Below are 55,920 nucleotides of genomic sequence, written 5' to 3'. Positions count from 1 at the left end.
TTTTGGAAAAATGGAAGGTCCATCCTGCATTTGTCATCATTGGTGGTCTAGCTGCAGGGGCAATTTCTTTAGGTTAAAACAAAATTCTATTGGGAAGGCGCTCATGATCGCGTTTGCTCAAACTACAAAAGATAATGAAGTGAAACAATTTCTGGAAAGAGGAAAACAAATTGCCCAAAAGCATTTAGCTTTTTTTAGTGATTATCTTAAAATAGAAAACCTACCGGCTCCTAAACTAAATTAACTTGCCTAGCATACTTAATCAAAAATAAACCGAACGCATGTTATAGAGATGTCTTTAACATACGTTCTTTTCTTTGTTATCCAAGAATAAGAAGGGGATAGTTTATATAGTAATAACTACTTTTCCTTGGGTGTGCCCTTCTTCAAAATACCTGAAAGCCTCGGGCACTTCATTCAATGTATACGTTCGATCAATAACAGGCTTTACTTTTCCTGCTTCAATGAGTTCTTTCAACACAACCAAATCATTTTGGTTAGCCCTTTGTAAAAAGCTGCCGATTTTCTGCCCAGATGTTTTTGAAATCCAAAATCCCTGGGTCATAGCTTGGAACATTTGAGCTCCGGAACCTCCTACGTGAACAAAAATTCCATTGGGAGTTAATGATTGCCGATAAGTCGATAAGGGGTGACCACCGTTAACGCCAAGAATTATGTCATATCTTTGCTTGTTTTCAGTAAACTTCTCCTTTTTATAGTCAATGACATGATCTACACCAAGTGATTGTAAAATGTCTACATTTCTCGAACTACACACGCCTGTCACTTCAGCTCCCAATGATTTAGCAATCTGTACGGCAAACGTTCCAACGCCTCCAGAGGCACCATGAATCAAGACTTTCTGTCCTGACTGAATCTTGCCCTTATCGCGGAGAGATTGTAGGGCAGTAACTCCAGCCATAGGTACCGCGGCTGCTTCCCCAAAGGACAAATTGGCCGGTTTTAAAGCTAATGCTTTTTCCGGAACACAAGAATATTCGGCAAAACCACCCCAGCCAACACCAGATAGGTCTCCGAACACTTCATCTCCTGGTTGAAATTGTGTAACATCCTTACCTACAGCTTCAACCACCCCAGCAATGTCTCCTCCGGGAATGGAGAATTTAGGTTTAAAAAGACCAAAAGCAATACGGGCTAAGAATGGCTCGCCTCTCAGAAGAACCAGGTTTCCATAATTCACCGAAGAGGCATGAACTTTTACTAGAACTTGATTATCCATTGGTAAAGGTTTTTCAACCTCAGTTAATTCAAGAACATCAGGTGGACCATATTTGGTAGATACGATCGCCTTCATAAATAACCACCTCATTTCCAAAGATTTCATATAAATCTCCTAATTAACATAATACTCTGAAAAAGGAATTAATAATACTGATATCGACATACAAAACAAATTCTTATATACAGTAATGGTATCGAAAGGATTTTGCATAAGCCACAGTTGTAAGCGTTGCCCTAAAGGGATGAATAAAATTTTTTTTGCTGCCAAAATATTTTAAAATAAAAATGTCAAGAACCCTTGATAAATAAGGGTTTTTGATGAAAGAGAAGAATAGAAGGAATCCGTTTTCATAGCTATTTATGTGACGATTTTGTGGAAAAAAGTTGATTGACTTATTTTAAATAAATTTGTTATAGTTACAAACAGACCGGTTGGTATAGTGGAGGTGTACTACGGGAATGGACACAAAATCGCTGATAATCGAAATCGCGACAACACTTTTTCAAAAAAAAGGATATATCGGTGTTGGATTAAGTGAAATTTTAAAAGCATGTAACATATCAAAAGGTTCGCTTTATCACCACTTTCCAAATGGAAAAGAAGAATTACTAATCGCTTGCCTTCAAACTTTGGAGGAAACGATTACGAAGGATATCGACCAAATTTTTAAACGATATCAGACAACAAAAGAAGCAACAAAAGGAATGATTGAAAAATTAATCGTAAACTTTGAAACAGAAGGAACGATTACTGGATACACCTTTAGCAGTATCGTAAGCGAAATGGCTTCGTTAAGTAATCCAGTTAGAAATGCATGTGCTCATTTGTATCAAAAAATACAAGGGATTTATTTAAATAAATTACTAGCAGATGGATTTTCAAAAGAAACGGCATCTTCAATCGCAGTTATGATGACAGCTACGATTGAAGGTGGAATGATGCTTTGTTTAACGCAAAAAACAAGTGAACCACTAAAAATTATTTCAGAGAGATTACCAAATTTAATTAATTAAAAAGGGGATACGTATGAGTACACAAATTCAAGTAAAAAATCCTAAAATCATGGCAGGTATCTTAATGCTAGGTGCCTTTATTGGATTATTTGGAGAAACAGCATTAAATATGGCATTAACAAATGTCATGGAGCAATATTCAATTACTGCGCCGACTGCACAGTGGTTGACTACAGGGTATCTATTAACATTAGCTATTTTAGTACCAATTTCAGCACTTTTAATGAAATGGTTTAGTACTCGCCAACTAGTTATTGGGGGACTTGTCATATCGATGGCAGGAGCGGTTCTAGCAGCAGCTTCTCCAAATTTCGCAATCTTAGAACTTGGTCGTATTGTCCAAGCAATGGGAACAGGTATTATCATGCCGGTCATGGTTAGTGTTCTTTTAGTTATTTTCCCAATTCATAAACGTGGAGTTGTCATGGGGATTATGGGTCTTGTTATTACATTAGGACCAGCCTTAGGACCAACACTTTCTGGGGTCGTTATTAGTACGTTAGGATGGAATTATATTTTCTGGATCAGCGCAGCTTTTTATGTCATCTTGACTCTTGCTGCTGTAGCTAAAATTGTCAATGTTGGAGAAATTACAAAACCCAAAATTGATGTTTTATCGATTGTTTTATCAACAGTAGGTTTTGGTGGATTAATTTACGGATTGGCTTCTATGGCAGGAGCAGGCATTTCTTCACCTGTAGTATTGGGACCTTTACTAGTAGGTATTGTTGCTCTTGTTTTATTTGGAATTCGTCAAAATTCAATGGATAAGCCTATGGTTAATTTAAGTGTCTTCAAGTTTCCTATGTTCTCAATTGGAACAGCACTGATGTTCTTAAGTATTTTAGTTATTTTATCAACTGGAATTTTATTGCCCATGTATCTAAAAGGATCTTTATTATTTAGTGCTGCGGTAGCCGGTTTATTATTACTTCCAGGTAATGCCGTTAACGTAATCATGTCACCAATTGTCGGAGCACTATTTGATAAAATTGGACCAAAAAAATTAGCAGTTACTGGATCAATCATTGTATTGATTGGTAATATCATTTTTGCTGCAACTATTTCAGCAACAACTCCTGCTTGGCTTATCATCGTACCATTTATGATTTTATTCTTTGGGCTAACCATGGTAACCATCCCAGCACAAACAAATGGACTCAATGCATTGCCACGTGAGTTATATGGAGATGGATCAGCAGCTATGAATACATTGAACCAAGTAGCGGGTGCAGCAGGGACAGCAATCGCCATTACGTTGCTTACAGCTGGTCAAACTAGTTTCGCAGCAGGGACACCGGATGCCTCACAGGGTGAAGTATTGGCTGCTGGCGTTAAATATACCTTCTACTTTGTATCTGGAATTTCAGTAGTTGCATTAATCTGTTCTTTCTTTATGAAAAAACCAAGCGAAGCTAAGGCAAAATCTACTGCTGCTGCAACTACAGCACCTGTACGGGAATAGTAGAATATCCACTGAATCTATAATTATATATATCTTTTAGAAGGATAGAACAGCTTTTAAGCGTTCAGAAGGAGATCATTGCAAATGGCAAATCATTATAAAAGTATTCTTGTAGCAGTAGACGGCTCAAAAGAAGCCGAATATGCTTTTCGCAAATCAATCGATGTAGCAAAACGTAACGATGGTTCACTATTAAACATCGTAAACGTAATCGACACTCGTGCATTCGTAGCTTATGGTCGTTCATTTGTCGAGCGTGCACAGCAGTTATCTGAAGAGCTCGTAAATGACTACAAGGCGCAAGCTGAAGCTGAAGGCCTAACGAATGTTAATGTAGTGATCGAGTACGGTTCTGCCAAAACAATGATCACAAAAGAGATTGCTCATTCAGCACAAGCTGACTTAATTATCTGTGGTGGTACAGGCCTAAATGCGGTTGAGCGGTTTTTCATGACTGGTTCTGTTGCAGACGCAATCGTACGTTCAGCTAAATGTGATGTTCTAGTAATTCGTACAGCAGAGTGATTGGTTTAATATAATCTATTAATCTAATTTATTTGAAAAAACCTTTGTATAATTTTTACAAAGGTTTTTTCTATGATTTTTCTATGATGAAATAATTTTTTTCGATATATTATGGATAATGTCTCCCCGGCTAAGAACACCAACGACTCGGCCAGCTCCATTTACTACAGGGAGTTTTTTGTAGTGATGCCGTGATAATAAACGGATCGTATCTTCAAACTCTTCATCGGGTGATACGAAGAGGACGTTTCTTTTGGTCATAATTTCTTTAACAGGTGTATCTAATTTTTCTACTAATACATCCTCAAATTTCCCATCCTCTATTATATAAACAAGGCCGGCAACGCCCAATGGCTTAGGAGATAGGTAACGTAGTACATCTCCATCAGAGACAATTCCTACTAGATGATCTTTATCATCAACCACGGGTACGCCGCCAATTCGATTTGAATTGAGTATTTGTAACAATTCCTTAACAGTATTTAAAGGTTTTACAGTAAAAACTTTTGTAATCATGAAGTCTCTTACTTTCATTATTATCCCTCTCTTCATGTTGTAACCGCATTCATTTGTATGTACATATCTTATCACAAACTTTACTTGACCCGTAATTTAAAATTTGTCGTTTTTTCTACAAAAATGGGAGTGTTATATAAATGAAACCTGTTTTTAAAGGAAAGCAGGAATTATGATGAATATCTCGAATTAGTATATTCGTATCATAAACAAAGAGGAAGGTTTACAAATGACCAGGAAAATATCACTTATTCGATCTAAAAATTTAGCACTAGTTGATTATGCATATGCCAGCCATATACCTGCAGGAATGGATTTACTATTTTTAGCGGGAGCCTGCCCACTTACAAAAGAGGGGGATGTACCTGAGTCAAGTGATGTTGAGGTTCAGGCTAAGCTATGTTTAGAGAATTTGAAAGAGGCTTTGAAGGAATGTAGCGCTTCATTAGAAGATGTAGTCTATACAAGGGTTCTCGTTGCTACTCATAAACAGTCTGATTTGGTAACCGCGTGGGAGGCAATAAGAAAAGAGTTTGGTGATCATGATGTGCCAAGCACCTTGTCTGGTGTTACGGTATTAGGATATAGAAATCAATTGGTGGAAATCGAAGCAGTAGCTGCGATAGACTCTACAAAATAAAATGAAAGGGACTCGAATTCTGAGTTCCTTTTTTTAACAATAAAAACTATCTATTGTCTAACTTTTCACTATTATTTTGCTATTCCGCCTATTTTGTAAGCGCTTTTATGTGAAGGGGTTCACATGTATAATAACAGTATAAGGAATTCCAATAACCCTAACTGGAGGAATCAAGATGCTTACTGAACTTTTTCTTGAATTCAAAAACTGGTGGTTTGGCGAGTCAATGTATAATGAAGAAATGGAAGAATTTGAACGGATTGAATCTAAGCATACAAGAGTACATCATGATGAAGATATATATGAAATTATTCGAGTACATTAATTAATCATTTCCAAGGGGACTTCTTCTTTTAGAGGTCTTCTTTTTTTATTCATAGAGTAAGGATGGGTGGGGGAACAATCTTCCCGATAAATAATCTGTTCTTTTTTTGCCACATCTCTGTAAGTTTTTATATGCTATTCTTATATTACTAGATTTAGTAAATTGATAAATTCTTGGAGGTTTAAGAATGAGTTGTGGTTGTTCCGCACATATAAGAGATGGAAGAGACATCGTTGATCATGTTAAGAGTAAAGGGAAAGAAAACTTTGCCCCAGCAGTGGCACACGAGATTAACTGCGAATGTGGAGAAACCTTTATATTAGAAACCGTTATTATGAACTGCCCAAAATGTGAAATGACCTACGCAGTTACACCGTGCAGCTCTAGTGATATAAACAATATCAAGCTTGCCGGAATAAAATATGCTTAAAGGATTAGGTTGCTGAGGCAGCCTTTTTTTATTGATGGTGATTGCAATAAAGACATTAAAATCCTTTTCTTATTCATTACAAAAAGCTAACTTGAATATCGTTTATCAAATACAGCGGCAATCAATATCCCAGCCGTATATCGAATAAGATCCACTGTAAGGAATCCTTTTCCTAGAATCAATGCTCCAAGCAGTGTTTCGCGGATTTGATTCATCCAATCTGCCTGATAAAACTGACTAAATTCGATACCAAAACTAAACAAAAAACTGAGCAAAATGGCAAATAACAACCCCTTATGTACAAACAAGAAACGAAATCCGAAATATACCATCATAGCCCAAATGAAGTCTCCGGCATTATTCGCTATAAAGGGTATAAGCAGATGACTGAATTTTCTTGAGGCTAAACCTAATAAAATGGTGGTAAAAACAGCAATTATGTATACTCCACGCATTTTACGGCGAGTCAGGATGTTCCATTTAGAAATCATTAGAATCACTCTTCTTTAAAATAATTAATCTTCATTCCTTTCCATTATATGTGTATTTTTTGAGTATACAAGTATTAAATGATAGTATTTTACGGTAGAGAGATAAGTGGATTCGGCTTTACAGTTGAATAGTTCAACATTATAAGTTTTTTAATACTTTAAAAGAGAGCGAGATAAAAAAGAGTGAAAATAATTGGCATTGATTTATCTGGTCCGAGTAATCATAAGGATACTGTATTAGCCGTATTTGAAAAACAGGGTCATCAATTAGTCTTTGAAAAAATAATAAGTAATATTAGCGACATGGAAATATTAAAAGAAATTCAGGATCAAAGCCAAATTGATGAAGTCGTGGTCGGAATGGACGCACCTTTGTCATATGAGGATGGTGGTGGGGACAGGTTAGGCGATAAATTGTTGAGGCAGTTTATAATTTCATTAGGCATGAAATCTGGGTCCATCATGCCCCCAACCTTTAATCGTATGGTCTATTTAACTTTGAGAGGAATTAAACTTACAAGAGAAATAGAAAATCTTTCTAATCAAAATCCAATCTCCATTGTTGAAGTGCATCCAGGTGCTGTTATTGGCTCTAGACTTCCTCGAGAAGAAGTAGAGTATGTCTTGAACTACAAACAGGAACAGAATCAAGCTGTAAGAAGCTTTCTTAGAGATTGGATGATAGATCAAAACGTAACAGGACTTCCAATGTTTATAGATATAGAAAGCCATTTCATAGATGCCTGTGCAGCCGCATTAGGTGCATGGCATTGGAAGGATCCAGCGTTCCAACCCAGATGGCTGCTGCCTGCCAATCCACCGTTACATCCTTATGATTTTTGTTGTTAATTATAAAATAGTAGTTATTAGAATGTGATAATCCTTGTTTCCAATAGTATAGTAAAATTATTAAAATGGAATGTTGACAGAAAGGGGTCATTGATGGGTATTAATTTATTGTGATTGTTCCCTAGAGAGACGGATATAAAAAGTCTCAAGTGAATGCAAGCACTTGAGACTGTATTTATTAATTTATTCCCATTTGAGCCATGACAATCTTATATAACCATCACCAGTCATTCCCCAATCACTCGTAGATCCTCCTGGAAAGATAGCTATGTGCGCAGTATCAATCATACTATTATCAGATCTATAACGAATATCGTGTTTCTCCAATTTAAGTTGATCATCAAGATATATTTTTAATATCCCATCCTTATTGTTGCCCGTATTTAATTTTACCCAGTATTTGATTTTATAAGGTTTATCGTCTGTTACGTATCCAATCGTTGCTCCAAACGTATCGCCGTAATTATCAGGTTGATCTTTATGGTAGACATATGGAATCAATCTGCCATTTTCTCTCCACATAATCCGTACACTGAAACCATCCCCATCCCACGCAGGTGTTCCTCCTGTATAACCTACACCACCGCTAAGACCTGGTAATTTTCCTCCTTTGCTCCATGGAAAACCATTATCAAATCGAACCTCATATTCAAAGGTATATGTATCTTTTTTGGTAATATCGGCTTTGATAATTCCTCCTCCTTGAGAGCTGCCTACTGAATTTTTAGGGAGGTAGAACCTTAATCTTTCAACATCATCAATTTTTAACCGATCCCCACCCTGTAAAGTTCGATAGTTGCCAAAGTCAGATGTAACTTGTGAACTTCCATATACAGTCCAAGCTGGATGACCATCAAATTCTATTAGTCTACTTCCATAGACAGCTGCATTAACATTGATACCCAAAGATAGCATTAAAACAAAGATGATTGAGAATAAAAATAATGGTTTCTTAAACATTGTATCAGCTCCTTTTCGATTTTAGTTCAATGACATGTTAACGCTTTCATGCAGCTAGAAATTCATTGTAGCAAAAACCATTTTTCTTTTTCCCTCAGAATATGTAAAATGATATTGATTTTTATCTGACAATAAACGCAAATAAGCGCATTCAAAGTGAGGAGGATAGGTTTTGAAAACTTTTGCGCCTAATAAGGAATTCTGCTAGAGTAACGAAAGATACATGTAAAACCAGAGTGAAAGGATAATATTATGCAAACATTGCCACAAACACAGCCTGTAAAAAAATACATACCACTTTCGTTTTTTGTTATTTTTTTGGGTTATTTGGTTTTTGGATTTTCCGAGAATATAAAGGGACCTGCCATTCCAAAAATGCAGTTAGAGTATGGTATAGATGAGTTGCAGGTTGGCTTTCTCTTGGCTATTAATTCGATTGGGTTTTTACTAGCATGCAGCTTTACAGGGGCTTTTTCATCTAAATTCGGAATTAAGCTTACGAGTTTACTAGCCTTTGGTTCAATGGCGTTATCAGGTGTTTTTATTTATTTTTCTACTAATTTTGAACTTTTTTCAGTTTCCTATTTCATTATGTATTTAGGAAATGGAATGTTGGAAATTGTATTAGCCATTTTGGCAGCAAGAGTTTTCACAAAAAATACTGGATTTATGATGAATTTATCTCATTTCTTTTATGGACTTAGCTCGACCGCTGCTCCGCTAATGGCGGCTGGCTTAATGGGCATTTCTTTTTTCGGAAGTGGAGAGCTGGGTTGGAAGGGCATGTACTTACTTATGCTGTCTTTATGTATTGTCCCTATGATTCCAGCGTTTTTTACTCGTTTCCCTAAGGATACTTCGACCGTTGAAAATCGACTTCCAATTAAGATTTTTTTGAAGGATCGAGTAGCATGGTTCATTATCATTATTCTATCTTTTGGAGTTATAGCTGAGCTTTCGATTGCGGGCTGGCTCGTTAACTTTCTCGAAAGGTCCTATCATTGGAGTTCTGCCGCAGCCGCTTCAATGTTATCCATCTTCTTCCTTTGCTTTATGGTGGGAAGATTACTCCTAGGCTTTGTAACGGATAAGATTGGCTTTATGCTTTCGATTATTATTTTTTCTGCCCTATCAGGCGTTACTACGATTTTGGCTACTATATTCGGTCCATCTGGAGTTTGGCTTTATGCAGTTTCCGGCTTTGGGATTGCTCCCGTGTATCCAACTGTTATGGCCTTGCTTGCTAGAAGGTATCCAAATGGAATCGACGCTGCGATAACGGTTACCGTAACGGTAATGGGAATTGTAGTTGTTATTGCCAATTTATTCTTAGGTGCCCTTATTGAATTTTTTAAACAAATGTTCACCGGTATTCTTGGCGCTGAAATTGGGCTAATGAGAGGATTTCAAGCAGGGTTTATTTTCATAGGTGTATGTGCGTTGTTATGTTCTGTCTTTAGTATAGTTTTGTATCGTTATTTACAGAAACGTAATGAAATCATGTAAAAAAATATTATGAGGCGACCATGTTGGTTGTCTCATTTTGTTTTGTGCAGCGAAAAAGGGAAGGATTGTTCCCGAAATTTTGAAAGAGATGGGATTTGAGTTGATTCTTCTTTAAAAGCTCCAATTCTATTAATAGACGATTATTTTCCACTTTAAATCCCTCTAAATAGTTTTGTATAATTCAATTGTACATTATTTATAATGGTAAATTCATAGAGTGGTTCAATGGAGGATTATTGTGAAAATCAAAGTATCTGATTTAAAAAAACGTCTAAAGAATTATGAGCAAAAAGAATTAATTGGGTTAGTGGTAGAGATGTTTAAGACCAATAAAGAAGTTCAAAACCTTTTGTCTAGTAAATTTCTTGGAGACGAAGCGATTGAGGTTCTTTTTAATCAGGCTCGGAAAAAAATAGAGATTGAGTTTTTTCCGGATCGGGGACACGGGAAACTTCGATTAGCTGAAGCCAAAAAAGAGATTGCTGCTTTTAAGAAGATAACCAATGATCAAAAACGCACGGTGGATTTAATGCTTTTTTATGTAGAACAAGGTGTCGAATTTACAAGTGCATATGGTGAAATTTCAGAAGGTTTTTACTCCAGTATGGTGAAAATGTTTGATCAAGTAGCCATAGAATGTGACCGGGATGAAGACCTATACAAAATGTTTTCAAAAAGATTATATAATGTCGTTTCTAATGCACCAGAAGGCTGGGGATTCCAAGAAGCGTTATGGGATTCATACTACACGATTGAATGGGTTATTGATGAAGAAGACGAAGAAGAAGGAGAGTAGGAAAATAATTTTTCGAATAAAGTAAAATATAATTTTTTGTTTGAAGAGTGGGAGTAAGTATGGCAAAAAGTAAGAACAAATCGAATAGTTCACCAAGACGAAAACGGTATAATCGGAATGCTCGACTTCAGAATGCTAAAAAATGGGCCGAGCAGTATAATGGGAAGAATATCGCAAAAGGCTACAGTAATTGGTTTGGTGTAGATCTCCTATGTGCGGTTACCGAACTGGAAATATTAGGCTACAAATTTAAACAATCTTATAAAGAACATGTGAAACAGTCACTAGTTGCTATGCAAAAGCAGAAGGAAAGAAAAAGATACGAAAAAGAACAGGAACAAAATTATGAGGCTGAAAACTTTTATTTTATTGCTGGTTATACTTCTAATGGTGTTCCCTTTGGTATTACTACAGAGAAAATAGAAATAGAAAGTGTAGATATAGCAAGAAAATGGATAAACCATGATAAGAAGCCATTCTTTATGGATGATGAAGATTTACCGTTTTAATTTATATTCTAATTTTGAGACTTCATACCAGATAAAGCCTTTTCTAAACTTTGGACAAATGAGGTGACTATTAGGTTTAGCCTTATTTTATTTAATCCGATACATAAGATAATTGTCGGATATAAGTTAGATTCATGATGATTATGACCGAAATTCAGTGAAACCTGGACTTTGGGTAAGAATTAATTGAGGATTGTTACCGAAAACTGTAGAGAAGAGAATTAGGGTAAGAATAAGGTGATTATTGTGCCCGTAATTCAGAGATAAGAGAAATTTGGGTAAGAATGAAATTATGATTGTGCCCGAAACCAGTGGTGTTCGTGATTTTGGAGAGAATCAACAGGGAGAACAAATAAAGTGAATAATGGATGGAAAGAGGAAATCTGTTTCCTATTTACTTTCTCCTAGCCAAAAAACAGTAAAAAAGAGGCTGCTGTAAAACTATTTCGAAATGAGTATTGGCAGGTTAAGAGAGGAAGGGGTTTTTATGACAGGGAAAATTCTTTCTGAATTGCAAAAAACAAATGGTCGACTAGATAATATAGAAAATAGTCAAATGGAATTAACAAAAGGACAAAAAGAAATATCAAATCGAATTGAAAATGTGGAAAAGGGCCAAGAAAAATTAACAAAGCAGCAAAAAAAATTATCTAGCCCAATGGAAAACCTAGAAAAAAGGCAAACAGAATTAGTTTACCGTGTGGTAGATGGTCATAATGAAATATTAGAATTACTAACACACTTTAACACCTTAATGAATGAAAACTTCACAGCACTTAGGAATGATATAGGGAGTTATAGAAAGAAGCGTTAATACAGATATTGAACTTGTTGGAAAGCATTTTTCCGACCAGATGAGCTCCTAATCCGTCGATGGATTCAAGACGGATTTCAAAAAAACCTAATTCATTTGTTTTTGGCAATTTTGGCAAAGGTATTCCTCCCATCTGTTAAATGGATATTAATATAGAATATTATAAATATTCTATAAATTTCGACGCCTTATTGTAATAGTGTGTTAAAACAAATACAACAGGATATTTTATTATAAAAGAAGACACCTTCTTATTGCTGTAGTTATTGGGATTAAAGTATAAATCTAGTTCATTATTTCTGTGTTTTCTGATATATTACAGTTGTTATGTTGTTGTATAACAAAAGTTGTTAAGAAACAAATATATAGGTCACTCTAGCCCAGTTAGAACATAGAATAATAAAAGGTAATTTGTAAAAGTACTTACACAATGATCAATTCCGAACCTGTTGTAGCGTTCACGAAAGAAAAGGAAAAACAGGAGGCGATGTTTGTGAAATTTACGATACAATATATACCACTGAACAAAATTAAACCAGATGTATCCTTGAAAATTACGGAGCATGTTAAGAAACTTCAAAGATTGATGTGGGATTGTATGTTTGTTTTGGTTGTTAGAAAGAACCGGAAGGACAACAACTACACCATTATTAGCGGACAGGATCGTTATGAATCGCTGCGAAAACATACTAAAACTCTCTATGCCCCATGTATCGTCGATAAAAGCACTCCTACCGGAAAAATACCTTTATTCCATCGTCTTCGAAAAAAACAGCCCCTTGATGATTTTCCATTAATGCCGAAAAGCTGGTCTATCATGCGTTCCTTCTTGAAACAAGAGCCTCGATTTAAAAACTTAACCCGATTACAACAAATCAGAATCCTTCTTTTAGCAGCTCAGTATAAAAAAACAGTCATTTATACCATGAGAAAAACCGTGGATGATATAGTAAGAGTTCATGACTAATTCCACATAAAAAAAGTCCAAGAAATAGGATTTCTTGGACTATTCTTATGGATTAAATTGCCCAATCTCCATTACGGAAGATAGCTACAATCGAGCCATCTTGTTTAATTCCATCAATATTCATCTTGTCAGACCCAATCATGAAGTCGACATGAACAATCGAAGTATTCATACCATTTTTTAATAATTCCTCTTGACTCATTTTCGTACCACCTTGAATCGTTGTAGGGTAAGCTGCGCCGATTGCTAAGTGATTGGAAGCATTCTCGTCATAAAGAGTTGTAAAGAAGGTAATACCAGATTGAGAAATAGGGGATGGGTCTGGTACTAATGCGATTTCACCCAAACCAGTTCCTCCTTCGTTGTCAAAAACCAATTTCTTAATGGTTTCATCGCCTTTTTCAGCAGAAATATCAACAATTTTTCCATCCTTAAAGTGCACTTCAATGCCTTCAATTAGTGTACCAGCATAGCTTAGTGGTTTTGTGCTGCGTACCACACCGTCCATACGATGAGTATCGGGAGCAGTATAGACTTCTTCTGTAGGCATGTTGGCAATAAATTCTTCACCTTTTGGATTTGCACCTTCTGCACTACACCATAAATGGTTTTTCGGTAAGCCTAACGTTAAATCCGTACCGGGTGCTGTATAATGCAACGCATCAAATTGAATTTCATTTAAGAACGCTGCTTTTTCATTTAAGGTTTTTTTATGTTCATCCCATGCAGCAACCGGGTCATCAGAATACACACGACAAGTTTTGAAGATTTGATCCCATAGGGCATCAACTTGTTCTTCGGAAGTTTTCAATTCAGGGAAGACTTTTGCCGCCCAGCCAGCACCAGCTGCAGCAGCAACGGTCCATTTCAAATCGTTATTTTGGGTTGCAATCCGTTGGGCACTAAAAGCTTTTCCAGCTTTATTTTGGAAACCTGCAATTTTAGCAGGATCGACTTCATTTAGTAAGCCGGGATCGCTTGAAACGATAGAAAGACGGCTCACATGATGATTTAACACATGATCTTCAGATTCTTGAATTTCATATTCAGGAATGTCGGTCAATACTTCTAAAGGTTGATGTATGTAATTTAATTTCGTGATTTCGTCATCTGCCCATTTTACAATTACTTTTTCTGCACCTAATGCATATGCTTCTTTCGTAACTAAACGAGCTAGAGGAGCTTGATCAACGGTAATGGTCATCTTTACCCAATCACCAGGTTGGACATTAATTCCTTTCGCGACTAATAGTCGTGCATATTTTTGTAAATTCTCTTCAAAGTTTGGTAATACCATGATTTACCTCCAAAAAATTATTTGCAAAAATTATATTAACATAGTTAAAAGAAAATTTCCGCAATTAGGTACGGAATATCACACTGATTATTTCTATTATATATATAAACCGAATATTTTATGTAACTATGGAAAAAGATAGATTGATAGGAATGGGTATTCATGATAGATTGAAGGTAAATTTAGTAAAAGAGTATTGATATTGGAGGTTATTATATGGAAATTCTCGAACTACAAGGTCGGAATGACCTTTTTGAAAAAGCAGTTCAAGTTTTTTGGAAAGAATGGGGCAGCGCGACTAATTACAAGTTTTACGAAGATTGTATGTTACAGTCAACCACAACTTCTTCAGATCTTCCAAGATTCTATGTAGCAATAGAAGAGGGGAATATTATCGGTACATATGCTTTATTGAGAAATGATATTAATAGTCGTCAGGATCTATGCCCATGGCTTGCGTGCCTGTATGTGGAGGAAAAACACAGGAGGAAAGAAATAGGTTTTAGTCTCCTTCAACATGGTTTAACTGAGGCTGCGAGAAAAGGCTATAAAACACTTTATCTTACATCAGACCTTGAAGGCTATTATGAGAAATACGGCTGGAGAAATAACGGAGTAGCATATGGTGTAGGCGGAGGAGATATCAAAATATACGAAAAAAATACTAGTTTACTATAAACTTAATGGCCTGGATGAAAATCCAGTCTTTCGTTTTTTTCGGATACTTGTCTTGTTTAAAGGTAGTATCTTGTTTGTCTATAGCTGTCTTATTGTATGAAAAAAATTTTCCGCAATTAGGTGCTGCAATGGCATTTTCCAAATACATATTAATAAAAAATTTATTATTTATCTAAATAAAAAACTACCTAGGAAAGGTAGTTTAGTTATTTGTAAAAGAATTAGTTAAGCTGGGATATTATTGCATGTTATTTCCCTCTTGGATACAAATGGTGCCATTGCTGCCAAGTCCCGTGAGGATGTTGATGGTGCCATTGTGGCCAAGGTACAAAATGATGTTGTGGATAATAATGGTGCTGTGGTCCATGTGGATGGTGCTGCTGCCAAGGAGGATTAGGATATTGGTGATGCCACTGCTGCCAAGTACCGTGAGGATGCTGATGTTGCCATTGCTGCCAAGGTACATAGGAATGTGATTGTCCGAGGTGCATTAATTTCACCTTCTTTTGAAATTTAGTCTCTATAGCTTATTCACTTTCGTTATTCATGAGCTTGTCTCTACTAAATCTAGGCATTTAAAGGTATGTAAATCCAAAGAGGAGACCTCTAATTATGAAGGTCTCCTCTTTGTTTTTAATTAGTTTTTACAAAAAAAATAAAATTAAAAATGTAGGAGAATGCCAGCTTCTATCATATTGAACCAGTTAATGACATATTGATTATCCTTCGGTTGGATTACACCCATGGTAACGAAATTCCAGAATATTTCGGAATCATCAGTTTACGGACTATGTTAAAATAAATACAGAAGAAAAGCACAGTTGGAGAGAAGAGGTGCGCTAGCTGGTTTGGACACATGCTGGTTTTATCCTAGGATGAAACCGAATAATACAGAAATTGATCCAACCTACCAAATACAAAAACTAGATGAGCTAAAGAGAATAGTAAATGTAAAAGATAAAATGGGTGTTTTTTAATTGCGCAAAAAGGTGTGATACGTATGGAATTAAATTATCAAATCATTTCAGATGATGAGATTGAATTGTGTAGAGAATTATGCAATGAACTCATGATCTTTCAAAAATCTAAGGCATTTATAACACCAGAGTTATTTGACAATATGAATTTTGACACTCGAATGGTTCCTTCTATTAAAAATGCTTTACATAATTACATTGTGATCGTTAAAGATGGTGAGAGACCTGTCGCATACGTCTATTCCAATATCTCACCAAAAGAAGCTTATTCAACTGATTTTGCTGCATTTTTTGACCTGTCGTCTGTTCGTAATAAGAATGTAGGCTGCCTTTCTCAATTTTATATAAAAGAAGAGTATCGTCAGTATGGGATTGGTTCGAAGCTCTTTAACATGTCTATGAACTGGCTGAAGGAATTCGAGGATATTGAGGATTATTTCATCTTTGTCTCAAATGGTAACATCAACGCTTTGGAATTTTATAAACATAAAGGATTTTCAGTTAGTCATGATATATTAGATGGTTTTATTACCGTCTTACGTTCAAAATAAAAAACCAAATACAAAAGGACCGTCAATTTATTTGACGGTTTTTTAATTAGATTTCTGTTATCCGAGAGCAAAATCCATTATCCGAGTGTATTCACCGTTATCAAAGAGTAAAACCAGTTATTAAAGTAAATAATAGTAATGATTTCTATTGAACAACGTTATCAAATGGAAATTTTTATCAATAAATTAGTGCAAAACACTATTAAGTAAGTACTAACTTATTTTATACTATTGAAGTGATGTAATCATACATAGGAGGGTAACATGGAGGTATCTTTATTATTAGAGTATGGCTGGGTATTACTTATATTAATTCTATTAGAAGGTTTATTATCTGCTGATAATGCGTTAGTACTTGCTATAATGGCTAAGCATTTACCAGAAGAACAGCAAAAAAAGGCGATCAATATTGGTTTGTTATTAGCTTTTATCTTTAGGATTGGTGCAATCTTTATTATTTCATTTTTGTTCCATGTTTGGTGGATTCAAGCAATTGGGGCTGCATACCTAATTTTCATCGCTCTCAAACATTTATTGAAAAAGGATCATGGCGGAAAAGAGAAGGCAGGGAAAAGCTATCGAGCGACAGTTGCGCAAATCGCATTAGCCGATATTGCCTTCGCTGTTGACTCTATTTTAGCAGCCGTTGCTCTTGTTATTGCCCTCCCTGATACACCAATGGGCGAAATAGGTGGGATGGATGGCGCACAATTTATTGTTATCATAATAGGTGCCATTGCCGGATTAATCGTTATCCGATTTGCAGCAGGATTCTTTGTGAAAGTATTAACTGAGCGCCCAAGTTTAGAAACCGCGGCAATGTTACTCGTAGGTTGGGTTGGGGTAAAGCTATTGATGCATACTCTTGCTCACCCAGCATTGCATATCATTCCACATGACTTTGTCGAAGGACCCATTTGGAATACCATCTTCTGGTCAGTCATGCTTCTTATCGCAATAGGTGGATGGTTCCTTTCAGGGAAGAGAAAATCAGAACCAACCACTTAAGCAAAACATACAGAAAACAATAAAAATGGCTTGGGAAACATTTTCGATTTAAGCTAAAAGATATAAAAACCAAACAACCATATTCCCGTTATGTCAGGGGGATATGGTTGTTTTATTTGGTTGGCTTGATGAAAAAGACGATGACACTTTTGTCTAAATCAAAATCCCAATCAACTAAGATATCAAGGATTTTACTGATATAGCTGCTTAACTCGGCTGATTGTTTATGTCCTTGTGGTTCCAATGAAAAATCTCCCTTCACAAGTTAGGTATTTATATCCTATGCTTTCCTAATAACTTGGAAATAATTAGCATGGTTTGTTTATCACAATAAAAATATAATTAAAGTAGGTGAAGGGACAGAAAGCCATTCGCTTTGAGGAGTAGGATATGTTTTCAAGCATGGGTAACAAAGTTTTAATAGACACATATTTTAATGCAGTAAAGCTTAAGTTAGATGAAGATTTTATTATTTTACTACAAGAAGAAATAAGTCGCAGAGGTTTAGAAATAGAAAAGGTAGAGAGAATGAATCAATCATAGCTTTATACTGAAAATTTTTTAAATCTTCTCACGAATTAAAAACGCTTTCATGTAATAAGAACAGCGAATGGTTTTTTGCTCTTCACTTTTTTGATTCATTTAACCTAAATAATCAGACTACTCAAAATAATTAACTATTTGAAAAGCTAGGCTGTCCTAGCTTTTTTTCTTTTAGTATTATGAGAATTCCCTTATATATCCAATTAAATCATTGTATAATTCTATTTAATAAGAAAATCGGAAATTAGGTATGGTAGGAATAGAATTGGAGTGCTGGAATTGCTGAAAATACGTAACGTATCTATGAATGATTTATCTGATCTTGTAATTATTGAACAACTTTGCTTTCCAATAGAAGAGGCTGCGACAGAAAGGGCTTTTATTTACCGGATTCAAATGATTCCGGATAGTTTTTTCGTGGCGGTAGAAGAAGGTGTGGTAATTGGTTTAGTCAACGGACCAGTTATTGAAAATGAATTTATTACAGATGATTTATTTTCGAATATTAAGAAGAACCCTGCTGTTGGCGGACATCAAACTGTTTTAGGAGTGGCAGTGACACCTCATTTTCAAACACGTGGGGTGGCAACTGCGCTACTTACACACCTTGAAAATGAAGCAAAATCAAAACAACGTGAAAGTATTACACTTACGTGTAAAGAAGAGTTAATCGAATTCTACGAAAATTTAGGATACCGCAATAGGGGTATATCTAGATCAGAGCATGCGGGTGTAACTTGGTATAACATGAGTAAAAATTTACTTTAAACTAGTTTTGTTCCAGAATGTAGGAGTTACCTACAGGTAGAAAAAGTAAGGAGAGATATGCATGTACGAATTACAAACAAAAGAAACCGACAATAGTGTCATTGAGTTTATTGAACAAGTGGATAGTCCTAAAAAACGGGAGGATGCTTATAGATTATTGGATATTTTCGCAGAGACTAGTGGATTTGAGGCAAAGATGTGGGGACCAAGCATTATTGGCTTTGGGGCGTATCATTACAAATATGCAACTGGCCACGAAGGAGATGCACCACTAGTTGGCTTTTCTCCGAGAAAAGCAAAAATCAGTTTGTATTTCGCACCAGGAGAAAAGAAGCGGGAAGAATTATTAAAGGTGTTTGGTAAACACACAACAGGAAAAGCGTGTGTGTATATAAATAAAGTAGCAGATATTAATGAAGATGTCTTAAAAGAAATGATTAATGAATCTATTACTTTTTTGACGGAAATGTATCCAAATAAATAATTCTTAGGAGTCCCTTAATTGTAAATAGGGGACTCCTTTTATTATCAAGTAAGTAATTAATTCATTTGCTTTTTAAGGAAGCAAACCAAATATCCCTAAAAGCGACAGGACAATTTCAAATAAAATGAGAATCACAATAATCCATTCAACGAATAGCCCGCGTATCGAATGACTGATTGTTGAAAAACCATCCATAATGTTATATAGTATTTCGGTTTTGCTTTTCAAAATTTTATAACGGTCATTTAATTCAAAAAACTCGAGCATTCTGTCATAAAATTCACTGGCAGAATTGCTTGTCCAAGTAATGTCAGGCTTATCCAGAATCATAATGTAGGCAAGGGTGTTATATTCATGACGGATGATTTTTGCTGTCGTTCTTGCTAGCTCTTTGTTGCCGATTCTTAGCTTACCCTTTTCCAGCCGATCAATCATCGTTTCAAGTTTATCGTTAATTTGTCCCAACTGTTCCTCCGTTTTTTCCAATGCTACTGACTTTGCTAGCACGGTGGAAATCAATTCGGGGTAGTAACTTTCATATTCCGGTACGACTACATATTCATCCGTTAACCCGATACTTTCGGTTTCTTTTAGATGAAGACTGTAATCATCGCTGTATCTTCCTGCGTTTTTGACATCAATGTCCGACTCAAAGGAGTGGAGGTAGTTCAAAAAAGCGTTTATCTCAAGTGGCGAAGAGTAATTAATGAAGACAATGCTGCCAAAGGAAAAAACAAGTACCATTTGGGTTTCACCTACATCTTTTTGGAAAATTGATTTTAATATTTTTCCTTTTAAAATTAAAGGCTCCTCCCAGGTGAATTTCTTCGGTATCCCGCAATGAACAGCGATTTTATTCAAATCTATTTCGTTTGTAATCGCAAAGGCTTTAAAGGTTAAATCTCTCATATTCACCACTCTTTTCATTATTATTTTCCTTTACTAGTATATGAACTGCACACTGAATTTAATGAAGGATATATGTAAACAATGGAGAAATAATAAATTAGCACTAATAAAATTTAATAGGAATAAGGAGAGTTAGTATGATGAATCCATCATTTGTCTACGTTACGTACATAGCGACATCACCGGAAAAGCTTTGGGAAGCTTTAACAACCAGTGAGTACACAGAAAAATACTTCTTTGGAACCAGTATACATTCGGATTGGCAGGAAGGGTCAGAAGTTAGCTATTCTCGGAATGGGCAGGTTTCCGATTATGGAAAAATTCTAAAATGTGAGCCGTTTAGTGAACTTTCATTTACATGGATTTATGTGGGAGATGGAGTCAAAGATAAGCAGCCTTCACGGGTCACGTTCGAATTACAACCAATGAACGCCACAGTAAAATTAAAACTCAAACATGAAAATCTCCAGCCTGGTGATTGGGTGGAGAGTGATGATACGTTTGAAGGTTTGAACAATGGATGGCCAGCCATCCTAAGCAATTTGAAAAGTTTACTTGAAACTGGAAAAACTCTTCCTGCAATTTCAATTTAGGAATGTAATACTTTCTCCGTTTTGTTAAATAATAAAACAAAAAGGAGTGATGATTATGGACAATGAAAGGGATTATGTCGCAGCTGATTTATCGTCAAATTTAGTAAGTGAAATTAAATCACTAGAAGAAAAACTGAGAGAACAAGCGAATAAAGAAGTTGTGGTTATCGCATACGAAAAGGGTAAAGCTTAATATAAAAAGAGAGACCTACATCTCTCTTTCTTTGTGTCCGTTCATCCTCGTCTTCATCGACAAGTCATTGTCGTATATAAGCACCAATTCATGAAAACGAGCAATTTCTACATAACAAAAAAAGCCGTCATAAACGGCTTCGATTCATTATTTTGCAAATACATGATTACCAATTGTCTTCACTACTTCACGAGTGGTAATCCATGTATCGGTTGCGATTTCTGGATTATAAAAATAAATGCTATCATTTAATCGATCCTGTCTTGTTAGCGCTTCTTCTACTGCTTTAATTGCTTCGTCTGATGCTGGCTTATTGATTTCTCCATTTTGAACAGGTGAAAAGGCATAAGCTTTTCCCACTACTTCGTTGATAACTCCGGTAATTGAATTTGGAAATTCAGGTGAATCAACACGATTCAATACCACTGTCGCAACGGCTACTTTGCCTTCATAACTTTCACCCTTGGCTTCCGCTTCTACTAATCTCGCAAATAAGTCTTTTTCAACATTAGAAATGGAAACAGCTGGCGCCGCTACTTCTTTTTCTGGCGTTTCTATAACAGGTTCCGCTGATTGTGGTTCTGAAATAGGTGTTTCTTCCACAGTCGGTTCTGTGGCTTCTTGTGCTAAGACTTCCGGTTTATATGGAATGTATTCTTTTTCATCATTGTAACTGTTCATCTCAGAAAGGCTGTCTACTTTTACAACCTCATAATGAGTAATCGCCTCAACCGTAGTATTGTGTAATCCTATAAAAGCAAATGTAGCTACACAAGCTACCGCAACCTTTTTCATATAAGTGTTTTTCATGTGTGCTACCTCCTGGTGTTTTGTATGCTATAACACTAACATGGCCAAGCAGGTGTTATACAGAACGAGCAGGTTACATTTCTTTATAGTTTGATGAACAAAATTACAGCTTAGATGGAAATATGACATTATTCCTATAGAACTGTCATAATCAAGCCAAATTTTACGGAATCGAGGAATTATTTGGATAGATAAATAGGGGGGAAAACCAATTTTTGGGCTAAAATTGAATTATTACCACTATATAATATTTCGGAAATGAAAATAAATCTACATTGTGATACGATATCCCTATTAACTATATCAATACATATTGGAGATGGAGTCATGCTAATTTGGAAGCGTAATTTGTGGGTGCTTTGGATTGGAGTGTTCTTCTGCTCAGCAAGCTTTTCCATGGTTATCCCATTTTTGCCTATTTTCCTACTTCAAATTGGTGTGCATGAACACACGGAAATATGGTCGGGATTGTTGTTTAGTGCCGCTTTTTTTGCTGGAGCGATCGCTTCACCGTTCTGGGGGAGAGTGGCAGATAAATATGGAAGAAAACCGATGTTAATTCGGGCAGGATTTGCCCTTTTTCTTGTCTATACCTTAACGGCTTTTGTTACGAATCCGTATCAACTGTTAGGATTACGAATTATGCAGGGATTGTTAAGTGGGTTCATACCTGGAGCAATCGCGTTAATTGGAACCAATACTCCAAGCAAAAAAGTAGGATACGCTTTATCCATGATTTCCTCTGCTTCCGCATCAGGTGGAATCATCGGTCCGCTTCTAGGAGGGGGGATTGCTTCGTTGGTGGGAAATCGCGTGGCATTTGGAAGTGCAGGAGTGTTCTCATTAATTTCAACACTTCTGGTAATATTTTTTGTAATAGAGGAAAATTTCTCTCCTAGTAAAGAGAAAGGATCCATTCGGAATGATTTTAGAACAGCGCTTTCGAACCGTCCGTTGATGATGGTCCTTGCTTTAACCAGTCTGACTTCTGCTTCCATCATGACCATTGAACCGGTACTGCCATTATATATAGTAGATCTGGGTGGTTCCACGCAGCATGCAGCGTTACTTGCAGGGATTGTTTTCTCGCTTCCTGGAATTGCAAGTGTCATTTTTGCACCATTGTGGGGGAGATGGGCGGATAAAGTTGGTTTTCAAAAAGTATTAGTCATCGGGTTATTGGGTGGCGGTATTGGAACCATCGCTCAAATTATTTTCAGCAATATTTGGGGATTCTCTTTAACACGCTTCATTTTTGGAATCTTTTTCTGTGCGGTATTCCCTGCATTGAATGGTCTAGTGGTAAGGTCAACGCCACAAGACTTCCGCGGTCGAGCGTTTGGATTACACCAAACCTCCAATCAAATAGGCGGGATGATTGGTCCGATAATTGGTGGAATCCTTGGAGGTATATTCCCGGTTGAAACTGTGTTTGTTGTAACAGGTATCTTACTTCTAGCCGGAACAGGTATGGCTTATTGGAATGCAAATGAGTTAAATCGCGGGTTAAAAACGAAAAGTACTTAAAAGGGATAAAAATAGTATGTAAGAATCCCAACCACTATTCCAGTTAAAGCGCCAAAAAAGACTTCTGTTGGCTGATGCCCTAATAATTCTTTTAATTTTTCTCTAGACTCCGGTTTTTTTAAATTGGGGTCTTTTAGAGTTTCAATCAGACTGTTAAAGTCTGCGAGTAGCGTGTTCAGTATTTCTGCATGATAACCAGCATGTCGTCTAACCCCCATCGCATCGTGCAGGACAATCGCAGAAACGACAATACAAATGGCAAACTCATTTGATTTAAAACCTTCCATTAAGCCAATAACGGTAGTCAATGAGATAATCATTGCAGTATGTGAACTTGGCATGCCGCCCGTGCTAAACATTAAACTCCATTTTATTTCCCTTGTTGCAAAAAAATGAATGGGCACCTTAACGAATTGCGCAATCAACATTCCTAAAAGAGCAGCCAAAATAGGACCTGATAAAAACATACTAACCACCTCCTATGATGTGTTTGTATTTATCATATCAAAAAGCAGGCCGAATTATCAGGTGGAATGAAAAAAGAAATGAAATGTAAAAAGGTCACTCTAGGTAATCTGAAGTGACCTTTTAATGTGTTTTTCTTTAAATTGCAAGTACTTTTTCTAGCTTTTCCTGATCAAATCCTAAAACGACCTCTGAACCATTCTCATCCTCAATAACCGTTGCTGGTGTTGCTGAAGCACCTAATTCAACAATTTCATCTAGATATTTAGGATTTTCCCTGATATTTCTTTCCTCAAATTCAATTCCATTATCTTTTAACCATAGTTTTTCAGCTGTACATGGTCCGCAGCCTTCTTGGGTGTATAGGACTACTTTACGCACTTACATCCCTCCTTTATTCAACCTAGTGTTATCATAATACATTATGATTAAAAAAATCTCTTCTCACGCCTGTAAGAAATAAAATCTTCATATAGCAATATGATAGCGCTCGCTAGCTTACTGCTAATGCATGGAAAATAGCTGAATTCCTCAATTCTTTTATATATACCTATTTAAAAAGTAAAGAATCATATAATTATTTACCCAACATACATTTACAATAGGAAGACAAGCAGTAGTGGGAGGTAAATCATTGTAAAGGAGATAGACACAAGGAGATGGAGTTCTTAAAAGAAATCATTGCAAATTATGGGTCATTTTTATCATTAGACGCCTTGGGAGAAGTATTAACAGATCCTGCTAGTTGGGGAGTAATTGGTACTTTAGTAATTCTAGAAGGGTTATTATCGGCTGATAATGCGTTAGTTCTTGCAGTTTTGGTAAAGCACCTGCCGGAAGAACAACGAAGAAAAGCTCTCTTCTTCGGGATTATTGGGGCTTATCTTTTCCGTGTTGTGGCTATTGGAATAGGTGTTACATTAATTAATATTGGTTGGATCAAAATCGTTGGCGGTCACTATCTTCTTTGGCTTGTCCTTCAATATTTCATTAGCAAGAGGGACGGGGAGGAAGAGGTTCAAACCAAAAAAGTAGGTTTTTGGAGCACGGTTTTAACCGTAGAGCTGATGGATATTGCATTTAGTATCGATAGTGTCATTGCAGCATTTGGTGTATCAAATCAAGTGTGGGTGCTGTTTTTGGGCGGCATCTTAGGTATCTTAATGATGCGTGGAGTTGCCCAATTATTCTTAGCCCTGATTGAAAGAATACCTGAGTTTGAAACGACCGCATTTGTCTTAATCGGAATTATTGGATTGAGAATGATTTCGGCAGCCTTCGGGTTCCAGATGGATGAAGTCATATTTTTTAGTATAATAATCGGAATCTTCCTTGGAACATTCCTTGTACATTTTTTAAAGGATAAGCTGGCAACAAAATAAACTCATAGAGACCTATATGGGTCTCTTTTTAAACGAATGAGTTTTCTACCTTATAAAAATAAGTTAAAATTAATAAGCTATTATTTATTCGTTCTAGGGGGAAGTATCATGCGTGAAGAGGGATACATAGAAGTTACCGGCGGAAGAGTATGGTATCAAAAATTCAATAAAAATACAACAGGGACTCCGGTCATTATTTTGCATGGAGGTCCAGGTTCTTCAAGTTATTCTTTAGAAGGTTTACAGGCACTTCAAGAAGAGAGACCCGTTATTTTATATGATCAATTAGGCTGCGGCAGATCGGATCGTCCAAGTGACACCTCACTGTGGCAACTTGATCGATTTGTTGAAGAACTTGGTCAAGTGAGAGAAGCTTTAAACTTGGATGAAGTTCATATTTTAGGTCATTCTTGGGGAACAACCCTAGCGGCAGCATATTGTTTAACTAAACCGAGTGGTGTAAAAAGTGTTATTTTTTCAAGTCCATGTTTAAGTGCACCTCGTTGGGAAAAGGACCAGATTGAGAATTTAAAAACATTACCAATTGAAATTCAAGAGACGATTAAACGATGTGAAGAAAACGGAACGACTGATTCAGAGGAATTTAAAGCAGCCATTCAAGAGTTTAACACCCGATTTGTTTGCAGAGTAGAGTCAGAACCAGATCCAGAATGGGTTAAAAAAGGATCAGGATATCGGAATCCTGAGATTTACAATATTATGTGGGGTCCATCTGAATTTAGCGTTAAAGGAAATCTAAAATCATTTGATTGTACTTCACGTTTGAATGAAATTAGCTGCCCCACTTTATTTACATGTGGAAGATATGATGAGGCTACACCAGAATCAACAGAATACTTTAGCAGCCTAGTACCAAATGGAAAATTTCATGTTTTCGAGAACAGTGCCCATATGGCATATTTTGAAGAACATGATGAGTTTTTACGAGTTGCAGGAAATTTTTTTAGTTAATCGATCTTGATTAATCTCATAATAAAATCCACCAATATCTCTAGGGTGGATTTTTTTAATTCAATATCTAATTTACTAACAATTACTCCTTCATTTCATCCTGTTCTATAGCTTCAACATCATGTCCTACAGCTTCGACATCCTCAACTTCTTGTGAAACATGGGAATCTTGTGCCGGAGCCTGAAATACGTCCACCTCTTGAATAATAGATGGATTATAATACACAAATTCTAATTGCTGTTTATTATCGATATTCTGTTTTTTTATCTTCTTATCCTCAACTTGGTCAGAAGATTTATCCTTCCGTCGCTTCTTTTTTTTATCCTGCTTGTCCTCATCATGGGTTCCCGAAGATTTATCCTTTCGGTGATTCTTTTTATGCGTTTTTTTAGGTGACATTTCTTTTACACTCCTTAATTATATTTGTATTCATCCTATTAATGGTGTAAATAATGGGTTTTGATTTGAATCGTTTTTTCACTATTCGCACCATTAAATTGAAATTTCCATTATCAGCATATGCATTTGGTTACTGAGATTCCTGCACTATTCGTCCAAAAAACATACAAAAATGAGGATAAAAAAGAAAAATATGGTATAATTCGGTATTACATTTACGATTTTGTTTCGGGGGGATATACATGAATAGTACGACTCAAAATTATTTTAATAATTTGCAAGCAGAGGACAAGGACTTACAATATGAGGCTTTTAATCAAATTATTAATGCTACTAATAAACAGGTGGATTGGGCCTATGAGGTTTGGGAACAATTGATAGCCGATTTAAAGGATTCCAATAATCATACGAGGTCAAGAGCGGCACAATTTCTTTGTAACTTGGCAAAAAGTGATCCTGAAAAAAGAATGATGAAAGACTTTTCTGCCGTATGGGAAGTATCTTTTGATAAAAAATTTGTTACAGCCAGGCATACACTACAATCTATTTGGAAAATAGGATTAGCAGGGGAAGAACAAAAAAATATGGTCCTTAACCAATTTGTTGATCGGTACATAAACTGTCTCCCGGAAAAAAACTATACATTGATTCGATTTGATATCATTCAAGGGCTTAGAAACTTGTATGATGCCATGAAAAATGAGGCAATAAAGGAGATTGCTTTAGAATTAATCGGTAAAGAAGAAGATCCAAAATATAAAAAGAAGTTCTCTTCCGTTTGGAAGGAAAAATGAAAAGGTGAAGTTTCTTGAGTCGCTTCTAAATACTCTTATGTTAAGTCTAGTGGAATTATTTTACCTTGTTGGACTTTTAATTGGTGTTGGTTTCCTTTTAGGCGTGTTAGAAAGATACTCGAATAAGTTTCTATTTAAAGCATTTGGGCCACGAGGAGTTTTGGCTACCGCTTGGATAGGGACACCCATCCATGAACTTGGCCATCTTCTTCAGTGCTTCATTTGGGGACATCGAGTAACAAGAGTTAGATTCTTGCAATTAAAAAGTCCTAATGGGGTTCTCGGATATGTAGAGCATCAATACAATGCAGGTAGTATTTATCATCAGATTGGAAATTTTTTTATAGGAATGGGACCGATTTTCAGCGGGATTGGTGCGTTGATTTTTGGCATGTATCTTTTAGTTCCAGAATCATATCAGTCTTTTAGAGAATATATTGTTCACTATGTCACTACTGATCTTCAAAATAGCAATGATTTAATGGTAATGGGGAATTCGGTGCTGACAATCACCAAAAGTCTCTTTACATTTAAAAATCTGTTCAATCCTCTATTTTGGATATTTCTCGTGCTGGCTGTCTGTATTTCCTCACATATTGCGTTGAGTAAGGCAGATATTAATGGGTCTGCCAAAGGACTATTAATGATATTTTTCGTTCTTTTTATAATGAACCTTGTTACTGGATTAGTAGGTATTGATACGTATACATTTATTGTGGGATTAACCAAATATAATGCCTATGTACTGGCTTTTTCTAGTATTGCGTTCCTTTTTTCATTAATGACGCTTTTGATATCTTATATTTTGTATAAACTGAAATCTGGCTGGTGATTATTATCGGATATAATTTAGGGGGGAGAAAGAAGGCTGAATTTATTGAAATTATTATCTGTTATGCTGGGCGGTTTCTTTGGAGCAATAACTAGATATAGTATTGGAGAATGGATACAAACAGATAATGGAATTCCTCTGGGAACATTGTCAATAAATCTCCTAGGTTGTTTTTTACTTGGTTGGTTCCTTACATTCTTCACACTAAGAAAAAATATAAAAACGGAATTTATTTTATTTATAGGAACGGGATTTATCGGATCATTCACTACTTTTTCTGCTTTTTCAGTTGAGACCGTCCTTTTGTTTCAAAATGGGCTCACTGTTTATGGGGTTCTGTATGTTTTAATCAGCATTATATTCGGAATACTGCTGGCTTTCATGGGCTTAAAGCTAGCTATAATTAATGTAGAAAAAGGGGAAACACGTTGATTTGGTTAATCGGTATAGGCGGTTCTTTAGGGGCAGCAGCTAGATATTTATTGGGTAATTATATGAATAAAAAAAAGAAACTCAACCCATTCCCATTTGGGACTTGGGTTATAAATATCACAGGTTCCTTTCTTTTAGGGCTGCTGGGCAATCTTCATTTGTTAAATGAAATTAGTCATGGGGTATGGTTTTTTGCTGGCATTGGTTTTTGTGGAGCATACACCACTTTCTCGACATTTGGGTATGAGGCGATTACCTTATTCCAATCAAATAAATTAAAGTTAGCGTGTGCCTATGTACTAACTTCGGTTATCTTAAGTATTGCAGCAGCTGGTTTAGGTTTTACTATTTCATTCACGCACGATTAATTTTTGTTTTTGCAATAGCAGCAAACACTTTTTTGATGCAATACTTTACCAATACTAAATCGGGAAAGCCCCTGCTTTTAAGTATGAGGATGAACCGATTTTTTTATTGCGCATTTAGGGTTTTTTTGGTAATATATATACGAACGTATGTTTGAATATAGTTGTAAAAGTAGGTGTGAAACATGGTGAAAGCAAAAACTCCTTCATTTATCATCGATGTAGAATTAAAAGGTACGAATAGAGACTTATTAATGATTGATGCTGAACTGGAAATTAATCGAGTGATTTATAATACTTCGTTGGGCGAGTATTTGAAGAGAGAAAAACAAATGAAAAGGACTAAACGATACAAAAAATTTGTCCGTATTTCAAGAGCCATAAAGTCACAGCTAGCTAAAAATAGTAACAAAGAAAAGATGGAGTATTATCGAGATGAACGGAAAAACCTCTCTGAAGAATTTAAAAAACTAAGAGAAGAATTTGGGTTAACAGAATATTCGATGCACGAATACATAAAAGAAGTTCGAAATCATTTTCATGGTAAGGTAAATTCAATCATTGCCCAAAAAACAGCGACAAGAGCATGGCACACTTTCAAAAAGAAATTGTTTGGACAAGCCAAAAAAGTGATATTTGTAAAGCGTGGAGAAATAGACTCCTTTGAAGGGAAAAACAACGATACAGGTTGGAGATTTAAAGATGGGAAAGTAATCTCAAATGATACGGTATTTGCACTGAAGGTAAAAGAAATGGATATGTATCTAAAAGAAGCTTTTCATCTACTAAACTCCCAACAAATATTTCAATACAAGAACAAAGAAGAGGAAACTGTTACAGACTTTTATAGGGTAAAATATGTTCGTATTTTAAAACGGGTCATCAGAGGTATCGTTCGCTACTATGCTCAACTGGTTTGTACGGGCTATCCTCCAGTAAAAAGAGACCGAAAAACAGGGCAAGGTAAGTATCCTTTAGGAAAAGGTCCGATTGGGATCGATATTGGTACATCCTCGATTGCCGTTTCAAGTACAACAAAGGTTTTATTGAAAAACCTGGCTGAAAACATTAAAAAAGTAGAGCATGTTCAACGAGATATCAGGTTATACAATAGAAAGCTAGACCGTTCGAAAAGAGCAACTAATCCACAGAACTTCGATGAAGCTGGCCGTATTAAAAAAGGTAAAAAGCAGTGGGAGTTTTCCAAGAACTATAAGAAACTAAAATCTCAATTGAAAGAGTTATACCGTAAATTAGCTTTATATCGAAAGTTTAGCCACCAATATGAAGTCAATCGAATGGTCATGTTAGGTGATACATTTTACGTCGAAGAAATGAATTTTAAAGCTCTCCAAAAACGTGCTAAAAAGACAGAAGTTAGTGAAAAAACAGGTAAGTATAAAAAGAAAAAACGCTTCGGTAAAACCATAGCCCGGCGTTCTCCCGCAGCCTTCGTGAGTATTCTATCGAAAAAAGTCACTGCTTTGGGTGGGACATTTATCAAAGTCAAGACATCCTCTTTTAAAGCTAGTCAATATGACCACAAAGCAGACAAATGCAAAAAGAAAGAATTATTAGAACGATGGCATAGATTTGATGATGATACCAAGGTCCAACGTGATTTATATTCTGCTTTTCTTTTAATGAATTCAGATTTGTTAGGAATTAAATCAGATAGAGTATCTTGTTTAAATAAGTTTGAGCAATTTTATAAATTTCACGAAGAAGAAATTGAGAAAATCGAGAATAAACAGGAAGTAATCTTAAATTCTGGTATCAAATTGAAAGGAAAAAGGCCAGAAGAATGTGCAGCCTAAAATTTTATTTCTTTACGGTTTGATGTAGCCGAGTTCGCAAGAACAAAAGATGTAGTCGTGAATGGTAACAGAGGTTGCTTTGACTACGAATGTTCAAACAGATAGTTCCAGTTCCTGTTTCCAAAGCCGTTTTCTTCCCGAAGAAAAGTGTGTGTACGAATAGGAGAAGACTAGGAAGTTATGAACCCACTGCATTTATGCATGTGGAGCATCAGATTTAAGAACTTTCCCTTAAATGAAACGTTTTTTGATATAAGGGAATCAGAATTACAATTTATTCCCTTAATATTTCCTGTGTTCACCGAATATAATTCATCGGAATACTTATTTTTAAGTGAAAGTAGGTATTAGGTATGAAAAGCAAAATACATCGGTGTAATTGCAGAAAAGTTTGGTCGATTCAAAACCGAAAATCAAAAGTTACTGCACATTCCATTCTTCTAACTGGTGAATGGTCTGCTGAGTTAAAACCCGAAAGGAAATGTGACCCAAGGGGTTTTGTCACAACAGATAGAAGTCAGGAGATAGTCATAAACCCTCCTCATGATTTTATAAAGAATTTTGTAAAAGTAGAAAAACTAATCTATGATAAGAAAAAAGTAAATTTCAACATAAAAAACGGTAAATATTTATTATTTGCTGAAGACGGCAACTGTTATATTTTGAAGAAGGATCCCGATAATTTACTATCAATTTAAAAAGGCTGTCAATCTAACAGCTTCTTTTTTTTGGGGGAAATTAAAAAGCGTCAAAATAATATCATAAAACTTTTATAAAAAAGGCTGTAGTCTATGGTAGATTTAATAGGATGTCTAGGTTTTAGTAGTTAAAATGTTAAAAACTGGAGCTAGATTCATTCCTATATATATAGTTTAATTGAATCCAAACAGAAAATTTGGGGTGCACCTTTGAAATACACGGGCAGAATTACATTACTTATGATATCTATTATGGTATCTACTATAGAAGCTTTTTCTGAAAAAACAACGAAATGGTCCATTCTTGAGGCACTTTTATTTGCTGTCATATCCTTCTTATTAGGGTGGATATATGATAAGGCAATCTACTATAAAAACAAAGCTGAACTAAGTGAATCTAGACTCTGGAAGTTATTGAAATACTCCCCAGAACCTATTATCGTTTACCAAAATGAAAAGATTGTATTTGCGAATGATAAGTTTGAAGAATTAGTTCAATTTTCTTCCACTCAAGTCATTGGAAATTCAATCTTTCAATACGTTTTACAGGAATACCATCCTATAGTAAGGAAACGGTTGCTAGAAATGTGCGAGGTGAATCCTAACCTTGATCGTATTGAATTAAAAATTCAAATAAAGCATAATCAGGTTTTAGATGTGGAGGTTTCTTCTGCTCCCATCATTTTTAATAATAAACCTGCAGTTGAAATGTTTCTAAGAGATGTCACAAAACGTAATAGATTAGAGGATGAGCTAAGGAAAAATGAAGAGCTCTATCGCTTCATAACTGAAAATACAACTGATCTTATTTCTTATCTAAATCCTAATGGCGTTTATGAATATTTTTCTCCATCTTGTTCGTGCATGTTGGACTATAAACAAGAGGATTTGATTGGAAAAAACCTTTTTGAATATTTACATCCTGAAGAGGTTGAAAAAGTCACTGCATTACTTTTAGAAGCGGATTCTGAATTGGATTTTGCGTCTTTTACGCACCGTCTAAAGAAAAATGATGGCACCTATATGTGGGTAGAAACAAATGCGCGAACCATTAGAGAGAATTCTCGAAAGCTGGAAGGAATAGTAGCTGTTTCACGAGATATTACTGAGCGTTTAGAAAAAGAAACTAGATTGAACGAAACGAATATGATGTTACGTTATCTATCCAATATGGACGGTCTAACAGGTATTCCTAATCGCCGATACTTTGATGTAAAATTAAAAGAAGAATGGAACCGGACGAAGCGTAATTCTATGCCTTTTTCAGCCATCATGATTGATATTGATTATTTCAAAAAATATAATGATTTAAATGGTCATCAAGCGGGCGATGACTGTTTAAGGCAAATTGCCACGGCTTTAAATGAAACCCTTAAGAGATCTGGTGATTTTGCAGCAAGATATGGAGGCGAGGAATTCGTGATATTGCTCCCAGAAACAGATGAACAGGGAGCGGCTCAGGTTGCTGAATTATTAAGTTCGAATGTAAAAAAACTAAACATCCCATACAGTGTATTTGAAACAGAACCAATTGTCAGCATTAGTATAGGCTGTGCAACATTAACACCAGATGACAAGCTGAAACCCGAAGATTTAATTAAACTTGCTGATTCACGGCTTTATTTAGCAAAAGATAGCCGAAAAAATCAACTTACTTTCAATCAACTCACCCACCTAGGATAGTGCTAGGTGGTTTTTGTATATCTACATGTGTATTTTTTTAAAAGTAAAGGAAAATAAGCTAGGGGTAAAGAAAATGGGGGTACATAAGAATGAATTCTAAATACTCACCAGTTCCTAGTTATTAGTTAATTGGAAGTTGGAATAAAATAAAACTATAGTACCATAATAGTCTTAGTGTTATCCATTAACACTAAACTTCAATGTGGAGGTATATACTTTGAATATACTCTTAAGCTTACTAAGAACCTTCATACTTATCGGAATTAGGTTAACATATGTCATTAATTATGATAAATCTAAGTTGTATATTATGTTAAGGAAGCCGATGCAACTAAGCCCAGTGTATTCATAAAGTATTGTCGATTCGCATTGTAGAAAGGAAAGGTGAGCACAGAGTATGCTTGCCTTTTTTTAATGTAGGCTGTGTTAAACTCGTCTGTTGATTTGCACTCTTTTACCCGAAACCATGTATGAATAGTGAATTGGGTAATCATAGAAAGTCTATGATTACCACCAAGGGTAAAATAGAGGGGCTCTATTTGCTCGGAAACCATGTGTGAATAGTAAATTAGTAAAATAACCGTTACAGAATCAACACTAACTTTTAACATAGCCTTAATGTAGAAAAGTCCAATACACTATTGGACTTTTTTTGGCAACGAGTTATTACTTTAGAATATCCTTGTATTCTTTTCCTTTCTGCACATAGTTTTCGCTAGAGTATCGTAACATCTGCAAATCTTTGTCTGTCAATTCACGTACCACCCTTCCAGGAGAACCGATAACGAGTGAGCGAGGTGGAATTTTAATTCCACCAGCTAAAAGCGTATTTGCTCCGATAATACATTCTTCACCAACTTCGACATTGTCTAATAAGGTAGACCCCATTCCGATAATAGAACTACTGCCAATCTTACAGCCATGTAAAATAACATTATGACCAATCGTAACATCGTCGCCAATTACAACAGGAGAACCTTCATAGAGGTGAATAGTGGAGTTATCTTGAATACTACATCTTTTCCCAACTTCGATTGGACCGTCATCTCCCCGCAAAACAGCATTAAACCAAACGGTAGATTCCTCTCCAATCGTTACATCACCAATTATATAGGCTCCTGGTGCTACAAATACACTTTCATGAACTTTGGGCGTAATGCCATTATAGGGAATATGCATGTCTCTCTCCTTTATATTCAGAATTGTTTTACATATTAGCAAGATTATACCATCATTATCAAGAGAAAGAGAATCGTTTGTATTAGAAAATACAACTTTTAAACTGTATCAGTGTACCAAATACCTCTATTCAAGTATCAATTTGACTAGTAGAAAATAACCATTTTATAAAAATGGAGAAAATTACCCCAATAAAAAGACCGATAATAAGTAAATTGAAAGAGGTGTAATCGACGCATTTAATGGGAGGTTGCTCCTCTTTTTATATGAAAGCGCTTTAAAAGTTAACGAAATAATTAAAATAGTCAAATAATATTGACGAAGCCCATTTACAGTGATAATCTTATTAATAATTTATAATTGTTCAATGACGAGAAGAGTAGGGTTTGCTTGTTGTCCCAAGAGAGTCGACATTTGCTGGGAGTCGATGGCAGGGCTTATCCGAAGATCATCTCTGAGATGTATAGCTGAAAGATCGACAGTAAGCTATACCGGTATAGTCCGCCGTTACATGGAACACGTATGATTTTCATACGTTAATCGAGAGTCGCAGCCTGTTTGTTTTTGCTGCGGAAGTAGGGTGGTATCGCGAGTTAACTCGTCCCTATACAATGGGGCGGGTTTTTTGTTGTTCAAAAAACAAATTAACGCCTTTGAAAATGGCAAATTTTTAATTGAAAGAAAGAGGAGGAAAGTGAAATGAGTCAACAAGTTGATCAAAAAGAAAGAGCTTTTCAAGTAGAGGATATTATTATTGCCAGCCACTCCATCAAGGATGTGATTTCGCCAACTCCTCTACAGTATAATCACTTATTATCTGAGCGCTATGGCTGTCATATTTATTTAAAGCGTGAGGACCTGAATAGTGTTCGATCCTTTAAAATCCGTGGTGCTTACAATCGCATCAAAAAATTGACAGAAGAAGAATTGGAAAATGGGATTATTTGTGCAAGTGCAGGAAATCACGCCCAGGGGGTTGCCTATTCTTGCAATCATTTAAAGATTAATGGAAAGGTCTTTATGCCTAGTACAACGCCAAAACAAAAGGTTAATCAAGTGAAGTTTTGGGGTAAGGAACATGTGGAGATTGTTTTAGTAGGAGATACGTTTGACGATGCCTACGAAAAAGCGATGGAATGCAGTCAATTAGAAAACAGAACGTTTATCCACCCGTTCGATGATCCAGATGTCATTGCCGGTCAAGGGACTGTAGCGGTGGAGCTGTTAAATGAATGCCCAGAAAAAATTGATTACCTATTTGCAGCAATTGGTGGAGGAGGTCTTGTTTCTGGTGTTGGTACCTATATGCAGCATTTTTCACCTGAGACAAGTATCATTGGAGTCGAGCCGCAGGGAGCTGCAGGAATGAAGGAGTCGTTTTTAAAAGGTGAAGTGACTTCATTGAAAGAAATTGACCCATTTGTGGATGGTGCAGCGGTGAAGACGGTCGGTTCATTGACCTATAACATCTGTAAAGAATTCGTGAAGGATATTGTCGTTGTTCCCGAAGGGAAGGTTTGTACCACATTACTATCTCTTTATAATGAAAATGCCATCGTCGTTGAGCCAACAGGTGCGCTGTCGATTGCAGCGTTAGATGAATATGCAGAAGAAATCAAAGGAAAAACAGTTGTCTGCATCGTCAGTGGAGGTAACAATGATATCGGTCGTATGCAAGAAATTAAAGAGCGCTCGAAGATCTATGAAGGACTACGTTATTACTTTATTGTCCAATTTCCACAACGGCCAGGTGCATTACGTGAATTTCTAGATGATGTCTTGGGTCCAAATGATGACATTAGCCATTTCGAATATACGAAAAAGAATAATCGTGAAACCGGACCAGCGTTAGTCGGGATTGAACTGAAGTCTAAAGAAGATTACTTCCCATTGATTGAACGGATTAAAGTAAAAGGATTTGTTTACCGCGAATTAAATAATGACAGTACCTTGTATCAAATGCTTGTATAGTGAAAAAGAGCCCAATTATGGGCTCTTTCTATTCTAATTTAAAAATGGCCTCTCCCACTCCTAAATCTGTTTGAAGGTTAATAATTACATCTGCATCTTCGTACGCTTCATTGACATAAACACCATTGCCTTTCGAAATGAAACCAACAAAATCCGCAGTTCCAATTCCTTTTGAGGATTCTATTTTTACACCAATATCCTTAGGAAGAATAATCGTTGATTGCCCAACTCCTAAAGCTAGGGCAGCATCAAAGCTTTCGTTCCACTTGCCTCCGAGATCAATGGTAATATTGCCTACACCAGCATTTACATCTAATTCTTTAAGGTTTAATCCTTTTAAATCTAAATTTGTATCAGAAGCCCCTGAATTAACACGTAAATCTAGGGGTATCTCATCCGTTAGGGTTAGATTCCACACATTCTTTAATTCTCCGATTTTTATTTTATCAAGCAGCCCTTTATTCTCTTGTTCAATAACTCCAATCCCTTTATCTCCTTTCAGCTTATAGGAGAACTCAGGTTTTAGCTTGTCTTGATTATAGTTAATGGAACCTTCAACCCATTCGTCTGCACCTATTTCAACATTCAGTTCTCCGGCACCAAGGTTTAGTTCAAGCTGCAATTCTTTAGCCTTATCTTTCTCTATCGTAACCCTACCGTTATCTTCACTTCCATTTGCAAATATTCCACATCCTGATATAACAACAAGTAATGAAACTGCCAACGCACTAGACAAAATTTTCTTTTTCATTATTAATTCCCCCGTTTCTTTAACTACCATCATTGTACGAAAACCAATCAGGTAAAAAAAACGGCTCTAGATGGAATCTTTTCTAAGACTTAAGACTTATGGAAAATAATACCTTTATAGATTTATTTTACCACTTTTATAGAAGTATAACTATTTATAACATGTAGAGGGTCCGTTAAATACCCTAGCACTGTAAATGCATTATCAATTATAATTATGAAAAGAAAAAATATTGAAGCAAGGTGGGGGCTCTATGTCAAAAACAATTTATACAAATGGATTAATCTATACACTCGATTCCAACCAGCCGTTGGTTGAGTCTGTCGTGGTTGAGAATGGCAGAATTATAGATTTAGGTACACATCTTGAGATGACTCTGCAATGGGGAAGAGCAGGATCAATAATCGTCGATTTACAAAGGAAAATGGTTACCCCGGGTCTGATTGACAGCCATTTACACATGTCAGGTGTGGCGTTCAATTTCTTAGATTTAGATTTGACCGGGGTTAAATCGAAAGCTGATATGCTAGATAAAATAAAGCAAAAAGCGAATACTGTCGACCCTGGAAAATGGTTGATTGGAATGGGCTGGGATGAAAATCTCTTTACTGAAGGCTCTATTCCTACTATAGAAGAATTAGATTTTGTTGCACCACATTGTCCCATTTACCTAAAACGAGTTTGTCACCACGCATTTTTAGTAAATAGTAAGGCACTTGAAATGAGTCATTATCATCCTTCTATTGATGTGCCTAAGGGAGGAAGTGTTGTCCTAGATTCACATTCCAAAAAACCTACGGGGTTGCTGTTGGAGTCAGCTTCCCAATTAGTCACTAAACACATTCCAGAGAAAACATACGAAGAATTAAAAAATGGTTTGAGACAGGCGATGAAATTTGCTGTTAAAAAAGGGTTAACAAGCGTACATACAAATGACCCTGCTTACCTTGGCGGCCTAGAACAAACCTACAAAATGTATGATGAATTACTGAATCAAGAACAAAATGGGTTACGTAGCAATCTATTGATTGATTATCCTTTTTTACCTGATTTAAAGGAAAAAGGAATGTTTGCTGGCTTTGGTAATGAGAAATTACAAATTGGTGCCATAAAAATATTCGCAGATGGAGCATTTGGTAGAAGGACTGCGTTGTTATCGGAGCCATATAGTGATAATCCAAGTCAATATGGGGAAGCGATGCAAACACAAGATGTCCTATATAGCATTGTGAAAGAGGCAAGGGAGCTATCCTTCCCAATTGCCGTGCATACCATCGGTGATAAAGCTTTGGAAGATGTCCTCGACATCCTAGATCAATTTCCAAAAGTGAATTATCGCGATCGGATTATTCATGCTTCCTTAGTAAGAGAAGATTTAATTCAAAGATTGGTGGATCCTAGTATCGTAGCTGATATTCAGCCAAGGTTTGTTGTGGGGGATTATCCTTGGGTAATCGAACGGATAGGTAAAAAGCGAGAGGCTTATTTATATGCATGGAAATCCTTATTAGCTAATGGTGTTATCTGTGCGGGTGGCTCTGATGCACCAGTAGAACCTGTTGACCCATTGCTAGGTATCCATGCCGCAGTTACCAGGAAAACACCAGGTAAACTTGAGACCTGGAATGAGGGGCAGAAAATCTCCATGCTAGAAGCCGTGAAGACTTTTACAATTGGCGGTGCCTATGCAACAAACGAAGAAGCGACAAAGGGTACGATTTCAAGAGGAAAATTAGCGGACATGACCGTCTATTCAAAGAATCTTTTTTCAATAGAGAACCCTGACGAATTGCTAGAAACAAACATTGAAATGACCATTATTGACGGGGAAATTCAAGAAGTATAACAACATGCACAAAACAGAATAACCTTGGACGAACGATGATAGTTAAACGCTATGGCTCAATCATAATATTAGATACCTGATAACAAAGATAATAAAATTGTTTAAGAGTCTGCAATAAATGATCAATTTAAAATAGTAAAATAGAGTAGGGGTGTCGAGCAATGGATGATCGTTTTTTTCGAAATGCAATGGGGAAATTTGCAACGGGGATTACCGTTGTTTCAACTGAAGTAAATGGGGAAGCACATGGAATGACAGCAAATGCGTTTGTTTCTGTCTCTTTAACTCCAAAATTAGTTCTTGTATCAATCGATAAAAGAGCAAGAATGCTGCCACTTATCCAACAATCCAAAAAATTTGCTGTAAGCTTCTTATCTGCTGACCAAGAAAATGAATCAATGCGTTTTGCTGGCCAAATTAAGGAGGAAACTCCTTATAGCTTTGAGCAATTCGGTGAATTACCAGTTATCCAGGGCGCACTAGCTAACATGACCTGTAATCTTTATAACGAGGTTGATGCAGGGGATCACGTTTTATTCATTGGTGAGGTTACTGATCTTAAAGTCAATGAAGGGGATCCGTTATTGTATTTCGGAGGTCAATACCGTAAATTATCAGAATAACTAACTTCAAAAAGCTGTCGTATGGCAGCTTTTTCTTATTGTACTTCTAGCCTAGTATTGTACAATAAAAACAGGAGGGGTCGATTTTGTTAAAAAGATTAAGACTTATTTTAGGAATTGTAGTACTTTTATTAGCTGGATTTGGATTAATAACGAAAAACTTCGTGGCACAGCCATTTATGATGCTAGGTCTAAGTGCCTTTATATTAGTTGGCGGTATCAATGAGCTCCAACAAGGTAATAAACGTCGTGGGTATATGAATATCTTCCTTTGTGTATTTGTTTTAGCGGTTTTGGTGCAATCATTTGTCAAATAAAATGGCAACGGAGAAATATTAAAGGTGGATCCGGTGCTGTAACAGGCTTCAGGATTTGGGTTTGCATGAGTAAGATAATAATAGTAAAAAGCCATCTGAAATTCAGATGGCTTTTTATCTTTTTACTGCGGCTAAAATAAATATTGTTACAATAATAGAGAGTGCACCTATCCATTCTATGGGGCTAAACGGAACATGAAGCCAAGCCACTGCAAGGAAAGCAGCCGAAAGTGGTTCGATACAGGCTAAAAGGCTGGCTTCTGAGGCATTTATGTATTTCAGGCTTTGCATAAAGCACAAGAATGCGATTAAAGTGCCAACAATAACAACAAAAGCAACCGCAATAAAAGAAGTGAGTGACCAGTGACCTTCAAATCTCCAAGGAGGATGTATAAAGCACATAACAATACCGCCGATCATCATCCCCCAGCCAACTGTTAAAGTCGTACCCCATTTGGATAGCAGACCGACAGGAAACAGGGTATAAAAAGCAAGTGCAAAAGCAGATAAAATTCCCCATCCAAAGGCAGGACCAGAAATCGATAGTGTCTGGATATTCCCTTTTGTTACGAGCAAAATTGTTCCACCCAGCGCTAAAACAATCGCAATCACTTCATGATTTACTGGCAATGTTTTTGCACGGAAGCATAAATATAAGGCGATGATAACTGGTGCCAAGTATTGTAGAACGGTAGCAGTTGCGGCATTTCCATGCTCTATGGCTGCAAAAAAAGTATACTGAACACCAAGCATTCCGATTATCCCAAATGCAACGAGTTGAAAAATATCTTGTTTACTTTTCCAAATACTCCATATATTTTGTTTCCCAACAGTTTGAGAGTAAAAGAGCAAGCCCATTCCCGCTAAAAGCAGCCGAACGACTACAAGCCAGCTTGAACTAAAGCCTTGCTGATGAAAAAGAAATTGAGCAACAGTTCCAGATACTCCCCATGATGTTGCCGCAATTAACACTAATACAATTCCTCTTGCCCTTGGATACGACATAACAGCACCCAGTGTATTCATAAATATCCCCTCCAAAACAACCATTCTATTAATTTAGCAGAAACAGCAGAGGTTTAAAAGAGGGGATGAGAAAAATTTGTTGGAATCTTCGCTCTTTGGCGAGTAAAGTAGTAATTCTCGCGACTAACATCCTAATTAGTTCGCTAGCATTTGAAGTATCCCTCCATTATTTGACAATTTTTCAAAAAGAAAAAGCCATTAGGCAGTAAATATCTGCTTAATGGCTCTTACGATTATCTAGGAGTTAAGGTCTTTACAGAAATGGCAGGGGAATAATTGGTCACTATACATCCTTCTAATTGCTGCTCACTTAACAATCCAAGTTGGATTGCTGATTTAATTTTTACATCATCTGGTTTTTTTACAACTTGAATGAGGTCGCTCATCTGTAACTCCTCTAATCTTCGAACAGTAATTTCTTCGTTATATTTTTCAACCTTTCTTATTTGCCGCTGCAGTTTATAACCATTTATTGTAACCTCGGCTTTATTATCAGGACCAACCAGGTTATTAAAGTAGTCATGAAAAGTGTCCTTTAATTGAGTCATTTCCAACTCAATTTCCTTTTTCTTTTTATTAAGTTCGTAATATTTAACCAGCATCTCATCTGTTATGAAGGAATCATTCTGTTTCACCAAGATCCTCTCCTCCTCATCGAACGTATATTCTAATATATTAGCTTCCAATTGCAAATAGTACGATTAATCATCTACAATATTTTTAAATATTAATTTTTCGCAGAAAATTATACGAATAATATTAGTCTGAAAGACCTAACGGAAAAACATGGTATTCCCTACATACTTGGATTTGCTTCTATATTCCATATGGAGTTTTACAGTTGTGAGGCTCTTTTTCTTGAAAATATTTTTTGGGATAAAAGAGGAATTAAGCTAAACACCAGCGAAATATTATTAAGAGTTATTGGAAAATTTTGAATAAAAAGTAAAAACAGAAGGTCCATCCTTTCAATAAACGATTGAATAATTCGAGTGTCATTGAAATATGATGTTTTAGTTGTATGATGTTTGACTTGATACCAGCAATTCGTCAAACTTGTAGAAATATTTATCAGAAATCATATCTTGGGAGACAATTGACTAGGAATAAATGTGGATTTCAATAAATAAGATTTGAAGGTAGGATTTGCCCGTTATATGTAGGTATAACTACATAAGAAAATTGCAGCAATATTATGGGTAATGCTATAGAACATAATTAGAATAGAGGTGGAAGCTTGAAGAAGATTTTAGGTATATTATTATTTATATTACTGCTAGGGATATTGGCTGCTTGTGGTAATGATGAACCTGCGGCTAGTGATGAACCAGCTAAAACAGAAGAAACAGCTGGATCGGAAGATAAGACTAAAACAGACGATTCAGGAAGTGCAGCTGGAGGAACAACTTTAGCAGGTGATGAGATTTTTCAAAAGAGCTGTATCACTTGCCACAGTTCAGGAGACATCACTGGAGGTCAAGCTAAGATTGATGGTGCAAAAATTCATACCGACTTTAAAACAAAAGAGGATCTCCTAGCTTTTGTATCGAAGAATATGCCGAAGTCAGCACCAGCTTCCTTATCTCAAGAAGAGTATGAAGCAGTAGTTAACTATTTATGGGAACAAAAATAGCAGATTACTAGCTAAAAGGTATTGGTTCAGTAAAGAACCAATACCTTTTCCATTTGTCACATAAACAACAAATATCTGTAAACATTAAATTAACTCGAAATTTATTCACTTTATGAAAATGGATTTAAAATATTATTAGAGAATATCAAAATTATGGTAAACTTGTGAGATTGATTTACCATGCATATGATTTATTATTGAAATGTATATCGTTATATAATGATCAAGCTTTTGACTTATCTTGATTGTTTCTTCACTGCATAAACCTTTACTTAAGCCAATTATGACCATTTCTTCTCTTAATATTTCAATTTGGTTTTTCAATTCACTGTGGTTAATATTTATGGGTGTCATATTTTCACTTCCAATTTCAATATTAATACACATATAATAGTAACGATGTTAAATACATACAATCTATAAATAGTATAAGAACTTTGTACTAGTTCGTCAGTGAAACTTCTCACATATTATAGGGATTTTATATCATTTTTGTTAGACCTATTGAGAAATATGGATTTTAAAGTTCAAGTTTAGGAGGTGAACGTTTTGAGCAGTACATTTGCAAAATGGTATGATTTTTTTATGAGTCCTTTGGAACAAAGTAAGTTTAGGAGGATTCGGAAAGAGCTGCTTTCTAATGCAAAAGGGAAGGTGCTTGAACTTGGTTCAGGGACTGGAGTGAATTTTCCATTGTATACGAATGCAGATAAAGTTTTCGCCATCGAACCGAATCAGCATATGATCGATCAGTCAAAATCAAAATGTAAATTAGCAACAGTGCCGATAGAAATGATTAACGCAAGTGCGGAGAGTCTGCCGTTTGAAGATAATAGCTTTGATACCGTTGTGGCAACACTAGTTTTCTGTACAATCCCAAATGTCGACAAGGCCATTAATGAGATAAAAAGAGTCTGTAAACCTAACGGAAAAATCCTTCTGTTTGAACATGTAAAGATGGAAAATACCGTGCTTAGTGTAATGCAGGAAAGGTTTACACCGTTATGGAAAAAGGTTTGTGATGGCTGCTGTTTAGATAGAGAGACACTTAAGGCATTTACCACACATGGATTGGAAATTGTGAAATTCAATCAATTTTACAAGGATCTTTTTATAGTAGCGGAACTAAAAAATAAAAGTTAAAGAAAAAAATACCCCAATATTGAGGTATTTTTTTAATGTGTTCTTCGCGCAAAGTCAACAAAACGAAATTTGTCAGGTCGGTGCCGGGATTCGGTATATTGAAAAAGACTGGCATCCTCTAAATATACGTAGTTTTTAATAACGACAATATTATGGAAACCATCCAAGTCTAAAAATGAACGATCTTCCGCAGTTGGTTCCTCGACGACAATTTCCTTTTTTGCAAAACTGATTTTTAGGTTTAGTTCATTTTCAAGGTAGGCATAAATTGAATCGGCACAAATTTCTTCTGTAATCGAAGGTACAAATTTTGTGGTAAGAAAATCCTTATCCAGAATGATTTTCTTGCCGCCGATTTCCCGCGTTCGAACGATTTTCCATACCTGTTCCTTCCCGGAAAGCTGCAGTTGTTGCCTGAGATAGGCATCAGGTTTAATAATAAGCGATAACTCATTGACAATTGTCCTTGGTTTTTGTTCCATTTTATCGGCAAGTTCTTTAAAACTAATCAAGCCCGAAACTGGAAAATCAAATTTATTAATATCAATCACGATTGAACCTTTGCCTCTTACTTTTTGAATGTATCCATTCTGTGCCAGCAGGTTTAAGGCTTTTCTTATCGTCTCTCTAGATGTATCGTACTGATCCTTCAACTCGTTTTCAGAGGGAAGGAGGGAATTAGGCGGAATTTCTCCGCTTTTAATTTGATCTACAATCGTATTGAAGATAATTTGATACTTGTTTGTCATATAAATCTCCCATTATTTTTTCAAATGATAAACAATGGACTCGTATGGTCGTAACTGTATCTCTTTGCCAAGTGGTGCAGAGTCCTCATAATTTGAGAGTAACACACCATTCGACAACCCATCAATGTTTAACGTCACAGGGAGAGTAAAGATGGTATTTTTTCCATAAAAATTATTAATAACCAGCAGCATTTCATTCTCTGTTTTTCGTACAAATGCAAATATTGTTTCATGATCCTCGGAAATCAGTTCATAATCACCATCCGTGAGTACATCATAATCTTTTCGCAGGCTAATCAGCTTTTGATAATGATAGAAAATGGAATCTGAGTCCTGCATAGCGTTTTCTGCGTTAATGTCCTTATAGTTTGCTGCTGTAGGAATCCACGGTGTACCAGTTGTAAAACCAGCATGTTCACTCGAATCCCATTGGACTGGTGTACGAGAATTATCACGAGATTTTTGCTTCAGGATATCGATAATCCCCTTATCTGACATACCCTCATTCTTTTTAATCTCATAGATATTTAGTGACTCAACATCACGATAATCTTCAATCTTGTCGAAATTCGGATTCGTCATCCCAAATTCCTCCCCTTGATAGATATAAGGGGTTCCTTGCATTAAATGAATTGCGGTTGCTAGCATTTTTGCTGATTCCTGGTGGTATCGCTCATCATCGCCAAACCTTGAAACCACACGAGGCTGGTCATGATTGCACCAGAAGAGGGCGTTCCAACCGCCGCCTTTATTCATTTCAACCTGCCAGTTTGACAATATGTTTTTCAAAGCATCGAAGTCAAATTCCGCTTTCGTCCATTTGTCTCCATTTGGATAATCCACTTTTAAATGATGGAAGTTGAACGTCATATTGAGTTCTTCTTCATGCGGGTTGGTGTAGCGAATGCAGTTACCGATAGATGTAGATGACATTTCACCAACCGTCAAAATGTCATATTTTGAAAATACCTTTTCATTCATCTCATGAAGGAACTCATGAATTCTTGGACCATCTGTATAAAATTTGCGTCCGTCACTACTATCCTGAGGGAATTGCTGATCTTTTGAAATTAAATTGATGACATCTAATCTGAACCCATCGACACCTTTTTTGAGCCAAAAATGCATCATTTCATATAGTGCTTCTCGAAGTTTTTCATTTTCCCAGTTTAAATCTGCTTGTGTTACATCAAATAAATGCAGATAGTACTGTCCGGTCGTTTCATCCCACTGCCAGGCAGATCCACCAAATTTTGATTTCCAGTTGGTAGGAGGGAGGCCATCTTTGCCATCCTTCCAGATATAAAAATCACGATATGGATTGTCTTTAGAGGATTTTGCTTTCTGGAACCACTCGTGTTCAGTGGATGTATGATTGATGACAATATCCATAATAATTTTAATACCACGTTTATGTGCCTCTGCAAGAAGTTGATCGAAATCATCCATGGTACCATACTCTTCTTGAATACTGTAATAGTCGCTAATATCATAACCATTATCTTTTTGAGGGGATTTATAAATAGGAGTGAGCCAAAGAACATCTACTCCAAGTTTCTTTAAGTAATCGAGCTTCTTAATGATTCCTTGGATATCGCCGGTACCATTACCGGTTGTATCATAAAAGCTTTTCGGATAAATTTGATAAACGACTGCTTTTTTCCACCATGCTGTTGACATGATTAAACACCTGCCTGAAATTATTGTTGACTCTAATGTAGAAAAGGAGGGAGATGGTCTCCCTCCTAAAATAGGAGTCTTACTTTTTAAAAGAAAATTTGTTCATACCTGTTTTTGCAAAGATGATTGTTAAAATAAATGGAACCACAATCGCTACTAACATTGCAACTGCAAACATCATCATATGTTGTGGCTGGATAGAAAGGAATCCAGGAAGTCCGCCAACACCGATTGAGTTAGCCATTACATCACTTCCTACAGAAATGACTGCTGCTGCAAGAGAACCAAGCATTGCTGCAAGGAAAGGGAAGCCGTATTTTAGGTTGATACCGAACATCGCTGGTTCTGTTACCCCTAGGTAACAAGAGATAGCAGCAGGAATCGATACTTGCTTTTCTTCTTCATTTTTACGATTGATATAGATCATCGCAAGAACAGCTGAACCTTGTGCAATATTTGATAAGGCAATCATTGGCCATAGGTTTGTACCGCCAAGCTCTGACATTAATTGAAGGTCAATCGCATTTGTCATATGGTGTAAGCCTGTAATAACAAGTGGTGCATAAGCGAAACCAAAGATAGCAGCAAATAACCAGCCAAAAGCAGAGGTTAAGCTTGAATACACAACATCAGAAATCCATGAACCTAGTGTCCAACCGATAGGACCTAAAACGGTATGAGCAATCAATACTGTTGGAATTAATGCTAAGAACGGAACGACAATCATCGAAATTGAATTCGGAATAATTTTTCTAAGTCTTAATTCTAAGAAAGAGAGAACAAATCCGGCTAAGATAGCAGGGATAACTTGTGCTTGATAACCAATCATTTCAATTTGCGCAAATCCAAAGTCCCAAGTAGGAATCTCTTCTGCACCTGCAACGCCATAAGCATTAAGCAATTGAGGCGAAACTAGAGTAATACCAAGAACGATACCTAGGATTGGTGTTGCACCCATTTTTCTAGCAATCGACCAAGTTATTCCGACTGGGAGGAAGTGGAATACCGCTTCACCAATCAACCATAAGAAGGCATGAACACCAGCCCAGAATTGTGAAACTTCAACGATGGTCTTTGTGCCATCTTCAAGCAATTTGATATCACCAATAACATTTCTAAATCCGAGGATTAAACCACCGACAACAAGGGCGGGGATTAATGGTGTGAAAATATCAGCTAGATGGGCAATCATACGTTGTAACCAGTTCATATTTTGTTTGGCAGCAACTTTTGCTTCATCTTTACTAGCTTCGCTGACACCTGCGATTTTTACAAAGTCATTATAGAATGTTGAAACATCATTTCCGATAATGACCTGAAATTGACCTGCTTGAGTAAAAGTACCCTTTACTGGTTTTAAGGATTCAATTTTTGTAACATCCGCTTTACTCGGATCATTTAAAACAAAACGCATTCTAGTTACACAATGAGTAACGGCTGCGATGTTTTCCTTACCACCAACGTGTTCGAGCAGTTCTTTTGCTGGCTCTTTAAAATTAGACATTGCTTTTCCCCCTATCAGAAATGGAAGGTATCCACTTCATTATCTTGAATTATTTCCCGTGTATGAACATGCTAATGTGTACGTTCACAAGAATCGACTATTAACATGTATATACAAGCTTTTTGTTTACGGTTACATTTTAACTTGTATATACAAGGGTGTCAACAAGTTATTTTTTTTAAAAATTAAATGAGAGGTGCAATAACTATTAAGTATTTACTTATTATAGGAGGTATAATTACATGTTCATAACTTTTAAACTTTAACGCTTTAAACTATTGAAAGAATTTTCAAAAAATGCTATGATGTTCTTGTTTAAATTCTTCTGAGTTTAGACCTCCTAAAACTGGGGCTTAGCCTTGACCACTAAGCTCTCCTTTGCCTTTGAAAACTGTTCAAAGGTCTTTTTTTTTGGTTTTTGATTAAATTCTTTATTTTATGAAAAACTAATATATTGTTGTGTATTCGAATTTAAGGAGTGTTTTTAATGAAGGGTCAACTAACACCATATTTATCTTTTGACGGGAATGCGAAACAAGCTTTGGAGTTTTATAAGGAAGTATTAGGAGCTGAAATTATTGGATTACAAACCTTCGGTGAAGCCGATTACCCAACTCCTCCCGAAGCGAGTGATCGAGTTATGCATGCGCAGCTAAAAAAGGGAGACATTTCAATCATGTTTTCAGATACCTTCCCAGGTCAGTCAGTTGTAATAGGATCAAACATTTCACTTACGCTTGAGCCTGAAAGTGATGAGGAAATCCAAAATCTCTATAATGCTCTTAGTAAAAATGGTAAAGCACTCAATGAGCTGGAGGACACGTTTTGGGGAGCTAAATATGCTAGGGTTCAAGATCAATTTGGGACGATTTGGGAATTAAATTATCAAAAATCCTAATTTTTTAAAACAAAAAGCACCTTTTTTGAGGTGCTTTTTTTTGAATAAAAAAAAGAAAGTGGTGGGGCCACTTTCTAAAGGAGGTATTGTATCATGGGTTAGTATAATATATGTACCTCTTTGTACATGCATGTAGTGAACCTGTCCATTTTTAAAAAATAATTTTATTTAGTCCAAAAACCTTTTTTTCATTTCCTTGGTTGGAAGCATACAACTTTCTCTTTTACCAAACCATTTATATCGATTTTTTGCAACTATATCGTAAAAGAAGTCTCTAAAAGAAGGGGGGAGGATTCGTAATATGGAGAAGACTTTCCAAAAGCCATTTAAATTCCTACATACCCTTAGTGCAGCACTCGATTTTGAATAAATTCTTTGATTTTCAATTAAAACGAAACTGTCAATCTCTTTATTAAAACCATGTTGTTCTAATAATGATTGACCTATCTCACTTTGGAGAGAAGCGAACTTGAAGCAGCCATCTGGATCACGTTTAATAACAAATTGGACGCTGCTATTACAGAGGTTACAGACGCCATCAAATAAAATTATTTTTTCCATATTTCACCTAATTCCCTTAATTCCACATATTACTAGTATAATAACACCTAGCATAGTTGGATAGCCAATTTAGTTGCGGATAGCCGAAATTAGTTGCGGATAACTGAATTTAGTTGCGCATAACCAGAAATACTGGCAGATAACCAAAAACTCTCACATAAAGAAAACCCATTTCATCACGAAATAGGTCTTTAAAAGACATCACATATACAACCCCGCCAAGAAGATCCCGAGTGTTTTCTCATATATTTCATCAAATTGAGCAAGAGGGATAGGGTTTGTTCCGGTTCCGAGCTCGACGGTGAAGCCGGGTCGCCTCCAGTCTTGAATAAACCAGTCTTTATATCCAGCATAACTTTCGATTGTTTTAACAGGCTCATAACCACTAACTCTGGCAAACTCGTTGACCAAGGTTTGTGATTCTGGCGGCTCAAGGTTTTCAAATCCCCAATAGATTACTTCACCCTGAGTATGAAAGGCGAGTACGCGTGCAAAATCCCGCCGTCTCGTCAGATCAGCCATCGCGATGGCTTCAGGCTCTGACAAAGGCCGCTCACCTCCATAATCCCTCGGCCCCGGCTGACTAGGATTCCTTGCTTTCTCCAGTTCCCAACGAGCAGGGAATTGGTCATTTAGATCAACACCACGAATATTAGCTTTCCAGCCTGAGAAGTCTGTGCTTCCTCGATTAAGTTCTATGACTCTATTTCTCCATGATTCATTTTCAGGAGGTCCGTTCATGACAAGACTAACTCCGTCAGGATTAACCATAGGTACTATCGATAACATCGTTTGTACATATAAAGGATAGGTTGATAGCCCGCGAATAGGACTGCCATTCGTAAGTGATAAACAATAATCATTCAAAAAGGTCATTAAAACAGGGGTTGTGATCCATTCGTTTGCATGAAAGGAGGCATTATAATGGACTCTTTTACCGCCATTTCCGATAAGAACCTCGGGAATACGATTCCCTAGTACAGAATTTCCAATATTCGTTACACGTAAAAAGGGATAAACATTTTGTAAACGAGCCAAATCGTTCAACGTTCGACTGAAATCATAATGTTGTTTTCCTTGTACCAGCCTCCACGTGATACGTAATGGAACTTGAATTGTCTGCCCAACCTGAAGTCGATTAGGATTTACATTAGGGTTAGAAAGCAGCAGCGCGTCAAGTGAAAGATTCCTACTTTGAGCAATTCCCCAGAAAGAGTCTCCGCGCCTAATTTGATAATTTTGGGCAACAAAACCGGGTATACGGATCCGTTGACCTACCGCAAGAGCACTAGGTTGAATATCCCGATTGGAATCAATTATCAGCTGGAGATTTATTCCGTATAATTGGCTATAATACCATAATGAATCACCTTGCCTAACATAGATGTCCATGTAACCCTCCTGAGGTCATTAATGTATTATTAAAAATGTATGCATCAGAGCAGGACTTTTATGTAGGTTATTGCTTATAAATAAAAGAGTGCCGTTGTTAGGCACTCTGTAGATTTTTATATTGAACGCTTGGCCCATTGTTGTCACTCAGAGAGGCTACCCTCCAATATTTACGTCATATGAACAGTTTTAATATGCTGAAGATTTAAATAGACCGGATCTCCTTTTGCAGTTGATAATTCAATGAAATTATTTTTAATCCCCATTATTTTCCCCATAACATTTTCATTTTCCCCAATATTAAAAACAATCAATGTTCCATTCAACTTTTCAATTTGGACTTCAAACGATCTAGCGAATGTTATGTTTGTTGGATTTACTGGTAGATTTGCATTACTTAAGCCATAGGGACGCTGATTATTCGTATATGGAATTAACCATTTTAAATGGTTGAGGGAAATAAACATCGTCTTATAAATAGGGGAGTAAAAAACAAAATAATTATTCATGATGCTGATAATGTAACCATGCAAAGCTTGTTTACTGGTTACATAAATTTCTGTAAAAATACCCTTTGCCGCCGTTAGGGTTTTGCGTAATGATATTTCCTCATTAGGGTTAAATATTGGCGATTGGTCATCTGAAAGAGTTATAATTTCATCAATTTCCGCTTCTTTTGGAAACTTCCAATTTTGAATATGAACGGTAGGAATATATAAATAATCATATCCATTATATATAACCCACAAATCACTGCCAATATCGATTAGGATTCCGCTTATCGGCTTATTTCCGGAGATCTCGAGTTTAATATAGTTACCAATATGGTCTTTTAATTTCATTCCATCACATCCTTTCAAGTAAAATGATTCTACAAAAAGAGCGGGCTCCAAAGGTCAACTAATTAGGATTTAATGCCCTGCTCTTTATTGTAAAATTTATTATGGGTATAAATTGGCACAGGAACAGAGAATTTTAGTTTAGAGATATTCATTTGCTGCCATTAGATGGGGTCCGATTACATGCGTTTTTGCGAATTACTTCGATTCGGCCATCCGGAGAAAATGGATTTACGGTCAAAATCACGCATTGCTGGTTCACCTAAAAAACGAGATGATCCGACTTCTTGTGCCTTCGGTTTTTTATCTTCTTTTTTACTTTCTACACTGTTCTTTTTTGTTTTTTCTATTTTCATAACTGGATTCGTATCAATTGTTTCTTTAGCTTTTTTTACTCTATTTAATAACTCCTGTGTGGAATTTGCAGTTGCGTCTTTTTTCGGAGTTTCAGATTTTATTTGCTCACGTATAGGCTGTTTTACTTGAGCTCTTTTATCTACTACCGAAGCAGCTGGTTTTTGAATCGTTTCTTTTTCATGCTTAACGATATTCTGAATGACAACATCTGATTTCTGTTTTTTAACCTCTTCTTGAGGAGCTACAGGGATTTCATTTTTTGTCCATTTACTTTCAATGTGGCTGTTTTGTCTTACACTTTCTTTTGTTTTAGCGCTTTCACTGTGAGAGTTTTGTTTTTTCTCTTCTTTTACATTTTTTATTTCATTGCTGACCTTTGCAATTGGCAATGTGGTTTTAATAGGTTCTGCCCAAACCTTTTTCTCATTATCTGCTTGATTTACGATTGCTTTTGGTGTTACTACCGCATCGTTTTCGACTTTATTTACTACCTCAGGTTGTTGTTTGTTTGACTCTTGTTTGTTGGACTTCATGAAAACTTGAGGCTCAACATAATTGTCTTCTTTGTCTTCCTTTGTGCTATCGGAAATAGTCGATTCGGTTTCATTTGTGACTTCTTGTTGTTCTTCTTCTTTTTGTTCTTTTCTATAGCCTTTTAATATATTTGAAATGTGAGAGATTTTGATTAATATTCGATCTTCACCATTAATTAACGTAACGAAGTCAGCATCGACGATACTCAGTACACCAGAAAATGATTGCTTATTTAAGCACAAAATAGATACCCATGAATTCTTTAATGAGCTTAATAAGTCTGCTAAACTCTGTGTTTTCATAAATTCTGTTGTAATGTCTTCGCCTATATATTGCTTCGTATTTTTGGTTATAGCCTGAATTTTATCAATGCTATAGTAATAGACGTAATTATTATCATCTTCGAGGATGATATGGTCTGTCTCTACACCCATTAATTTTCCTTTTATAATTTCTTCACCCACAAATAGATTTACATTATAACCTTTTAGTAAATCTACTGTTGATGAAAAATTACCTGATCCCATTCAAACTTCCTCCTTAGGGTAATTTTGCCGCTTCTCGATCGAGAAGCGACAAGGATTTTATTTTCTTCATTGTCTTACTTGTGAATTTTCTGCACGGACCACCCTTTGTCTAACTACTTGCTTTTCAGTTTGAGACATAGTGTTTTCTTGAGCACCTTGATCCTTACTTTCTTCTTGTTTTTCACTTTCAATCTTTAATCCATAACTAATATTTCTTATGTGCCACATAGATACGCGGACAACTTCTTCCTTACTAATTAACGATAAAAAATCCTTATTGATTTCGCTAATTACACCTTCAAGTTTTTCTGGACCACCGCGGTTAATTCTTACCCATTGGAATTTTAAGCTATCTAATAGACCTTGGAAGTTTGCGGCGCTTTTGAATTCGAAGTTTTCAGGAACCTCAATTCCTAAATCCATTGTGTCCTTTGAATTTTCTGTTACACTTTTGACATGGTGCGTATTGTAATAAATCACCCCGTCATCCTTAGTCAAAAGTACTAGATGGTCATCGAGAACGGCCATTAATTTTCCAATCCTTGATTCTGGACCGCCTCTATCAACCTTAATCGTCTTCCCCACTAAAGACTTCCACATGTCGTTATTCATAACAATATTTATCCTCCTTTAATTAAATAAACTTTTACACTGCATTTATATGTGTCACGGTGTGATGTTGTACTACACGACAAGCCTTTTTTCTTATCTATTTGAAAAAATAGGCAAAAAAAAGGTATATGGAAACCATATACAGATTGAAATGTCATAAGGACGCCATTTCTTTTTTTAAGTAGTTATTTCTTTTTTTTATAAAGCGGAGAAACACATTTTTTTCTTTTTCAAAATGTTCCTCGTTCATCTTTATATAGGGATCTATCCTAATAAAAGGCTTTAATGTTTCCAATTGTTTTTCAATGATTGGCTCTAAAGTTTCCAAGTTAAAATCATTTTCTAGGATGGAAGATAAGATTTCCTTGTATTTAGTTCTAAATGGGTTTATATGGAGTAGTCGTCCAGTTAACGTATTATAACCACTTATAGGGACAAAGTCGTATTCTAGCTTCCTTCCGTGAAGATCTCTTCCCCAGGTTCCGTCATAATCCCAAGGGGTTATCTCAAACAAATTGGTTTCGCTATTTCGATAAAGGGCATAGTTATGGATAAAGCCATCGAAGTTCTGTGTACAAACCACTCCTGCAAGCCATCTCAGGTATTTCTCAATATCAAGAATTTTACTAACTTCCTTTGCAAATTCCTTATTGCTACAGGTGTTAATCATTTCAATGAAGTTCTCTAATAGGGTAAGATCCTTTTCCTCTCCATATTTTATGGTGTAGCCCTCATCCAAACTGGTTTTTAGTTCGTTTTCAGGCGAGAGTAAAGAGAAGTTTGCGAAATAATTCGTGGCATATATGATTGGGCCATCCGCAAGATTTCTTTTTTTCAAAAGATGTTGGTCAAAGGATTCCAGCTCTAAATAAATCCCTTTACAAAAACCATTCATATAGAGGAGTACATGTTTAGAGTGCGGAGAGATAACACCAATACGATCAAAAAAGTCGAGAGAGAGCTTATTTCGACTGAGTGATATATCATCGTATTCTGCATTTAGATGAATTTCGTGAGCACCATCAAAGAGATATGGGTTTTGAAAAATGATATTATAGGATTTCTTCTTCTTTTTTCTAATGACATTTCCCCGATATTTTAGCCATATTTTGTAACGATTTTTTCCAATTTTTAAAATAGCAGGGACTTGCTCATCTTCCCAAATATCATCTTCCAACTTCTGAAGCCATTTTGGATTAATGAAGATTTCGTATTTTATCACGTAAATACTCCTATACATACATTTTTTCTAGATAGTATGCAGCAAGTAGGATGAATGTGCAGTACAAACATCTACAAATTCGATTATGGGCATGTAATTACGCTGTTGCAAATTTAAAATGATTTTAAAAAATAAATGTTTGTCTATATCAAGGACCACTTTTTAACCATAAATTAGAAAGTGAAAAGACTATTTATGAAAGTGGTGGAAAACCAAGATGGGGAAAGACATGAAACAAATGCTGTCAAAGGCCAAGGATAATGGAGTCGTTTTATTTCTAGATAACAATCCAGATGAAAAACACGACAAAAAATGTTTCTGTAGTAATAGAGACTCAAGTGGCAGCATGGGTTCAGAAGGTACTAGGGGATCTAAAGGAAGTCATGGGTCTTGCGGATGTGAAGGTAGTAAAGGGTCTAGAGGCAGCAAAGGTTCTGGCGGTAGCAAGGGTTCGTGTGGCAGCAGAGGCTCGAGAGGGTCGGGTGGCTCAAGAAAGGGTCCAAAAGGGCCAAAGGGAAGGAAAGGTCCGAAAGGAAGAAAAGGTAGACACAGTTCTGGCGGTAGTAGAGGCAGCCGCGGTTCTGACGGTAGCAAAGGATCAAAAGGTAGTAGAGGCAGCCGTGGCTCTGGCGGTAGCAAAGGATCAAAAGGAAGCCGTGGCTCTCGCGGTAGCAAAGGATCAAAAGGAAGCCGTGGTTCAAGAGGTTCGCGTGGCTCAAGAAAGGGTCCAAAGGGAAGGAAAGGGCCAAAAGGAAGAAAAGGTAGGCACAGTTCTGGCGGTAGTAGAGGCAGCCGCGGCTCTCGCGGCAGTAGAGGTTCAAAAGGCAGCCGTGGCTCTCGCGGCAGTAGAGGTTCAAAAGGCAGTCGCGGCTCCGGTGGAAGTAGAGGAACCAAAGGTAGTCACGGCTCTAGCGGCAGCAGAGGATCCTTTGGCGGATATGGTTATGGTGGACGTAAAGGATCTAAAGGCAGCCGTGGCTCTGGCGGCAGCAAAGGATCCAAAGGCAGTCGTGGGTCTGGGGGTAGTAAAGGCAGCAGAGGCTCGAGAGGTTCTAAGGGTCCAAAAGGGCCAAAAGGGCCAAAAGGAAGAAAAGGTAGACACAGTTCTCGCGGAAGCAAAGGATCCAAAGGCAGCCGCGGTTCTCGCGGAAGTAAAGGATCCAAAGGCAGTCACGGCTCCGGTGGAAGCAGAGGATCCAAAGGCAGCCGCGGTTCTCGCGGAAGCAAAGGATCTAAAGGCAGCCGTGGCTCTGGCGGTAGTAAAGGGTCCAAAGGCAGCAGAGGCTCGAGAGGTTCGAAGGGTCCAAAAGGTCCAAAAGGTAGACACAG

Annotated in this window: 67 protein-coding genes, 1 pseudogene and 1 other annotated feature (2 of these 69 cut by a window edge); of the genes and pseudogenes, 41 read left to right on the top strand and 27 right to left on the bottom strand. The window is 36.4% G+C overall.

Annotated elements, in window-relative coordinates; all coding sequences use genetic code 11:
* Positions 1–77 carry the 3' portion of a chromate transporter gene (locus J2Y03_RS21335; RefSeq protein ID WP_310197980.1) on the top strand. It extends 454 nt beyond the left edge of the window, so 77 of the gene's 531 nt are visible here — the last part of the coding sequence; the start codon falls outside the window, past its left edge; the stop codon is at positions 75–77.
* On the top strand, positions 1–244 hold the 3' portion of the coding sequence (locus tag J2Y03_RS28975; protein WP_396954240.1) for a DUF3231 family protein. It extends 38 nt beyond the left edge of the window; 244 of the gene's 282 nt are visible here — the last part of the coding sequence; the start codon falls outside the window, past its left edge; the stop codon is at positions 242–244. The genes J2Y03_RS21335 and J2Y03_RS28975 overlap by 115 nt, the downstream gene beginning before the upstream one ends.
* Positions 245–346: 102 nt before the next feature.
* Here the strand turns inward: J2Y03_RS28975 and J2Y03_RS21330 are convergent, their stop codons facing one another.
* Positions 347–1,315 (bottom strand): NAD(P)-dependent alcohol dehydrogenase, encoded by a 969-nt coding sequence (locus tag J2Y03_RS21330; RefSeq protein ID WP_310197977.1) that lies wholly within the window; start codon positions 1,313–1,315, stop codon positions 347–349.
* 386 nt (positions 1,316–1,701) lie between these two features.
* Here J2Y03_RS21330 and J2Y03_RS21325 point away from each other — a divergent pair, with 386 nt between their 5' ends.
* From J2Y03_RS21325 to J2Y03_RS21315, 3 genes are all read left to right on the top strand, one after another.
* Positions 1,702–2,256 (top strand): TetR/AcrR family transcriptional regulator, encoded by a 555-nt coding sequence (locus J2Y03_RS21325; RefSeq protein WP_310197974.1) that lies wholly within the window; start codon positions 1,702–1,704, stop codon positions 2,254–2,256.
* Positions 2,257–2,269: 13 nt separating this feature from the next.
* Positions 2,270–3,721 carry a DHA2 family efflux MFS transporter permease subunit gene (locus J2Y03_RS21320; protein WP_310197971.1) on the top strand — a complete coding sequence of 484 codons (1,452 nt, stop codon included), beginning with the start codon at positions 2,270–2,272 and terminating at the stop codon, positions 3,719–3,721.
* Between the two features lie 84 nt (positions 3,722–3,805).
* Positions 3,806–4,246: a universal stress protein gene (locus J2Y03_RS21315; RefSeq protein ID WP_310197968.1), complete on the top strand. Its 441-nt coding sequence runs from the start codon at positions 3,806–3,808 to the stop codon at positions 4,244–4,246.
* Positions 4,247–4,327: 81 nt separating this feature from the next.
* Here J2Y03_RS21315 and J2Y03_RS21310 read toward each other — a convergent pair whose 3' ends face one another.
* Positions 4,328–4,780 carry a CBS domain-containing protein gene (locus tag J2Y03_RS21310; RefSeq protein ID WP_310197966.1) on the bottom strand — a complete coding sequence of 151 codons (453 nt, stop codon included), beginning with the start codon at positions 4,778–4,780 and terminating at the stop codon, positions 4,328–4,330.
* A 211-nt stretch (positions 4,781–4,991) separates the two neighbouring features.
* Here J2Y03_RS21310 and J2Y03_RS21305 point away from each other — a divergent pair, with 211 nt between their 5' ends.
* From J2Y03_RS21305 to J2Y03_RS21295, 3 genes are all read left to right on the top strand, one after another.
* A complete protein-coding gene (locus J2Y03_RS21305; protein ID WP_310197963.1) occupies positions 4,992–5,402 on the top strand; it encodes a RidA family protein in 411 nt (136 codons plus the stop codon).
* Between the two features lie 175 nt (positions 5,403–5,577).
* Positions 5,578–5,727 carry a hypothetical protein gene (locus J2Y03_RS21300; protein WP_165903145.1) on the top strand — a complete coding sequence of 50 codons (150 nt, stop codon included), beginning with the start codon at positions 5,578–5,580 and terminating at the stop codon, positions 5,725–5,727.
* 187 nt (positions 5,728–5,914) lie between these two features.
* Positions 5,915–6,157, top strand: coding sequence for a hypothetical protein (locus J2Y03_RS21295; protein WP_310197959.1), 243 nt, complete (start codon positions 5,915–5,917; stop codon positions 6,155–6,157).
* An 86-nt stretch (positions 6,158–6,243) separates the two neighbouring features.
* Here the strand turns inward: J2Y03_RS21295 and J2Y03_RS21290 are convergent, their stop codons facing one another.
* The gene (locus J2Y03_RS21290) at positions 6,244–6,648 is read right to left on the bottom strand and encodes a ribosomal maturation YjgA family protein (RefSeq protein ID WP_310197956.1); all 405 of its coding nucleotides are present in this window, start codon (positions 6,646–6,648) and stop codon (positions 6,244–6,246) included.
* A gap of 183 nt (positions 6,649–6,831) precedes the next feature.
* On the opposite strand from J2Y03_RS21290, the gene J2Y03_RS21285 reads away from it, so the two are divergent.
* Entirely contained in the window at positions 6,832–7,497 is a 666-nt protein-coding gene (locus tag J2Y03_RS21285) for a DUF429 domain-containing protein (RefSeq protein WP_310197953.1), read from the top strand.
* Positions 7,498–7,680: 183 nt separating this feature from the next.
* On the opposite strand, the gene J2Y03_RS21280 is transcribed toward J2Y03_RS21285, so the two are convergent.
* Positions 7,681–8,457 (bottom strand): polysaccharide lyase, encoded by a 777-nt coding sequence (locus tag J2Y03_RS21280; protein WP_310197950.1) that lies wholly within the window; start codon positions 8,455–8,457, stop codon positions 7,681–7,683.
* 252 nt (positions 8,458–8,709) lie between these two features.
* Between J2Y03_RS21280 and J2Y03_RS21275 the strand changes: the two genes are divergently transcribed.
* The 4 genes from J2Y03_RS21275 (at position 8,710) to J2Y03_RS21260 (ending at position 12,082) form a co-directional block, all read left to right on the top strand.
* Positions 8,710–9,963 carry an MFS transporter gene (locus J2Y03_RS21275; protein WP_310197947.1) on the top strand — a complete coding sequence of 418 codons (1,254 nt, stop codon included), beginning with the start codon at positions 8,710–8,712 and terminating at the stop codon, positions 9,961–9,963.
* A 238-nt stretch (positions 9,964–10,201) separates the two neighbouring features.
* Positions 10,202–10,759, top strand: a complete 558-nt coding sequence (locus J2Y03_RS21270) for a DUF6155 family protein (protein WP_310197945.1) — start codon at positions 10,202–10,204, stop codon at positions 10,757–10,759.
* Positions 10,760–10,818: 59 nt separating this feature from the next.
* A complete protein-coding gene (locus J2Y03_RS21265; protein ID WP_310197943.1) occupies positions 10,819–11,268 on the top strand; it encodes a hypothetical protein in 450 nt (149 codons plus the stop codon).
* A 487-nt stretch (positions 11,269–11,755) separates the two neighbouring features.
* On the top strand, positions 11,756–12,082 hold the full coding sequence (locus tag J2Y03_RS21260) for a hypothetical protein (RefSeq protein WP_310197940.1): 327 nt from the start codon (positions 11,756–11,758) through the stop codon (positions 12,080–12,082).
* Between the two features lie 19 nt (positions 12,083–12,101).
* Here J2Y03_RS21260 and J2Y03_RS21255 read toward each other — a convergent pair.
* A pseudogene (locus J2Y03_RS21255) lies at positions 12,102–12,200 on the bottom strand (2-oxoacid:acceptor oxidoreductase family protein); the annotation flags it as partial.
* 312 nt (positions 12,201–12,512) lie between these two features.
* On the opposite strand from J2Y03_RS21255, the gene J2Y03_RS21250 reads away from it, so the two are divergent.
* Positions 12,513–13,049: a hypothetical protein gene (locus tag J2Y03_RS21250; RefSeq protein ID WP_310197937.1), complete on the top strand. Its 537-nt coding sequence runs from the start codon at positions 12,513–12,515 to the stop codon at positions 13,047–13,049.
* Positions 13,050–13,101: 52 nt separating this feature from the next.
* Here J2Y03_RS21250 and J2Y03_RS21245 read toward each other — a convergent pair whose 3' ends face one another.
* A complete protein-coding gene (locus J2Y03_RS21245; protein WP_310197934.1) occupies positions 13,102–14,346 on the bottom strand; it encodes an aminopeptidase in 1,245 nt (414 codons plus the stop codon).
* A 216-nt stretch (positions 14,347–14,562) separates the two neighbouring features.
* Here J2Y03_RS21245 and J2Y03_RS21240 point away from each other — a divergent pair, with 216 nt between their 5' ends.
* From J2Y03_RS21240 to J2Y03_RS21225, 4 genes are all read left to right on the top strand, one after another.
* Positions 14,563–15,024 carry a GNAT family N-acetyltransferase gene (locus tag J2Y03_RS21240; protein WP_310197931.1) on the top strand — a complete coding sequence of 154 codons (462 nt, stop codon included), beginning with the start codon at positions 14,563–14,565 and terminating at the stop codon, positions 15,022–15,024.
* A gap of 259 nt (positions 15,025–15,283) precedes the next feature.
* Positions 15,284–15,421 (top strand): hypothetical protein, encoded by a 138-nt coding sequence (locus tag J2Y03_RS21235; RefSeq protein ID WP_310197928.1) that lies wholly within the window; start codon positions 15,284–15,286, stop codon positions 15,419–15,421.
* A gap of 603 nt (positions 15,422–16,024) precedes the next feature.
* Positions 16,025–16,552, top strand: a complete 528-nt coding sequence (locus J2Y03_RS21230; RefSeq protein ID WP_310197925.1) for a GNAT family N-acetyltransferase — start codon at positions 16,025–16,027, stop codon at positions 16,550–16,552.
* 264 nt (positions 16,553–16,816) lie between these two features.
* Positions 16,817–17,560, top strand: coding sequence for a TerC family protein (locus tag J2Y03_RS21225; RefSeq protein ID WP_310197922.1), 744 nt, complete (start codon positions 16,817–16,819; stop codon positions 17,558–17,560).
* Between the two features lie 112 nt (positions 17,561–17,672).
* Here the strand turns inward: J2Y03_RS21225 and J2Y03_RS21220 are convergent, their stop codons facing one another.
* A complete protein-coding gene (locus J2Y03_RS21220) occupies positions 17,673–17,804 on the bottom strand; it encodes a hypothetical protein (protein ID WP_310197920.1) in 132 nt (43 codons plus the stop codon).
* 146 nt (positions 17,805–17,950) lie between these two features.
* On the opposite strand from J2Y03_RS21220, the gene sda reads away from it, so the two are divergent.
* The 3 genes from sda to J2Y03_RS21205 all read left to right on the top strand — a co-directional run bounded on the left by sda (position 17,951) and on the right by J2Y03_RS21205 (position 19,355).
* Positions 17,951–18,103 carry a sporulation histidine kinase inhibitor Sda gene (sda, locus tag J2Y03_RS21215; protein ID WP_310197916.1) on the top strand — a complete coding sequence of 51 codons (153 nt, stop codon included), beginning with the start codon at positions 17,951–17,953 and terminating at the stop codon, positions 18,101–18,103.
* A 279-nt stretch (positions 18,104–18,382) separates the two neighbouring features.
* Positions 18,383–18,871, top strand: a complete 489-nt coding sequence (locus J2Y03_RS21210) for a GNAT family N-acetyltransferase (protein WP_310197913.1) — start codon at positions 18,383–18,385, stop codon at positions 18,869–18,871.
* A gap of 61 nt (positions 18,872–18,932) precedes the next feature.
* Positions 18,933–19,355 carry a DUF1801 domain-containing protein gene (locus J2Y03_RS21205; protein ID WP_310197910.1) on the top strand — a complete coding sequence of 141 codons (423 nt, stop codon included), beginning with the start codon at positions 18,933–18,935 and terminating at the stop codon, positions 19,353–19,355.
* A gap of 72 nt (positions 19,356–19,427) precedes the next feature.
* On the opposite strand, the gene J2Y03_RS21200 is transcribed toward J2Y03_RS21205, so the two are convergent.
* Positions 19,428–20,264 (bottom strand): RMD1 family protein, encoded by an 837-nt coding sequence (locus J2Y03_RS21200; protein ID WP_396954242.1) that lies wholly within the window; start codon positions 20,262–20,264, stop codon positions 19,428–19,430.
* Positions 20,265–20,401: 137 nt separating this feature from the next.
* Here J2Y03_RS21200 and J2Y03_RS21195 point away from each other — a divergent pair, with 137 nt between their 5' ends.
* Complete coding sequence (locus J2Y03_RS21195) at positions 20,402–20,857, top strand: SRPBCC family protein (RefSeq protein ID WP_310197903.1); 456 nt, start codon at positions 20,402–20,404, stop codon at positions 20,855–20,857.
* A 55-nt stretch (positions 20,858–20,912) separates the two neighbouring features.
* Positions 20,913–21,050: a hypothetical protein gene (locus J2Y03_RS21190; protein ID WP_310197901.1), complete on the top strand. Its 138-nt coding sequence runs from the start codon at positions 20,913–20,915 to the stop codon at positions 21,048–21,050.
* 147 nt (positions 21,051–21,197) lie between these two features.
* On the opposite strand, the gene J2Y03_RS21185 is transcribed toward J2Y03_RS21190, so the two are convergent.
* Positions 21,198–21,860: a cell wall hydrolase gene (locus J2Y03_RS21185; protein WP_310197897.1), complete on the bottom strand. Its 663-nt coding sequence runs from the start codon at positions 21,858–21,860 to the stop codon at positions 21,198–21,200.
* Between the two features lie 327 nt (positions 21,861–22,187).
* On the opposite strand from J2Y03_RS21185, the gene J2Y03_RS21180 reads away from it, so the two are divergent.
* Complete coding sequence (locus J2Y03_RS21180; protein ID WP_310197895.1) at positions 22,188–23,387, top strand: MFS transporter; 1,200 nt, start codon at positions 22,188–22,190, stop codon at positions 23,385–23,387.
* Here J2Y03_RS21180 and J2Y03_RS21175 read toward each other — a convergent pair.
* Complete coding sequence (locus J2Y03_RS21175) at positions 23,384–23,854, bottom strand: divergent PAP2 family protein (protein ID WP_132086458.1); 471 nt, start codon at positions 23,852–23,854, stop codon at positions 23,384–23,386. The two genes, J2Y03_RS21180 and J2Y03_RS21175, sit on opposite strands and share 4 nt — an antisense overlap.
* A 136-nt stretch (positions 23,855–23,990) precedes the next feature.
* A complete protein-coding gene (locus J2Y03_RS21170; protein ID WP_132086460.1) occupies positions 23,991–24,233 on the bottom strand; it encodes a glutaredoxin family protein in 243 nt (80 codons plus the stop codon).
* A gap of 278 nt (positions 24,234–24,511) precedes the next feature.
* Between J2Y03_RS21170 and J2Y03_RS21165 the strand changes: the two genes are divergently transcribed.
* Both J2Y03_RS21165 and J2Y03_RS21160 read left to right on the top strand, forming a co-directional pair.
* Positions 24,512–25,234 carry a TerC family protein gene (locus tag J2Y03_RS21165; protein WP_132086462.1) on the top strand — a complete coding sequence of 241 codons (723 nt, stop codon included), beginning with the start codon at positions 24,512–24,514 and terminating at the stop codon, positions 25,232–25,234.
* A gap of 108 nt (positions 25,235–25,342) precedes the next feature.
* Positions 25,343–26,206, top strand: coding sequence for a proline iminopeptidase-family hydrolase (locus J2Y03_RS21160; RefSeq protein WP_310197888.1), 864 nt, complete (start codon positions 25,343–25,345; stop codon positions 26,204–26,206).
* A gap of 82 nt (positions 26,207–26,288) precedes the next feature.
* Here J2Y03_RS21160 and J2Y03_RS21155 read toward each other — a convergent pair whose 3' ends face one another.
* Positions 26,289–26,606, bottom strand: a complete 318-nt coding sequence (locus J2Y03_RS21155; protein ID WP_310197885.1) for a hypothetical protein — start codon at positions 26,604–26,606, stop codon at positions 26,289–26,291.
* 242 nt (positions 26,607–26,848) lie between these two features.
* On the opposite strand from J2Y03_RS21155, the gene J2Y03_RS21150 reads away from it, so the two are divergent.
* The 7 genes from J2Y03_RS21150 (at position 26,849) to J2Y03_RS21120 (ending at position 33,227) form a co-directional block, all read left to right on the top strand.
* The gene (locus J2Y03_RS21150; protein ID WP_310197882.1) at positions 26,849–27,400 is read left to right on the top strand and encodes a hypothetical protein; all 552 of its coding nucleotides are present in this window, start codon (positions 26,849–26,851) and stop codon (positions 27,398–27,400) included.
* 37 nt (positions 27,401–27,437) lie between these two features.
* The gene (locus tag J2Y03_RS21145; RefSeq protein WP_310197880.1) at positions 27,438–28,232 is read left to right on the top strand and encodes a hypothetical protein; all 795 of its coding nucleotides are present in this window, start codon (positions 27,438–27,440) and stop codon (positions 28,230–28,232) included.
* Between the two features lie 45 nt (positions 28,233–28,277).
* Positions 28,278–28,664, top strand: coding sequence for a fluoride efflux transporter CrcB (crcB, locus tag J2Y03_RS21140; RefSeq protein WP_310197877.1), 387 nt, complete (start codon positions 28,278–28,280; stop codon positions 28,662–28,664).
* Positions 28,661–29,032 (top strand): fluoride efflux transporter CrcB, encoded by a 372-nt coding sequence (gene crcB / locus J2Y03_RS21135; protein ID WP_310197875.1) that lies wholly within the window; start codon positions 28,661–28,663, stop codon positions 29,030–29,032. The genes crcB (J2Y03_RS21140) and crcB (J2Y03_RS21135) overlap by 4 nt, the downstream gene beginning before the upstream one ends.
* A 185-nt stretch (positions 29,033–29,217) precedes the next feature.
* The gene (locus J2Y03_RS21130) at positions 29,218–30,846 is read left to right on the top strand and encodes a transposase (RefSeq protein WP_310197872.1); all 1,629 of its coding nucleotides are present in this window, start codon (positions 29,218–29,220) and stop codon (positions 30,844–30,846) included.
* 353 nt (positions 30,847–31,199) lie between these two features.
* Positions 31,200–31,544, top strand: a complete 345-nt coding sequence (locus J2Y03_RS21125) for a hypothetical protein (RefSeq protein ID WP_310197869.1) — start codon at positions 31,200–31,202, stop codon at positions 31,542–31,544.
* A gap of 240 nt (positions 31,545–31,784) precedes the next feature.
* Complete coding sequence (locus J2Y03_RS21120) at positions 31,785–33,227, top strand: diguanylate cyclase domain-containing protein (RefSeq protein ID WP_310197866.1); 1,443 nt, start codon at positions 31,785–31,787, stop codon at positions 33,225–33,227.
* Positions 33,228–33,535: 308 nt separating this feature from the next.
* Here J2Y03_RS21120 and J2Y03_RS21115 read toward each other — a convergent pair whose 3' ends face one another.
* Together J2Y03_RS21115 and J2Y03_RS21110 are read right to left on the bottom strand one after the other, a co-directional pair.
* Entirely contained in the window at positions 33,536–33,838 is a 303-nt protein-coding gene (locus J2Y03_RS21115) for a hypothetical protein (protein WP_310197864.1), read from the bottom strand.
* Positions 33,839–33,893: 55 nt separating this feature from the next.
* Positions 33,894–34,406, bottom strand: a complete 513-nt coding sequence (locus tag J2Y03_RS21110; RefSeq protein WP_310197862.1) for a gamma carbonic anhydrase family protein — start codon at positions 34,404–34,406, stop codon at positions 33,894–33,896.
* Between the two features lie 358 nt (positions 34,407–34,764).
* Positions 34,765–35,015 (top strand) — a binding site (T-box leader).
* A gap of 90 nt (positions 35,016–35,105) precedes the next feature.
* On the opposite strand from J2Y03_RS21110, the gene ilvA reads away from it, so the two are divergent.
* On the top strand, positions 35,106–36,377 hold the full coding sequence (ilvA, locus tag J2Y03_RS21105; protein WP_132086479.1) for a threonine ammonia-lyase IlvA: 1,272 nt from the start codon (positions 35,106–35,108) through the stop codon (positions 36,375–36,377).
* A gap of 28 nt (positions 36,378–36,405) precedes the next feature.
* Here the strand turns inward: ilvA and J2Y03_RS21100 are convergent, their stop codons facing one another.
* The gene (locus tag J2Y03_RS21100) at positions 36,406–37,128 is read right to left on the bottom strand and encodes a toast rack family protein (protein WP_310197859.1); all 723 of its coding nucleotides are present in this window, start codon (positions 37,126–37,128) and stop codon (positions 36,406–36,408) included.
* A 253-nt stretch (positions 37,129–37,381) separates the two neighbouring features.
* Here J2Y03_RS21100 and J2Y03_RS21095 point away from each other — a divergent pair, with 253 nt between their 5' ends.
* The 3 genes from J2Y03_RS21095 (at position 37,382) to J2Y03_RS21085 (ending at position 39,914) form a co-directional block, all read left to right on the top strand.
* Positions 37,382–38,974: an amidohydrolase gene (locus J2Y03_RS21095; protein WP_310197856.1), complete on the top strand. Its 1,593-nt coding sequence runs from the start codon at positions 37,382–37,384 to the stop codon at positions 38,972–38,974.
* Positions 38,975–39,135: 161 nt separating this feature from the next.
* Positions 39,136–39,597, top strand: a complete 462-nt coding sequence (locus J2Y03_RS21090; RefSeq protein WP_310197854.1) for a flavin reductase family protein — start codon at positions 39,136–39,138, stop codon at positions 39,595–39,597.
* A gap of 86 nt (positions 39,598–39,683) precedes the next feature.
* Positions 39,684–39,914 carry a hypothetical protein gene (locus J2Y03_RS21085; protein ID WP_310197851.1) on the top strand — a complete coding sequence of 77 codons (231 nt, stop codon included), beginning with the start codon at positions 39,684–39,686 and terminating at the stop codon, positions 39,912–39,914.
* A gap of 114 nt (positions 39,915–40,028) precedes the next feature.
* On the opposite strand, the gene J2Y03_RS21080 is transcribed toward J2Y03_RS21085, so the two are convergent.
* The gene (locus J2Y03_RS21080) at positions 40,029–40,940 is read right to left on the bottom strand and encodes an EamA family transporter (RefSeq protein ID WP_310197848.1); all 912 of its coding nucleotides are present in this window, start codon (positions 40,938–40,940) and stop codon (positions 40,029–40,031) included.
* Positions 40,941–41,173: 233 nt separating this feature from the next.
* The gene (locus J2Y03_RS21075) at positions 41,174–41,575 is read right to left on the bottom strand and encodes a hypothetical protein (RefSeq protein WP_310198318.1); all 402 of its coding nucleotides are present in this window, start codon (positions 41,573–41,575) and stop codon (positions 41,174–41,176) included.
* Positions 41,576–42,177: 602 nt separating this feature from the next.
* Here J2Y03_RS21075 and J2Y03_RS21070 point away from each other — a divergent pair.
* The gene (locus J2Y03_RS21070; RefSeq protein WP_310197845.1) at positions 42,178–42,573 is read left to right on the top strand and encodes a c-type cytochrome; all 396 of its coding nucleotides are present in this window, start codon (positions 42,178–42,180) and stop codon (positions 42,571–42,573) included.
* A gap of 135 nt (positions 42,574–42,708) precedes the next feature.
* On the opposite strand, the gene J2Y03_RS21065 is transcribed toward J2Y03_RS21070, so the two are convergent.
* Entirely contained in the window at positions 42,709–42,927 is a 219-nt protein-coding gene (locus J2Y03_RS21065) for an aspartyl-phosphate phosphatase Spo0E family protein (RefSeq protein ID WP_310197842.1), read from the bottom strand.
* A gap of 186 nt (positions 42,928–43,113) precedes the next feature.
* Here J2Y03_RS21065 and J2Y03_RS21060 point away from each other — a divergent pair, with 186 nt between their 5' ends.
* On the top strand, positions 43,114–43,716 hold the full coding sequence (locus J2Y03_RS21060) for a class I SAM-dependent methyltransferase (protein ID WP_396954239.1): 603 nt from the start codon (positions 43,114–43,116) through the stop codon (positions 43,714–43,716).
* 32 nt (positions 43,717–43,748) lie between these two features.
* Here J2Y03_RS21060 and treR read toward each other — a convergent pair whose 3' ends face one another.
* The 3 genes from treR to treP form a co-directional block, all read right to left on the bottom strand.
* Entirely contained in the window at positions 43,749–44,465 is a 717-nt protein-coding gene (gene treR, locus J2Y03_RS21055) for a trehalose operon repressor (RefSeq protein WP_310197835.1), read from the bottom strand.
* A gap of 12 nt (positions 44,466–44,477) precedes the next feature.
* Positions 44,478–46,145 carry an alpha,alpha-phosphotrehalase gene (gene treC / locus J2Y03_RS21050; RefSeq protein ID WP_310197833.1) on the bottom strand — a complete coding sequence of 556 codons (1,668 nt, stop codon included), beginning with the start codon at positions 46,143–46,145 and terminating at the stop codon, positions 44,478–44,480.
* Positions 46,146–46,224: 79 nt separating this feature from the next.
* Positions 46,225–47,649: a PTS system trehalose-specific EIIBC component gene (gene treP / locus J2Y03_RS21045; RefSeq protein ID WP_310197830.1), complete on the bottom strand. Its 1,425-nt coding sequence runs from the start codon at positions 47,647–47,649 to the stop codon at positions 46,225–46,227.
* A 487-nt stretch (positions 47,650–48,136) separates the two neighbouring features.
* Between treP and J2Y03_RS21040 the strand changes: the two genes are divergently transcribed.
* Positions 48,137–48,547: a VOC family protein gene (locus tag J2Y03_RS21040; protein WP_310197827.1), complete on the top strand. Its 411-nt coding sequence runs from the start codon at positions 48,137–48,139 to the stop codon at positions 48,545–48,547.
* Between the two features lie 168 nt (positions 48,548–48,715).
* On the opposite strand, the gene J2Y03_RS21035 is transcribed toward J2Y03_RS21040, so the two are convergent.
* From J2Y03_RS21035 to J2Y03_RS21010, 6 genes are all read right to left on the bottom strand, one after another.
* The gene (locus J2Y03_RS21035) at positions 48,716–49,108 is read right to left on the bottom strand and encodes a thiol-disulfide oxidoreductase DCC family protein (RefSeq protein ID WP_310197824.1); all 393 of its coding nucleotides are present in this window, start codon (positions 49,106–49,108) and stop codon (positions 48,716–48,718) included.
* A gap of 201 nt (positions 49,109–49,309) precedes the next feature.
* Positions 49,310–50,500 carry a M14 family metallopeptidase gene (locus J2Y03_RS21030; RefSeq protein WP_310197822.1) on the bottom strand — a complete coding sequence of 397 codons (1,191 nt, stop codon included), beginning with the start codon at positions 50,498–50,500 and terminating at the stop codon, positions 49,310–49,312.
* Positions 50,501–50,670: 170 nt separating this feature from the next.
* Positions 50,671–51,342, bottom strand: coding sequence for a DUF2642 domain-containing protein (locus tag J2Y03_RS21025; RefSeq protein ID WP_310197819.1), 672 nt, complete (start codon positions 51,340–51,342; stop codon positions 50,671–50,673).
* 176 nt (positions 51,343–51,518) lie between these two features.
* Entirely contained in the window at positions 51,519–52,757 is a 1,239-nt protein-coding gene (locus tag J2Y03_RS21020) for a hypothetical protein (RefSeq protein ID WP_310197817.1), read from the bottom strand.
* A 66-nt stretch (positions 52,758–52,823) separates the two neighbouring features.
* Positions 52,824–53,369, bottom strand: coding sequence for a hypothetical protein (locus J2Y03_RS21015; RefSeq protein ID WP_310197814.1), 546 nt, complete (start codon positions 53,367–53,369; stop codon positions 52,824–52,826).
* Between the two features lie 154 nt (positions 53,370–53,523).
* Entirely contained in the window at positions 53,524–54,591 is a 1,068-nt protein-coding gene (locus tag J2Y03_RS21010; RefSeq protein ID WP_396954238.1) for a CotH kinase family protein, read from the bottom strand.
* 293 nt (positions 54,592–54,884) lie between these two features.
* On the opposite strand from J2Y03_RS21010, the gene J2Y03_RS21005 reads away from it, so the two are divergent.
* Positions 54,885–55,920: hypothetical protein (locus tag J2Y03_RS21005; RefSeq protein WP_310197809.1), on the top strand; the 1,036-nt coding region annotated here is incomplete at its 3' end.

It is taken from the genome of Neobacillus niacini (genome assembly GCF_031457145.1).
In the GTDB taxonomy this organism is placed as follows: domain Bacteria; phylum Bacillota; class Bacilli; order Bacillales; family Cytobacillaceae; genus Neobacillus; species Neobacillus niacini_J.
Note: the sequence above shows the minus strand (reverse complement) of the source record. Positions and strands in the feature narration are given on the sequence as shown.

Bases quoted from the DNA above. Each gene is read 5' to 3' on its own strand.
- J2Y03_RS21330 (WP_310197977.1), bottom strand. From the start codon at position 1,315: ATGAAGGCGATCGTATCTACCAAATATGGTCCACCTGATGTTCTTGAA.
- J2Y03_RS21325 (WP_310197974.1), top strand. From the start codon at position 1,702: ATGGACACAAAATCGCTGATAATCGAAATCGCGACAACACTTTTTCAA.
- J2Y03_RS21320 (WP_310197971.1), top strand. From the start codon at position 2,270: ATGAGTACACAAATTCAAGTAAAAAATCCTAAAATCATGGCAGGTATC.
- J2Y03_RS21315 (WP_310197968.1), top strand. From the start codon at position 3,806: ATGGCAAATCATTATAAAAGTATTCTTGTAGCAGTAGACGGCTCAAAA.
- J2Y03_RS21310 (WP_310197966.1), bottom strand. From the start codon at position 4,780: ATGAAAGTAAGAGACTTCATGATTACAAAAGTTTTTACTGTAAAACCT.
- J2Y03_RS21305 (WP_310197963.1), top strand. From the start codon at position 4,992: ATGACCAGGAAAATATCACTTATTCGATCTAAAAATTTAGCACTAGTT.
- J2Y03_RS21300 (WP_165903145.1), top strand. From the start codon at position 5,578: ATGCTTACTGAACTTTTTCTTGAATTCAAAAACTGGTGGTTTGGCGAG.
- J2Y03_RS21295 (WP_310197959.1), top strand. From the start codon at position 5,915: ATGAGTTGTGGTTGTTCCGCACATATAAGAGATGGAAGAGACATCGTT.
- J2Y03_RS21290 (WP_310197956.1), bottom strand. From the start codon at position 6,648: ATGATTTCTAAATGGAACATCCTGACTCGCCGTAAAATGCGTGGAGTA.
- J2Y03_RS21280 (WP_310197950.1), bottom strand. From the start codon at position 8,457: ATGTTTAAGAAACCATTATTTTTATTCTCAATCATCTTTGTTTTAATG.
- J2Y03_RS21275 (WP_310197947.1), top strand. From the start codon at position 8,710: ATGCAAACATTGCCACAAACACAGCCTGTAAAAAAATACATACCACTT.
- J2Y03_RS21265 (WP_310197943.1), top strand. From the start codon at position 10,819: ATGGCAAAAAGTAAGAACAAATCGAATAGTTCACCAAGACGAAAACGG.
- J2Y03_RS21260 (WP_310197940.1), top strand. From the start codon at position 11,756: ATGACAGGGAAAATTCTTTCTGAATTGCAAAAAACAAATGGTCGACTA.
- J2Y03_RS21250 (WP_310197937.1), top strand. From the start codon at position 12,513: ATGATCAATTCCGAACCTGTTGTAGCGTTCACGAAAGAAAAGGAAAAA.
- J2Y03_RS21245 (WP_310197934.1), bottom strand. From the start codon at position 14,346: ATGGTATTACCAAACTTTGAAGAGAATTTACAAAAATATGCACGACTA.
- J2Y03_RS21240 (WP_310197931.1), top strand. From the start codon at position 14,563: ATGGAAATTCTCGAACTACAAGGTCGGAATGACCTTTTTGAAAAAGCA.
- J2Y03_RS21230 (WP_310197925.1), top strand. From the start codon at position 16,025: ATGGAATTAAATTATCAAATCATTTCAGATGATGAGATTGAATTGTGT.
- J2Y03_RS21225 (WP_310197922.1), top strand. From the start codon at position 16,817: ATGGAGGTATCTTTATTATTAGAGTATGGCTGGGTATTACTTATATTA.
- sda (WP_310197916.1), top strand. From the start codon at position 17,951: ATGTTTTCAAGCATGGGTAACAAAGTTTTAATAGACACATATTTTAAT.
- J2Y03_RS21205 (WP_310197910.1), top strand. From the start codon at position 18,933: ATGTACGAATTACAAACAAAAGAAACCGACAATAGTGTCATTGAGTTT.
- J2Y03_RS21200 (WP_396954242.1), bottom strand. From the start codon at position 20,264: ATGAGAGATTTAACCTTTAAAGCCTTTGCGATTACAAACGAAATAGAT.
- J2Y03_RS21195 (WP_310197903.1), top strand. From the start codon at position 20,402: ATGATGAATCCATCATTTGTCTACGTTACGTACATAGCGACATCACCG.
- J2Y03_RS21190 (WP_310197901.1), top strand. From the start codon at position 20,913: ATGGACAATGAAAGGGATTATGTCGCAGCTGATTTATCGTCAAATTTA.
- J2Y03_RS21185 (WP_310197897.1), bottom strand. From the start codon at position 21,860: ATGAAAAACACTTATATGAAAAAGGTTGCGGTAGCTTGTGTAGCTACA.
- J2Y03_RS21180 (WP_310197895.1), top strand. From the start codon at position 22,188: ATGCTAATTTGGAAGCGTAATTTGTGGGTGCTTTGGATTGGAGTGTTC.
- J2Y03_RS21175 (WP_132086458.1), bottom strand. From the start codon at position 23,854: ATGTTTTTATCAGGTCCTATTTTGGCTGCTCTTTTAGGAATGTTGATT.
- J2Y03_RS21165 (WP_132086462.1), top strand. From the start codon at position 24,512: ATGGAGTTCTTAAAAGAAATCATTGCAAATTATGGGTCATTTTTATCA.
- J2Y03_RS21160 (WP_310197888.1), top strand. From the start codon at position 25,343: ATGCGTGAAGAGGGATACATAGAAGTTACCGGCGGAAGAGTATGGTAT.
- J2Y03_RS21155 (WP_310197885.1), bottom strand. From the start codon at position 26,606: ATGTCACCTAAAAAAACGCATAAAAAGAATCACCGAAAGGATAAATCT.
- J2Y03_RS21150 (WP_310197882.1), top strand. From the start codon at position 26,849: ATGAATAGTACGACTCAAAATTATTTTAATAATTTGCAAGCAGAGGAC.
- J2Y03_RS21145 (WP_310197880.1), top strand. From the start codon at position 27,438: ATGTTAAGTCTAGTGGAATTATTTTACCTTGTTGGACTTTTAATTGGT.
- J2Y03_RS21125 (WP_310197869.1), top strand. From the start codon at position 31,200: ATGAAAAGCAAAATACATCGGTGTAATTGCAGAAAAGTTTGGTCGATT.
- J2Y03_RS21120 (WP_310197866.1), top strand. From the start codon at position 31,785: ATGATATCTATTATGGTATCTACTATAGAAGCTTTTTCTGAAAAAACA.
- J2Y03_RS21115 (WP_310197864.1), bottom strand. From the start codon at position 33,838: ATGTTAAAAGTTAGTGTTGATTCTGTAACGGTTATTTTACTAATTTAC.
- J2Y03_RS21110 (WP_310197862.1), bottom strand. From the start codon at position 34,406: ATGCATATTCCCTATAATGGCATTACGCCCAAAGTTCATGAAAGTGTA.
- ilvA (WP_132086479.1), top strand. From the start codon at position 35,106: ATGAGTCAACAAGTTGATCAAAAAGAAAGAGCTTTTCAAGTAGAGGAT.
- J2Y03_RS21100 (WP_310197859.1), bottom strand. From the start codon at position 37,128: ATGAAAAAGAAAATTTTGTCTAGTGCGTTGGCAGTTTCATTACTTGTT.
- J2Y03_RS21095 (WP_310197856.1), top strand. From the start codon at position 37,382: ATGTCAAAAACAATTTATACAAATGGATTAATCTATACACTCGATTCC.
- J2Y03_RS21090 (WP_310197854.1), top strand. From the start codon at position 39,136: ATGGATGATCGTTTTTTTCGAAATGCAATGGGGAAATTTGCAACGGGG.
- J2Y03_RS21080 (WP_310197848.1), bottom strand. From the start codon at position 40,940: ATGAATACACTGGGTGCTGTTATGTCGTATCCAAGGGCAAGAGGAATT.
- J2Y03_RS21065 (WP_310197842.1), bottom strand. From the start codon at position 42,927: ATGACACCCATAAATATTAACCACAGTGAATTGAAAAACCAAATTGAA.
- treR (WP_310197835.1), bottom strand. From the start codon at position 44,465: ATGACAAACAAGTATCAAATTATCTTCAATACGATTGTAGATCAAATT.
- treC (WP_310197833.1), bottom strand. From the start codon at position 46,145: ATGTCAACAGCATGGTGGAAAAAAGCAGTCGTTTATCAAATTTATCCG.
- treP (WP_310197830.1), bottom strand. From the start codon at position 47,649: ATGTCTAATTTTAAAGAGCCAGCAAAAGAACTGCTCGAACACGTTGGT.
- J2Y03_RS21040 (WP_310197827.1), top strand. From the start codon at position 48,137: ATGAAGGGTCAACTAACACCATATTTATCTTTTGACGGGAATGCGAAA.
- J2Y03_RS21035 (WP_310197824.1), bottom strand. From the start codon at position 49,108: ATGGAAAAAATAATTTTATTTGATGGCGTCTGTAACCTCTGTAATAGC.
- J2Y03_RS21030 (WP_310197822.1), bottom strand. From the start codon at position 50,500: ATGGACATCTATGTTAGGCAAGGTGATTCATTATGGTATTATAGCCAA.
- J2Y03_RS21025 (WP_310197819.1), bottom strand. From the start codon at position 51,342: ATGAAATTAAAAGACCATATTGGTAACTATATTAAACTCGAGATCTCC.
- J2Y03_RS21020 (WP_310197817.1), bottom strand. From the start codon at position 52,757: ATGGGATCAGGTAATTTTTCATCAACAGTAGATTTACTAAAAGGTTAT.
- J2Y03_RS21015 (WP_310197814.1), bottom strand. From the start codon at position 53,369: ATGAATAACGACATGTGGAAGTCTTTAGTGGGGAAGACGATTAAGGTT.